This is a genomic window from Parapedobacter lycopersici (genome assembly GCF_024643285.1).
Classification (GTDB): Bacteria; Bacteroidota; Bacteroidia; order Sphingobacteriales; family Sphingobacteriaceae; genus Parapedobacter; species Parapedobacter lycopersici.
Genome location: NZ_JAMSLW010000005.1, coordinates 288,358 through 346,028 on the forward strand (window position 1 = coordinate 288,358; position 57,671 = coordinate 346,028).

Below are 57,671 nucleotides of genomic sequence, written 5' to 3' on the forward strand. Positions count from 1 at the left end.
CACCAGCATTGTGTCCCGGTAATTTTCCTTGCTTAGTGCGATCGTAACGGTATTCGTCGGATGTTTGATGTCCAGCTCGAAATACCCATTGTTACCGGTCAGCGTAGCCCCCTGAAATGCCGTCCGGTCATACACACTTACCAAACCAACCGGCAGGTTTGTCCGTATGTCCTTAACATAGCCCGAAATCATTGTCCGGTTATTCTTTGTGGTATCGATATCTACCGTGCTTACATCCATCCGTTGCGGGGCATAGGTAATAATGATGTGGGAATTGGCTTCTTTAAAGCTATACTTTTCTCCGAGCAGTTTTTCCAGGTAATCGATTAACAGCCCCTGGTAAGGAGCCATGCTGACTTCTTTATCGAGGTCAAGTAAACTACTGTTATAAGAAAACAGGATTGACTGCTGCCTTAACACATCAAAGACCTCCCGGATTGCTACGTTTTCAAATTTTGGCAGCTCCACAGGGCCCGAAAGCCTATTTTGGGAATAAACGGAAGAACAGCTTAGGCATACGATCAGCGAGGTTGCTATGAAAAGCGTTATTTTCCGGGTAATGTGTGTCGTAATTTCGAGCGACCTGATAAACGTATAATAGATAGACATGTGCTTAATTAATGTAATAGACGTTATCTTTCTTAGTCAGTTTTAAGTCGAATGTTTTCAGGATAACATCCAGTATTTCCGCCAGCTGCTGCTGTTCAAATGTCGCCGTATATTTTAACAGTTTGGCCTTCGGGTTTTCAATCAGGAATTGTTTTCCATACGCCCTTCCCAGCACGTCAAAAACCCTCGGCAGCGGCGTGTTTTCAAAAATAAACTCCTGGTGAACGTAATATCGATAAAGCTGGTCCGGAACCGTGTCGATAAGGACCTGATGTGTGGAGGTGTCTGAAACAACAACCATTTGATTGGGTTTTAAGACAAGCTCCTGTCCATGATGGCTGACTTTTACGGAGCCGCTTGCCACGATAACCTCGGTCTCGTTCCCGTCGCGGCGGACATGGAAGCTTGTTCCCAATACCGTGATTTTACTTTTACCACTTTCGATTACGAAAGGATGCTGCTGATCCCTTTTCACATCAAAGAAAACGGCTCCTTTAAGCAATTGGACTTTTCGGTCTTTCCCAAGCCATTCTTTTTGGTAAACCATCGTAGCATGACTATTCAGGTAAACCATGCTCCCATCGGGCAGGCCCGTGTGTTGCACCTGCAAATCCGTTTTCAGCACTTTTTCGACACGGAATATCGACTGAACTCCCCAAACAGCCAGCGCCCCAAACAACAACAGCGATGCGGCAATACTGATCCAATTCCGCATGGTCCTTTTTTTCGGAGCATCAAGGGTTTTTACCTTATTGCGTTCATCACGCATCCGCACAAAATCCGACCAAAGGTTATCTATGTTTATTTCAGGAACCACTCCGGTTTCTTCTCCAATATCCCATACCTTCTTCATTTCTTCGAGCTCCTTTTTATTATCACGATGTTTGGCGACCCAGGCTTCCACCAGGCGCCGCTCCTGATGATCCGCTTCTCCCACAATATATTTTACGATCAATTCCTTTTTCATTAGCTAGTTAGTTATGAGTGAAATACCTCATGCAGGTCATGAACCTACCATAATGATTAATGTCAATACATTTAGATAATCCGCAAGATGAAGCCTTAGGTGTTTCAACGCTTTGGTCATGTGACCCTCCACGGTTTTCAATGACAGGGCCAGCTCATCGGCTATTTCCTGGTATTTCAATTCTTCAAAGCGACTCATTTCGAAAACCAATCGACTCTTTTCAGGTAATTGGGACAAGGCCACATGCAGCTGCTTTTTCAATTCGATATCGCTTTGCTGTGTGTCGGTATCCCGGCCCCGGGCATGCTGCTGGTACATTTCGTATTTCATTTTGAGCTGCCCGCGTCTGATGAGGTTTACACTCTCATTATACACCGCCCGGTACAGGTATGAGCGAATAGAAGTATGAACATCCTGTTCCCGGTCCTTTTCCCATAATTTCAAAAAAACCTGCTGAACGGTTTCCTCCGCTGTATCAGTATCTCCCAATAGTTTAAAGGCGTATCGATGCAACTCTTTAAAATAAGTCCTGTAGACCTCTTCAAATTTTTTCTCTTTACCTAACCGCATCGTCATATCATGCATGTTTCTTGTTTTGTGTCAGGCGCCCTTTCTGACTGCTCTAACTATAAAGACAACCAAAAGAGTCTTAACCCTCATTGATTTTTGCCTTTTTTATATCAACATCTTTCATCGAAAACAAAAATAGCAGAAGCGATTAACTGTTTTTTAAAAATGAACAGGGTATATGCCAAATACATTGTCATAGTCATACATAGCAATAGTAAAAACACATAATTTAACATCATTACATCATGAAAAAAATGAAAAAACAGGTGAAGTACGGGTTTATGGTTTTCGCATTAAGTCTCGGGCTGCAATTAACGGTAAATGCACAGGACATGGAGTTCGGTATCAAGGCCGGTGTGCTGTATAATATGCCAGGCTATGGCAATAACGCGGTTAGCAATACAGACTCGAAGTTTGGTGTGCAGGCTGGGGTATTTGCCCGTACGGCAGAAAAGCTTTACATGCAGGGTGAGTTAACATTCACGACATTTAAATCGGCATATACCTTGCAGCAGAAAAACTATGACCCCACATTCTATCAATTGAATGTACCTATTCAAGTAGGTTATAAAATAGTGGAGACCGATCAAATGAACCTAAGAGCATCGTTGGGGCCCCAGGTAAACTATAATTTAAAAAAGAACAACGCCACCAATAGCATCAATTTTAAAACATTTACTTACGATGGCGTTGTTAACATCGGGACAGACATTAATCGGTTTATGATCGATCTGCGGTATAATCACTCCCTGAGCAAAACAAGCAAGGAGCTTGACAGCCGAAATCGAATGATTGGCCTATCCGTTGGGTATAAGTTTTAAACCATCATAGCTTTATGTTTAAACCTCGGGCAACAACCCGGGGTTTAAACATGTGATGAGTTTTGAAACAGCAGTAATGCCAAGCCTTTTTCATTTTCCAGGCGGGAACTGATGCTAACGCTGCGGCACTACGCCATCACGGAAACCATCGATAATGCCGCTTCACCCAACATTTGATTGCCGGATACGCTTACTTTATCCTTCACCTGTTCCGGGCGTAAACTTTTTGAAAATAGTTTCCACGATGTGTCCGGATCGATAATAAGTTCCGTTGTCGGGGCATCTAAATTTGATTTGGTTAATACCCATTTTCCGGCCATCCGTGTCAGAACCCACGACCCGCCAATGGCTGATGTGACCGTTACTTTTACTGTTGTCCCGTTTTCTGCTTCAATTGCCCGATAAGTATGCGGAAGCGCAAGCATAAACACATCAATAAACGGATAATACAACTCATGGGTCATTAAGCCCTGTTTATTAACCGCGTCACGTATCTGTTGCTGATGTAGCCATTTTTCGGTGTATTCGCGGGCAATCTCCATCCAGTTCTTACTTTCCGTTTCTCCTGCCCAGTTTACGGCCAGTAAGGATCCATCGGTTGGATTTAGCGTTTTGAAGTAATCACAAAACACGGGTCCGGTCATTTCATGAAGAAAAATGAGCATTTGCGGACTTGTGCGCTTCATGGCTTTCACCCAATCCGCGTTAAGCCTGTTCAGGAAGTCAACCAATTCCGGATAAGAATTGCCCGGTGGCTGTTCACCAAAGTAATTATCGCGAAGTATGGAAAGGGTACGGATATTTCCATCAAGCAGGTGGGCAACAACGTCCTTAACTGTCCACAGTTTTGCAATGGTCTGCTTTTGCCAGTCGTCCAGAGAAAGGGACTTCAACAGTTCGATTAATTTCCCGTCAAGAACCGGCAATAAGTCAACCACGTCAATCGGTATATTTGCTTTTGTCGACATAATATAATTGTTAACGGTCCAATTGGCCGTCTGTAACTATCTTATTCTTTCTTATTTCGTGCAATTCTAAACCCAGGGTCGTCAATTTAAATTTTAAAGGATGGCTTCTTCTTCGAGTTGTTGCCATAACACTTCATTCTTCATCAGACCCGCCACCACCTCTGAAAATTCGGTATGAACCATAGACCGCTTCGTCATAAATGTCCGAACACCATTCCCATACATTACCAAGCATATCATAAAGCCCCCGATATTTTTATTGCTTCTGATTGAGAAGTCAGATTAGAACACAAACCTGAATCGAGATTTAAACTCCAAGGAGTTATTTCACGCAAAAGACTCAGCTGGGTCTCCCTATTAAACTCCATTTATGAAATCAAAAACTGAACGGATAAACTCCTTGTTCTTTTCATAATAAAGTATGTGCCCGCCGTTAATTTTCCGGACATTTCCGTTCATAAAATGAAACAATGAATAATGATTTTCTCCAATGGCATGATCCTGCTCACCGGTGATTATCAAAACCGGTAACTTGACACGTGTGGTCATCGGCGTATAATCTTGCCAGTATTCATCTATCGAAAAAACATGCTTGGCAAAATCATAATCACTGGGATTCTGGCCGTCAATTTCGTCAACCCGGTCAACATTCGTTTTACTATCTGAAAGCATTTTATAGCCGAAACCCTTTTGAGATAGTGCTTTCTTCGCTTCAAGAAATGTTGATATTAATGAAGCAGGTGTGCTGTCAGGCACAGCAAAATCCGTTTTCAAAAGACTATTTATATAATTAATCTGACCTGTTATGGAATTGCGCATGTTGAGCGTTGAATTCGCCAGGATCAATCCCTCAACCTGGTCAGGATGACTTAGCGCATAATTTAAAGCCAGAATACCTCCAAAAGAGTGAGCCATCAAATACACTTTTGTAGCACCATAGTGCTTGCGAATTAAATCAATATCCTTAACCATTCTTTCCAGCGAATAATCACCGCTTGCCGATTTCTGTGAGCGACCACATCCTCTTTGATCATAATATACCATCGACAGATTCGTTTCCAAATTACCCCCCTTTAACCCTTCAAAAGATTTACTCCAGGCTCCCGGGCCTCCGTGAATAAAAATACAGATTGGCCCCGTGCCAGTTTTTTTAACGAATAATTTTGTGCCATCGTCGGTCGTCAGATAATCATTCATCTTTGATTGGCCTTGAACATTCATTCCAATGCAGATGAGTAATAAAACAATTGAAGACTGTATACTGTTCATGAAACGTGTTTTTTAGTGATCTCCAAACTTACATAACAAGTCCCTTAATTGAACCTTCTTGATTCAAATAAGACAGGGAAGCCGGAGGATTATGCTCAAATTAAAATAATGGTTATGAAAACCGTGGTAACTTTTAAGTGTGCTATGCGTAAATTTGGACGATGGGTAGAGTCAGTTAATGGAGTGATGACATAAGGAAAGGTTCAGGAGTTCGTGAGAAAAAGAAGCATTATGGGAGGAAACAAAACCGCTAATTGAGGCGACACCCCAAACGAGAAAAAGTTGGTGTCCAGCGGTATCGCTTTAAACCAACTTTTCCTGTCTAGTAGCCCGTAGGGGAATCGAACCCCTGTTTCAAGAATGAAAATCTTGCGTCCTAACCCCTAGACGAACGGGCCATTAATAACTCTTGGCGTGCAAATATAGAAGTATTTCACTTACTTACCAAGGTGTGTTTACTCAAAAAAGAATAATTTACAATAAATCNATTAATAACTCTTGGCGTGCAAATATAGAAGTATTTCACTTACTTACCAAGGTGTGTTTACTCAAAAAAGAATAATTTACAATAAATCGAAACCAATGTCCCGACGGAAGTATTTTCCTTCAAAGTAAATCCGGCCCGCATCAGCAGTCGATTGCTGCAGCGCATCAAAAATGGAGTCGCCCAGCGCGGTAACCGCCAGAACGCGCCCCCCGGCACTTTTTACCACACCATTTTCTTCCTGGGTCCCGGCGTGAAAGACGATGGATTCCTTTACGTTTTCGATATTACTGATGGCCTTGCCCGATTCGTAATCGCCCGGGTACCCGCCGGAAACCAGCACCACAGAGGCAGCGGTTTTGGGGGAAAGGGTAAATGAACGCTCGGTCAGGTTCCCTTCCGCCACGCCACGTAATAAATCCACCAGATCGCTTTCAATACGCGGCAATACGCTTTGGGTTTCCGGGTCACCCATGCGTACATTATATTCAATGACATAGGGTTCGCCCCCCCTATTCATCAGTCCGATAAAAATAAAACCCTTGTACGGGATTCCATCCTTCTTGAGTCCTTCAATCGTAGGGATTACGATACGTGTCTCAACTTTGTCCATGAATTCCTCGTCGGCAAAAGGAACCGGCGAAACCGACCCCATGCCGCCAGTGTTCAGTCCCGTATCCCCTTCCCCAATGCGCTTATAGTCTTTAGCCGAAGGCAGCAGCTTATATCCTTCGCCATCGGTGAGTACAAATACCGATAATTCGATACCCGTCAGAAACTCTTCAATAACCACTGTACTGCTGGCCTGGCCAAACTTGGCATCGAGCAGCATGGCCTGTAACTCAGCCTTCGCTTCGTCCAATGTTGTGCAGATCAGCACGCCCTTTCCCGCAGCGAGTCCATCCGCTTTAAGTACGATGGGCAGTTTCTGCGTCTCCAGGTAAGCCAACCCTGCTGTCAGGGTATCTTTGTCGAACGACCGGGAATTGGCGGTTGGGACACCGTGCCGCTGCATAAATTGTTTGGCAAAATCCTTGCTGCCTTCCAGCTGTGCTCCTGCTTTTTGCGGCCCGATCACAGGGATATGCTTTAACTCAGGATGGTTCAGGAAGAAGTCGTGTATACCATTGACAAGCGGTTCTTCAGGTCCCACCAACACCAACTGAATGTCTTTTGTCAGTACCAGGTTGGCAAGGCCATCAAAATCGGTGGCTTTGATCGGCACATTATGGCCGTATTGCCCTGTACCCGCATTGCCCGGTGCGATGTAAAGTTCCGACACCTGCTTACTTTGGGCTATTTTCCAGGCAAAGGCGCTTTCCCGTCCGCCTGAACCAATAATTAGGATATTCATGCTGCAAAGATATTTTTTTTAGTTAAACGGAGCACCGGGATCCGAAAAAAGAGTCGATGAACCCGGGCTTTCTGCTTCTTAAATTCAAGTTATTCCCTATATTTACCCTACATAGCACAAACGAAAGTCATAGGGTCTGTGTTTTTCTTATTTTGAGTTTTATACCGTAGCTGAATGGGTATTTGCCCGCTTTGGCATGGGGATCGGCATAAACGACTACCCCAGGTTACCCATTTATTTTACTGTTAATAACGTATGGATTTTATTAAAGTAACTATCGACGATCACGTTGCGCACCTTGTTCTGGATCGCGGTAAGTCAAATGCCATCAACCAGCAGATGCTTGATGAGCTGCACCAGTCGATCGTTGAAGTACAGAACAACCCCGCGGTAGAGGGGATGATTCTTCATGGAAAGCCGGGTTTTTTCAGTGCAGGCCTGGATCTCATTGCGCTGTATGAATATAACGAGAAGGAGGTGCAGCACTTTTGGTACGCTTTTATGGCCCTTATCCGCATGTTCACCGCATTCCAAAAACCTGCGGTAGCGGCGATTAATGGGCATAGTCCGGCCGGCGGGTGCGTACTGGCACTTTGTTGCGATTACCGTGTAATGGCGGGAGGCGAATACATCATCGGTCTCAATGAAGTGCCCGTAGGTATTGTTGTGCCCGACAGCATTTTTCAGCTGTACAGTTTTTGGCTGGGCCAGGCAACCGCCTACCGTTACCTGCTGGAGGGAAAATTGCTAAAACCGGCCGACGCGTATCAATGCGGACTGGTGGATGAGGTGGTAGACGAAAAAAGCATCCGGACGGCCGCCGAGCGACAGCTAAAAAAATACATGCAGTACGAGCGGCACACCTGGCGGCAGAGCAAAATTAATATGCGTAAAGCACTGATCGCCCACTTGGACACCAGCCAGGAACAGTCAATAGCCGCTGTATTGAAACAGTGGTGGTCGCCCGCTACCCGTGCCATACTTAAGACCATTATTGATAACCTGAAAAATAGCGGGTCGAAGTGATGACTATTGCCAGGGATGAAATAGCAAGTTATGGATAAACAGAGCAACAAAACCGTACCGGGCGCGCTTCGTGAGGGCGCACTTCAGGACAAAACCATTGTGGTAACCGGTGGAGGGACAGGACTGGGAAGGGCCATGTCTACCTATTTTCTTCAATTGGGCGCCCGGGTGGTGATCGCAAGCCGCAAAATAGCCGTACTGGAGACTGCCGCAGCGGAAATGGCTGCAGAAACAGGTGGCCAAGTATTGCCGATTGCATGCGATGTGCGCGACATTACGCAGGTCGAGCACCTCTTATCCCGCTCACTGCAAACGTTTGGGCGGGTAGACGCCCTGGTTAACAATGCCGCCGGCAACTTCATTGCCCCAACCGAGCGCCTTTCGGCGAATGCATTTTCCACGGTGATCGATATTGTACTGAAGGGCACAGCCAATTGTACACTGGCGTTTGGAAAACACTGGATTGCCGAACGGCAGCCAGCCAGTATCCTCAACATGATCACCACCTATGCATTCACCGGCTCGGGGTATGTAACACCTTCCGCAGCGGCCAAGGGCGGGGTACTGGCGCTTACCCGCTCGCTGGCAGCCGAATGGGGGAAATATGGAATCCGCAGCAACGCCATTGCCCCCGGCCCGTTTCCGACCAAAGGGGCCTGGGAGCGCTTGCTGCCGGGCGACCTGGCACAGCAATTTGATTTCAAGGATTATGTCCCGCTGAAACGGGTGGGCGACCATCAGGAACTGGCCAACCTGGCAGCATTTTTACTTTCTGATTTTGCCGGATACATCAATGGGGAAACCATTACCATTGATGGCGGCGAGTGGCTGCAGGGCGCGGGGCAATTTAACCGGCTGGCGGCTATCCCCGATACCTTATGGGACGCACTGGAGCAACAGACCCGATCAGCCAAAGGAAGCTGAATACGGCAGGCGCCAATTAAGCGTTGCAATACTCGATTAATAGTTTATTTTTGATCCCACAATAAAGAAAAATAAGTTCAAATGCAATTAGACCCCAATGTCCGGGAACGCGCTGCCCGTTGGCTGCAGGCACCCTATGATGAAGAAACTATTCAGGCTGTACAGCAATTAGTTGACAGCAAGGACGCAGTAGGACTTACCGATGCGTTTTATAAAGACCTTGAATTTGGAACCGGTGGACTGCGCGGCATTATGGGCGTTGGTACAAACCGGATGAACAAATACACCATCGGAAGGGCCACCCAGGGCTTAAGTAATTACCTGCTGGACACCTATCCGGGCGAACTAATCCAGGTGGCCGTCTCTTACGACAGCCGGAATAACTCCCGCGAATTCGCACAGTTGGTGGCGGATGTGTTTTCCGCCAATGGTATGCGCGTCTTCTTGTTTAATGAATTACGGCCGACACCCCTCCTATCTTTTGCCGTCAGGCACCTGAAGTGCCAGGCGGGTGTCATGCTTACGGCATCCCATAACCCCAAAGAATACAATGGCTACAAAGCCTACTGGAATGACGGAGGACAGCTCGTTCCACCCCACGATAAGCAGGTGATCAGTGCGGTTTATGCCATTACCGATCCCAGTCAGATCCGGTTTGGCCCCAAGCCTGAAAACATCACGCTGCTCGATGAGGCCGTGGATGAAGTTTACCTCCGGGCAATTGCAGGGCTGACCCTGCGTCCGGCAGCCGTTGCCCGGCAGCACGACCTGAAAATCGTGTTCTCGCCTATACATGGCACGGGTATTACTTTGGTGCCGAAGGCACTGCAGCAATGGGGTTTTTCCAATGCACAAACGGTAGCGGCCCAGGCACAGCCCGACGGGAATTTTCCGACCGTTGTTTACCCTAATCCCGAGGAGGAAGAAGCGATGTCGCTCGCACTAAAAGAAGGAGAGCGTATCCAGGCGGACGTGATCTTCGCAACCGATCCGGATGCCGACCGAGTGGGGGTTGCCGCAAAGGATGGCGATGGGACGTATAGCCTGCTAAACGGCAACCAGATCGGCAGCCTGCTGGTGGATTACGTACTTTCCGCCAAAAAAGAGCGCGGCGATTTACGCCCGACAGATTATATTGTTAAAACCATTGTCACCACAAACCTGATCGCGGAGATTGCCAATGCCTATCAGGTAACGTATTACGACACGCTGACCGGCTTTAAGTATATTGGCGAATTAATGACCAAAAAAGGCCAACAGGGGCGCTTCCTTGTCGGGGGTGAAGAAAGCTATGGATACCTCGTCGGGGACTTGGTGCGCGATAAAGATGCGGTGGTCTCCGCGGTATTCATTGCTGAGATGGCCGCATACTACAAAGGTCTGGGAAAAACGCTTCATGATGCACTGATCGACCTTTACCTCCAACACGGCTGCTATAAGGAAAAACTCATTTCACTTACCAAAACAGGAAAGGCCGGCGCTGATGAGATCAATGCAATGATGGCAGGGCTGCGCGCCAATCCGCCAGCAGAGCTCGGAGGTGTGGAAGTAGCCCAGGTTAAGGACTATCTGCATAGCGAAACCCATCATTTGAAGACCGGTGAAAAGACCGTTATCAACCTGCCAAAATCAGATGTTCTGCAGTTCATTACGGTAGATGGTGACGTGATATCGGCGCGGCCATCCGGAACCGAACCCAAGATCAAATTTTATTGCAGCGTAAAACAGCCGCTGCCCAGCAGGGAGGCGTTTGATGAAATCAATCGACAGCTGGACGAAAAACTAACCCGTATCATGAGCGCAATAGCCTGACAATGCATTGGAAAACGTTATCCTCCGAATACCTGGTGCGGGCACCCTGGGCGGTGCTCCGTAAAGACCGTTGCCAAATGCCCAACGGGCATATCGTGCCGGAATACTACGTATTGGAATACCCCAACTGGGTTAACATGGTGGCGCTGACCGCTGATAACCAGTTTATCCTGATAAAGCAGTACCGACACGGTGTGCAGCAGGAAGTGCTTGAAATACCGGGCGGTGTAATTGATCCGGGAGAAGATGCACCGAATGCGGCCGTCAGGGAAATGCTGGAAGAAACCGGCTATCGGTTTGCGCACATCGAACCGCTGTCCGATTTATTCCCGAATCCGGCGACCAGCACCAACAAAACTACTTCCTACCTGCTCACCGGCGGGGTGAAAGTACAGGAACAGGCACTTGACGATCAGGAAGAGATTGACGTGGTATTGGCCTCTCCCGAAGAAGTAAAGCAGCTGCTGCAGGAAAACCGGTTCGGGCAGGCACTGCATACTGCTGCGTTATTTTATGGACTGTTGCGACTGGGGCTGATGCGGTGATTACGGCTTGATCCGTTGTCTTACCGGGGCGTCGGTCTTTAGGTCGCGCCCGCTGAGCTCAAAGTAGGCGATATCGGGATCAAGGGCACTGCCCCCATTGATTCGTACGAAAATACGATCAAGGATAGCATCCCGGCCATTAATTTCGGCCAGTACCACATATTTTTTATGTTCTTCCCGGTAGGTGAGCCACAGCGGAAGCGACTTATATGCAGCCAAATGCAGTTTGAAGTCGCCGTTTTCCAGTTGTTTATGGCTGATGCCGTAGGCCATGGTCCGCTGGATAAAGTTCAGTTTTTTCTGTTCGCCACCTTCGGCATACCGTATCCAGTATACATTTACCGGGGCTGAGGCGTCCACGGTACCGTTTATCGCGTTAAGCTGATACACCACCGTATTTTCATCCGGATCCCGTTGCAGGTAAAAGAGCTGTTTCGGCTCATCGGGCACCGGCAGCGATTCCACCACCACCTGCCTTTCGAACTGATTTTCCTGGGCAGAAACCCCCAGGGCAGAAAAAAGAAGAACGGAACCGATATGTCCCCCGATGCAAATGTACCTGAAATGATCACTGAAGTCCGTCGGAAAATTACATGGCATAACTTGCATAAGTACACTCCTTTTCTTCAAAGATAGCAAATAATCTGCCGGTTTTACGACCAGCTTACCGGTCGGTGGCGAAGCCGGTATCCGCTTAATTAAGTCGCCTCAAAAGCGGCGCTTCTACCGCTTTGAACACCTGCAGCGGCTTCAGGTTACGCCAATTAAAATCATTAAGATCACCATCGAAATTGATAAAATAGTCGATGTTATTTGCCTTAAACTCATCAATAACGTGCTGTCGGAAGTTAATTCCGGCAATCCAGCCATCCTCAATCTCCTGAAACCATTCCTCATAATAGCAGTCGTCTGACGCGTGGAAATTGAGCACATTCTCTCCAATAATGATAAACTTGGTGATTCCGGCGTCTACCATGATATCAATGACTTCGCGCTTGAGCAGCATTATATCGTTGTAAATGGCATCGTTCCACTCGCCAATAAATTCGATGATGGCGTAGTTACGGCTATAATCGGCAAACAGGACTTTCAGGTACAGGGTGTTCGACCCAAAGCTATCCCACTGGGGATGGAGCAGGAAGTTATATATCTGCTTGTCGAACTCGAATTCGCTGTATTCCGTACCATAAAAGGGGGACAACTCGTCTTCGGCCGCGACATAATCGTCTCTCCAGCGGTAGTATGGTTCAATTTCGTGCATGCGTGTTGCCTTTTTACAAAAATGGCGAAAAAATGTCGCTTTATAAATCGTGGTTGCGTTTGATTATATAATAATCTCTGTAATTTAGCATGTGTAATCTGCGATGCAAAAAGATACTAAAAGAAACTTATTTGTTGCCGCCACCTATGGGGCCGTGCTGTTACTTGGCTTATTGCTCGGGCAGAACTATGCCGATGACAACCGCCAGTCCGGCACAAGTACCCTGTTGCCGTTGGGTCTGGGTCATACGGGCAAGGTACAGCGGATGATTGACCTGATCGAATCAAATTATGTGGACAGTGTGGAGGTCAGCCGCCTGCAGGACCTGGCCATCGGAGAGATCGTTGCCCAGCTGGACCCTTATTCCGAATACCTGTATCCGCAGGCTGCCCTCCGGCAGCGGCAGGCGCTTGAGGGGAGCTTTGAAGGCATAGGCATCGAATATTACAAGGTAAACGACACACTCATTACCGTGGGGCTGATTGCCGGCGGCCCGGCACAACAGGCCGGATTACGGGTTGGGGACCGGCTGATCGCCATTAATGGCGATACCATTGCGGGTGTTAACATCACGGAAAAGGCAATCGACGAAAAAATACGGGGACGCCTGGGAACGCCGGTAACGATCTTGGTCAGCCGTAACGGCCAAGCCCTGCCGCAGCCCATCAATATCACGCGCAAACGGGTAGAGGTAAGTAGTGTCGATGCAGCATATATTATTGATAGTGCAATGGCCTACATTAAGATCAGCCGCTTCGGGGCTAAAACGGCCGAAGATTTTACGCAGGCATTGGCACAGTTGAAAAAAGCCGGTGCAAAGCGGCTAATTGTGGATCTCCGCGAAAATGGCGGCGGCTATTTTGATGCGGCGACCGCACTGGCCAGCCAGTTTTTTAACGACAAGGAGCTCCTCGTCTATACCGAGGGGGCCCATGAGCCGCGTACGGATTATTATTCCACTGCCGATGGCTTATTCGGTACGGGCGCCTTGGCCGTACTCATTGACGAACAGTCGGCTTCCGCCAGCGAAATCGTTGCGGGGGCCGTGCAGGACCTGGAGCGGGGCATCATTGTCGGACGCCGGTCATTTGGCAAGGGATTGGTACAGGAACAGTTTGGTTTTGGCGATGGCTCGGCGCTCAACCTGACCGTCGCCCGGTATTACACACCTTCGGGAAGGTGCATTCAGAAAACATACCCCAAAAATCACGCGATTCTTAAATCGCCTACACTGGAAACAGCCACCGTTGTAGGGACGGAACAGTCAGAGTCGTCGGGGTGGCAGGAACCCCAGAGCCGCCATCCCCAACGGGCCAACCGGCCGGTGCTAACCGGCGGCGGAATAGCACCCGACGTATGGACACCTGTCAACGGGCTGGATACCAGCGCCTGGTACAAGCGGATCCGGCGGGGCAACCTCATTGAGGAGTATGTCTACGGCTATCTCGCCAAATCGGTGCCGGCTTATTCGGTCGAAAATTTTCTGGAAAAGTATAACCTGCCCGATTGGGCGTATAGCGACTTTTTGACCTACGTCAAAACCCGTGGAATTACCTATTCCGCGCATGAGGCACGTGCGGGCAAGCCACGGATATGTACGGATATGGAGGCGCTTTTGGGCCGTTTCTATTTCGGAAGCGAGGCCTTTTTCCGGGTGCGGAACCGCTCGGATGAAACGCTGGCCATTGCCATAAATGCACTGTCTGGGGAGTGATGATTGCACGACCGCTGTACCCCGCAGCGACAATCCCGTGGATTTGCATTTTTTTTCAACAATGGTTAAGTTTGCGTCACTGAAATTCGACAATGAACGAACAAACGAAAGCCATTCGAGAACAGGCCGATCGTTCTCAATATCGTGAACATTCCGTTCCTTTATATCTTACCTCCAGCTTTATATTTGATAACGCCGAGCAGGGCCGTGCCATATTCGCCGAAGAAGAATCCGGAAATGTCTATTCCCGGTACTCCAATCCAAACACCACTGAATTAATCAATAAGGTGTGCAATATGGAGGGAGCCGAAGCCGGACTGGCGTTTTCTTCGGGTATGGCGGCCGTATTTGCCTCTTTTGCCGCGCTGCTGAAGAGCGGCGACCATATTGTGGCCTGTCGGGCCGTATTTGGCTCTACCCATCAGCTGTTCACCAAATTGTTTCCCCGCTGGGGCATTACCACTACCTATGTGGATGCCGGAAAACCCGAAGATTGGGAAAAGGCAATCCAGCCCAACACCCGGATGATTTTTCTGGAAACCCCCTCAAACCCGGGGCTGGAACTCGTTGACCTGGAATGGCTGGGTAAATTCAAGGAGAAATACCCGCATATAATCCTCAATGTAGACAATTGTTTTGCCACCCCCTACCTGCAAAAGCCGATACCCTATGGATTTGATCTGGTAAGCCATTCGGCGACCAAATACATGGACGGACAGGGCCGCGTATTGGGCGGAATCGTGGTGGGCAGGAAGGAACTGATTGATGAGCTGATGTTTTTTATCCGGAATACCGGGCCGGCATTATCGCCATTTAACGCCTGGGTTATTTCCAAAAGCATAGAAACCCTGGGGGTTCGCATGGACCGTCATTGCAGCAATGCCCTCCAGGTTGCCCAGGCACTTGAGGCACACACCGATGTGGAAGAAGTGCGGTACCCCTTTTTGCCGTCGCACCCGCAATACGAACTGGCCCGTCGGCAGATGAAAGCCGGCGGCGGCATCGTCACTTTTGTTGTTAAAGGCGGGTTCGAACGCGCAAAACGTTTTTTGGATGCGCTGAACGTCATTCTTTTTACGTCTAACCTGGGGGATTCCCGTACCATTGCCACACACCCCGCATCTACCACGCATTCCAAATTGTCGGAAGCAGAACGGATACAGCTGGGTATTAAGCCGGGAAGCATCCGGGTGTCTGTAGGGCTGGAAGATTCGGCAGATATTATAGCCGATATCGAACAGGCACTGGCAAACAGTTAAACAGGAAGGTCAACGTTTTTTTAACATACTTAAACAAGCGATATGAAAATAGCATTGCAACGGGCGAATGATGCCGTACATTTTGTCGGCAACAGCGAAACAGCGGACGTAAAAATACACATTGACGGATCACCGGAAATTGGTGGCGAAGGACTTGGTGTGCGGCCGATGGAGTTGGTGCTGATGGCGTTGGGTTCGTGCAGCGCACTGGACTTTGTCAGTATCCTGAAGAAACAGCGCCAGCAGCTGGACGACCTTCAAATAGCCGTAGAGGGCACGCGCCGCGAGGAAATTCCCCACATATTCACGGCCATCCATATTTCCTTTAAACTGTCGGGCCCGATTGACCCCGATAAGGCGGCGAAAGCGGCAGAACTTGCAGTAAAGAAATATTGCTCGGTTCATGATATGCTTGCCGCCGGCGGAGTCGATATTACCTATTCGGTGCAAATAGACTAAACAAACACCGGACAGCCGGTGTTATGTTGGCTGAAGACTGCTATTTTCAATTCTTAACTTAGTTCAATGTGCAGCTGCACTTGGACCGCTACTTTTGTATCATTAACAAAAAAACAAAACCATGGCAACAATTTGGAAATTAGACCCCACGCACTCTGAAGTGAGTTTTAAAGTAAAACACTTGGTTATCACTACCGTAACCGGGTATTTCCGCTCCTTTGATGGCACCGTAGAAACGGCCGACGACCTGGATTTCAGTAAGGCAAAAGTAGCTTTTTCGGCCGATACGACAAGTATCGACACGAATCAGGCCGATCGTGACGGGCACTTGAAATCGGCCGATTTTTTTGATGCCGGAAATCACCCCGCCATTACGTTTAACTCTACCTCCCTGGAGAAGAAATCGGACGATGAGTTTGTGTTAAACGGCGACCTCACCATCCGGGGCGTAACCCAGCCGGTGAAACTGAACGTGGAATTCGGAGGTACGGTAACTGACCCTTACGGAAACTTTAAGGCCGGATTCGAAGTAACCGGCAAAATAAGCCGTAAAGCCTTCGGCCTTACCTGGAGTGCCGTTACCGAAGCCGGAGCGGTCGTTGTCAGTGACGATGTAAAAATCCATGCCAACGTGCAATTCGTAAAGCAATAGTAACCATTGCGGGGGCACATACCAGTTCAGATCTCATGGGCGGAGCCGGCGTGATGCCTGCCTGCCTATGAGGTTTTACCCCGCCAGATCCGCTCGGCCCACCGGCCAATAAACCAAAAAGAAGCGGCCAGTATCAGGAAAAATACCGCCCGGTTGATGTTATCCCAGAGGTACTCGAAAAAACGGGTATAGAGGTTGATGACCAAAAAGACAATCCCGAACTCACGGGCAACGTGATCTTTCCGTTTTAACCCATACCAGGCGAGCCCCAACGCGATGGCGGTGGATAGCAGCCCCCAGTAGAAAATGCGCCATTGCCGTACGGCGCTCCATTTGTCCATATCGCTGTAATTGCCAAAAATGGACAGCAGCCACAGCGCCACCATCAGGTAGGTAAGCCCGATAATATAGGTGAGCGGCTGAAAGGGCTGCAGCGGCTTGATGCGTTTCTGCCAGCTCAGGGCAAATCCCGTGAGCAGCGCCCCAAACAACGTGAACCGCAGGGGGTAATTCATGCCCCAGAACCGGAAACCCCAATCGCTGTGATAAGCTGTTTCCGTGGCAAACCAAACCCCGAAGCAGACGAGCGTAAATACCCAGATCAGCCGCGAAGCGAGCTTAATCGACAGTAGACCATAAATGACTACCGACGCCAGGAACAATAGCGAGAAATGACCCGATCCGCGGTCGATAATTTTGCCCAGGTAACCGATGAATGCCGCGGTAGCAAACACCCCGAGCGCCATGATGGCCTCATTAGTAAACGATCGGTCGGGATGGCGTGCTTTATGCCGGAATCCCCAGGAATAAAAGAATACCGCAAGAGTAAAGCAGAAAACACAGATAACCGTATCGGGTGTATCGTAGAGGCCGCGGATCCACCGGAGTACCGTTTCATCGACAAAAAGCGACAAAAAGGCCAGCACCGTACAGGACAGCGCAATCCAGAATGCATATTGCGCCAGCCGCTTCCAGTCGAATCCCTTTACTTCGTACGATTCGGCCAGTTCCGTGGCCAGCCGGTCGTCAATCAACCCCTCTTCCCGCCAATGCGTAATGGCTGCATCCAGCGTTTCTTTTTCCTGCTTACTGATGTCCAGTTTTTTCATCGGCGGCTGTTTCCCCGGTACGAAGGTAACGATAATTTTTATCCCTGAATTCCGGCCGATATTACCTTTTCGCACATGGGTGCAAAGTCGCGGACCAGCTTTCCTGTATGTCTTTCCCGCTTTTTTCGGTCGCGCGTACCGTTTCAAAGGCAACGGCAGGTGCGCTTTGGCGAGCGTCTGTCAACTTTATTTCGTGGCATTTTTCGGGGCCTGTTGCACGTCCGTTAGCTTGCATTTGAAAGCAATTTTAGCTAAATTTGCCTTACCACTTAATTTATTGACGAAGGGTTAAATGATAAAGCAAACCACGCCCGATCTGGGCGAGCAAAGCGAAGTAGAGGTATTCGGTGCGCGTGTACACAATCTCAGAAACATTGATGTCAGTTTTCCCCGCAACGAGCTCGTCGTTATCACGGGATTGAGCGGCAGCGGCAAGTCTTCCCTGGCTTTTGACACCATTTATGCCGAAGGGCAGCGCCGGTATATGGAAACCTTCAGTGCTTACAGCCGGCAATTTTTAGGCGGTATGGAGCGTCCCGATGTAGACAAAATATCAGGCCTTAGCCCGGTGATCTCCATCGAACAGAAAACGACCAGTAAGAACCCCCGTTCTACTGTGGGTACCATTACCGAGGTATATGACTTTTTGCGGCTGCTTTTTGCGCGTGCGGGAGAGGCATACTCCTATATCTCCGGAAAAAAAATGGAGCGCATGTCGGAAGACCAGGTGGTTGACCGCATCATCAGGCAGTTCGAAGGGCAGGCGGTAAACATTCTTGCACCGCTGGTGAAAGGCCGGAAGGGACATTACCGTGAACTGTTCGAACAGATCCGCAAGCAGGGCTACGTCAAAGTGCGTGTTGACGGTGAAATACTGGATATCACGCCAAAAATGCAGGCAGACCGCTATAAGATACACGATATCGAAGCCGTTGTCGACCGCCTGATGGTTACCGAAAAGGACCGGGGGCGCCTCTACGCGTCCGTGATGCAGGCCATGAAAATGGCCAAAGGCATTATCAAAATCAGCGATAAGGAAAACAGGGAGTATTTTTACAGCCGATACCTGATGGATGCCGAATCGGGCATTTCCTATGACGAGCCGCAACCCAATACGTTTTCCTTCAACTCTCCTTACGGCGCGTGCGAACGGTGTGACGGCCTGGGCTATATCTATGAGATCGACCGTGACGCGGTGATTCCCAACCCGAAGTTAAGCATCATGAAAGGCGGGTTGGCCCCGCTGGGCGAATACCGGGATACGTGGAATTTTCAGGTATTAAAAGCGGTTGCGAAGCAGTTCGACTTTTCACTGGCCACGCCCATTGAAAAACTGACGCCGGAGCAACTGGATATCGTGCTTAATGGATTGGACACTACCCTGACCGTGCCGGTTACCTACAGCAACTGGAATACGAAGGACTATAAGATTACGTTTGAAGGGTTGTTCAAGATGCTGGAGGACCAGCAGGAGCGATTGGGCAGCAGCGGTCAGCAACTGGAAGAATTCCGGGCACGGGCGATATGCCCCGTATGTGACGGCGCACGCCTCAGGAAAGAATCGCTGCATTTCCGGATAGCCGACAGGAATATCCACGAGCTGGCTACCATGGACATCGCTACGCTGGCCGACTGGTTTGTGGACGTTGAGGAGCGGCTCGACGAAAGACAGCGGATAATTGCCACGGAAATCCTGAAGGAGATCCGTACCCGCCTGGGGTTTTTACTGGACGTAGGCCTCAACTACCTGACGCTCGACCGCACCGCCAAAACCCTTTCGGGCGGCGAGGCACAGCGCATCCGGCTGGCCACCCAGATTGGCTCACAGTTGGTAAACGTACTGTACATCCTCGACGAGCCCAGTATCGGATTGCATCAGCGTGATAACGAGCGACTCATCAACGCGCTGAAAAACCTGCGCGATATCGGCAACTCTGTGCTGGTGGTTGAACATGATAAAGACATGATCCTGCATGCCGACCACGTCATTGACATGGGGCCGGCTGCCGGGAAGCACGGGGGCTTGGTTGTGGCGCAGGGTACCCCGGAGCAATTAAAACAGGCACATACCCTTACCGCGGCATACCTAAACGGCGAGAAAGAAATCCGTATACCGGCAAAACGCCGCAACGGAAACGGGGAAGTGCTGCGCCTTGTCGGCGCAACGGGAAATAACCTCCGGAATGTCACGGCGGCATTCCCGCTTGGAGAACTTATCCTCGTTACCGGGGTATCGGGCAGTGGAAAATCGAGCCTGATTACCGAAACGCTTTACCCGATCCTGAACCAGCACTTCTTCCGGGCAAAGAAACAGCCGTTGCCTTATAAGAAAATCGAGGGCTTAGCCCATATTGATAAGGTGATTGAAATCGACCAAAGTCCGATCGGCCGCACACCGCGGTCGAATCCCTCTACTTACACAGGTGTATTCTCCGATATCCGGACCCTGTTTGTACAGCTGCCGGAATCCAAAATCAGGGGGTATAAACCCGGCCGTTTTTCCTTCAATGTGAAGGGGGGGCGGTGCGAAACCTGCCAGGGAGCCGGAATGAAAGTCATCGAAATGAACTTCCTACCCGATGTGCAGGTGCCCTGCGAAACCTGCCAGGGCAAGCGGTATAACCGTGAAACACTGGAGGTCCGCTACCGTGGCAAATCCATCAGCGATGTGCTGGACATGCGCATCGATGAGGCGGTCACGTTTTTCGAAAACATTCCGTCAATCTACCGGAAAATAAAAACCCTGCAGGATGTAGGACTGGGCTACCTCACCCTTGGCCAGTCGTCAGTTACGCTGTCGGGTGGCGAGGCCCAGCGGGTAAAGCTGGCCACCGAGCTCTCGAAAAAAGACACCGGAAAAACATTTTACATCCTTGATGAACCCACCACAGGGCTGCATTTCGAAGACGTAAACGTATTGCTGGGTGTGCTGAACCGATTGGTCGACCGGGGAAATACGGTGCTGGTTATTGAACACAACCTGGATGTGATCAAAGTGGCCGACTGGGTCATCGACCTCGGTCCGGAAGGCGGTGCCGGCGGCGGCGAGATTTTGTTCAGCGGGACCCCGGAAGCGTTGCTGCAGCATAAAAAAAGCCAAACGGCACGGTTTCTGCGCGTGGAAATGCCGGCCGCTTCAGCCGCAGTGTAGACGCGGACCCGCCCGGTTTTTATGATGGGCAATTTTATCATTACCCTGCGTTTTTTTATCTTCGCAAGCGTATGTCAGATATTATCCAATTGTTGCCGGATGCGGTGGCCAACCAAATCGCCGCGGGCGAGGTGGTGCAACGGCCAGCGTCAGCGGTTAAGGAGTTGATGGAGAATGCGATAGATGCAGGGGCGGATAAAATCAAACTGATTGTAAGGGACGGTGGAAAATCCTTGATCCAGGTGATAGACAACGGCTGTGGCATGAGCGTTACCGATGCCCGGCGTTGCTTTGAACGCCACGCCACGTCAAAAATCCGTCGGGCGGAAGACCTGTTTGCCATCCGGTCCATGGGATTCCGGGGAGAGGCACTCGCCTCTATCGCGGCAATTGCCCATGTAGAGCTTAAAACCCGGCGTACGGAAGATGAACTGGGGACGCTCCTGGAAATTGCGGGATCAACCGTCGTAAAGCAGGAACCCGCTGCATTGCCAACAGGCACGAGTATCTGTGTAAAAAACCTATTTTATAATATTCCCGCCAGGCGGAATTTCCTGAAAAGCAATGCCGTGGAAATGCGGCACATTGTCGACGAATTCCAGCGGGTGGCCCTGGCCTATCCCCAGCTCTTTTTTAGCCTGCACAGCGATGGCAACGAACTGTTCCACCTGCCGGAGGGAACCCTCAAGCAGCGCATTGTGCATGTGTTCGGCAACAGCTATAACCAGCGCCTGGTACCCGTAGCGGAAGATACGACCATCATCCGGCTGGACGGATTTATCGGCAAGCCCGAATACGCGAAGAAGACTCGCGGCGAGCAGTTCTTCTTTGTGAACAACCGGTTTGTCAGGGACGCCTACCTTAACCACGCCGTCGTTAAAGCCTATGAAGGGCTCCTGCCTCCGGAGAGTTTCCCTTTCTATGTCCTGTTTATTGATATAGACCCGGCCAAAATAGATATCAACGTTCACCCGACCAAGACGGAAATCAAATACGAGGATGAACGGGCTATTTATGCCATCATCCAGTCGGCCGTAAAGCGGTCGTTGGGTCGGTATAACATTACCCCGACGCTGGACTTCAATCAGGAAACCGGCTTCAGCCGGCTGATCAGCCAGAAGCCGCTGGACGAGATCGTCCCGCCGAGCATTGCATTCAATCCTGACTTTAACCCGTTTGAGCCGGCATCCGACCATAAATCGGGCGCATCCGGTACGGCCCGGCCGGCCGCTTCCGGCGGGCACGGCAGCATTCCGCAAAACTGGGAAACGCTGTACCGGATTGCACAACAGCCCGAAAAAGGACAACTGAACCTGGAGGGTGATGTATCCGGACCGGGAGCAGACCAGACCGAGCGCGTTTCTAAACCGCCGTTCCAGCTGCATGGCCGCTACATCCTGTCGCAGATTCACTCGGGTTTCATCCTGATCGATCAGCAGGCGGCCCACGAGCGGATTTTGTTTGAACAATTCAGCCAGCACCTCGAAAACCGGCAGGGCGCCAGCCAGCAGAGCCTGTTTCCCCAAACGGTTACCTTAAACGGTGCCGACTTCCAGCTCATCAGTGAGCTGCTGCCGGACATTCAGGCATTGGGCTTTCAGATCAGGGAATTTGGTAAAAATACGGTTGTCGTTGAGGGAGTTCCGGCCGACATAACCGGCATTAGCGAGCGGCAGCTGCTGGAACAGCTGCTGGAAGACTATAAAAACAACCAGGCGGAGCTGAAGCTGCCCAAGCGGGAGAAGCTTGCCAGGAGCCTGGCCCGGCATGCCGCCATCCGTCCGGGAACCGTATTGTCGATCAATGAGATGGCCGAATTGATTGATCAGCTATTTGCGTGCGAAACACCCGGCGTATCGTTGAGTGGAAGGCCGATAATTCTTACTTTTACACTGCAAGAACTGGCCGAACGGTTTGAGCGGTAAATATCTACTAAGCACATGTACAATAATTCAGCATCTCCATTTGCAGGCCTTACCCCGGTAGTCAAAAACCTGATCATCATTAATGTGATCTGCTTTCTGGGCACCATGATATTCGACCAGGCCAACCGTCTTTTCGGGGTCTATTATCTGGATTCACCCTTTTTCAAGATCTGGCAGATCATTACGTATATGTTTATGCATGGGGGCTTCTCGCATATTTTCTTTAATATGTTTGCGCTGTTCATGTTCGGGCCGGTACTTGAACAGGTGCTGGGCTCCAAGCGTTTCCTTAACTATTACCTGATCACGGGACTGGGCGCGCTGGCGTTGCAATTTGGTGTTCAGGCATTGGAAGTATATCAGATCACCGGCACGGTATCTGCCAGCCAATGGCTGCGGTTTGATATGTTTCAGGGGCTGGTTTACAGCAACCATCCCGCGCTCACGCAGGAAGGGTTCAACAAGCTGGTTTCGGTGTACAATACGCCCATGGTTGGCGCATCCGGCGCCATTTATGGCTTACTGATCGCCTTTGGCTACCTGTTCCCCAATACGCCGCTGATGCTGATTTTCCTGCCGGTGCCCATTAAGGCTAAGTACTTTATTCCGGTCATGATTTTAATCGAACTGGTGCTTGGCATGTCGCGTACCGGAACTTCGGTGGCCCACTTTGCCCACATCGGCGGCGCACTGTTTGGCTTCTTATTAATTAAGCTCTGGGGGGTCCGCCGCCCGGGATATTGGTAAACACCGCATATTTTTGTACCTTGCAGTTGAAAGCGAATACAACACTTTTTTTCATATATTAGTGGCTGTTTTCTGCAGGTTTGTACCGAACGAACGGCAATGAAAAAATCACTTTGGAACGATTTATGGCATAGGGCTTTCCAGTCTGGAAATCCGTTGTATTTGGTCATTGCGCTGAATATTCTCGTTTTCCTTTTCCTTAACGTGCTTGCCCTGTTTACCGCGTTGCGCGTTACATCCCTCCCCCTATCGGGCTACCTGTTATCGTGGCTGCAATTACCGGCAACGGTGGGTGCTTGGATATATAAACCCTGGACGATCATCACCTACATGTTTACTCAGCAGGGATTGTTCCACATCCTTTTCAACATGCTTTGGCTGTTCTGGATGGGTATTATATTTCTTGATTTTCTGAAGAAACGGCAGTTCATCTTTGTATACCTTGCCGGCGGTCTGCTTGGCGGTGCGCTGTTCATGCTGGCGTATAACTTCATTCCGGTGTTTCGGGAGGAAGCGCTCCGCACGGTGCTTATTGGCTCCTCGGCCAGTGTCAGTGCGGTCGTGTTTGCCACGGCAACGCTCTTGCCCGACTATACCCTGCGGATGCTCTTTTTTGGAAATGTCAAACTGAAATACCTGGCCCTGGCATTTATCGTTATTGACGTGCTGGCCATCGCAGGTCTTAATGCTGGTGGAAGTATCGCCCACATCGGGGGAGCACTGCTGGGTTACCTGTATATCAGGCAGCTGCGGGCGGGCCACGACTGGAGCCGTGTGCTGGGCCAGCGTAAAAAAAGCAAATTACGCGTGGTCCGGAATGATCACACCTCCCCGCGGCAGGACCCCCCGCTTGTGCCCAACCAGGAAGTGATCGATCAAATCTTAGATAAAATTTCACAATCGGGCTACGACAGCCTTACCAAAGCCGAAAAGGAGGCGCTCTTTAAGGCGAGTAAACAGGGCCAAAATGAGTACTAATGGCACGGAAGGCGCGGCGCACGAATAAATTGGGTGTCATCAGTAAGTTCATGCTATTGGCAAATGGCTGCGCTGTGATCGCATTGCTGCTGAGTTACCTTGCGCCTGTTGTTAACCCCATGGGGTTTTGGCCGATCGCTTTTTTCGGCATTGCCTACCTGCCATTGCTGGTCATCAATATCCTGTTTATCATTTACTGGCTGATCCGGCGAATCCCCTACGCCGGCATTTCCCTGATAGCGATTTTGGTGGGATGGAATACCTTTAATAAACATTTCGGCTTTAGTGCCCGCGTGCCGGCGGATACGGTGACCGCCCCTGATTCGGCAGCTATCCGGCTCATGACCTACAATGTTCATTTTTTCCGGACCTTCGAAGCGCAGAATAATGCACCGGCGATCAAAGATGAGATCATGCAGGTCATTGATTCCATTTCACCTGATGTGGTCTGTATTCAGGAGTATTATACCCGGCAGCGCGGACAGCACCGGATGTCAAAGGCATTTAAAGACGATGTCGGATTGCCGTACCGGGTGGTTTTTCCGGCTGCGCAAAACGATTATGAGGCTTACGGCCTGGCCATTTTCTCCAAATACCCAATTCTGGAATCCGGACACCTGCCCGACCATCAGTATGGGGTAAACCGGGTGGTGTATGCAGATATCAATAAAAACGGCAAGGTGTTCCGGGTGTATAACGTGCATTTACGGTCAATTGGCTTCCAAAAGGAAGACTACGACTTCATCAAGCGCCCGGCCAAAACCATTGAGGAAGATGCCGCATCCACCCGGCGCATCGGGTCGCGACTGAAACAGGCCTTCCGGGCGCGGAGCGGCCAGGCAGAATCACTGAAAGCGCATAGCAATGCCTGCCGTGTGCCTTTCATCATCGCCGGAGATTTCAACGATACGCCGTTGTCTTATGCCGTCAATCAGGTATCTTCGGGTATGCAGAACGCTTTTTTGGAAAAAGGCCGCGGATGGGGAGTAACCTACAACGGCGATTTCCCCAATTTTCAGATCGATTACATCCTGGCCAGTAAGGAATTTTCCATCCAATGGTACCAGATCGTTAAGAAGAAACTTTCCGACCATTATCCTGTTTGGGCGGACGTGGTACTTTAATCTCCTGCCTTATGCACTCCGGGTGGCCAGTCGCCGCCGGACCTTGCTGAGAAACTCGGGTGTCATTCCCAGGTATGCAGCGATGTAGTGCTGTGGAACCCGCTGGGTGATTTTAGGGTACTGTTTGATGAAGTCCAGGTAACGTTCTTCGGCCGTCCGCGCCATGGTACGGATCAGTCGCCGTTCAACCGCCACCAGGTGACGCTGAATCATCAGGCGGAAAACCCGCTCGAATTTGGGCAACCGCTCCAATAGCGCAGCCTTGCTCGCGACATTAAGCGTAAGGAGCTCACTGTCCTCCATCGCTTCAATGTAAAACAGGCTGGGCGTCCGGTCGTGGAAGCTGCCGATATCGCCTACCCACCAGTCTTCAATGGCAAACTGCAGGATGGCTTCACTGCCGTTTTCATCAATGTAATAGGTGCGTATGCAGCCTTTTACGATGTATGCCTCGAAATTGCAGATTTCACCTTCGCGGAGGAGAATCTGCTTTTTTTTAACCGATCTGGGAACCAGCAGGCTGTTGAAAACCGCCAGGTCCTCTGATGCGAAATTTCCGCAATGGTTAACATAGTCGTTAATGGATTCAAACATCATCATGCAGCATAACGGATCATTAGCACAAACTTAGCTAAAATCCGTTCATAAGCAATATGCCCGCGCTGGATATTCAGATCGGCCGCGTCCCCCGCCCCGGATAGTGCTTTTTAAGTATGAAATAACCAAAACCATCAGTGGGGTTTAATTTTTATATAAGTGAAACGGCTTTTCTTGTTATAGGTTAATGCGCAGCCGTGCGGCACCGTTTACTTTTGTATCAACAAATAGCCATTAAGGCAAATTAAAGGAGTATCAATTATGGAAAACAGGATTTTAGGCATCCATCACGTTACCGCTATTGCGGGGGATGCCCGGAGAAATCACGATTTTTATACACGCATATTGGGGCAGCGGCTGGTGAAAAAGACCGTTAATTTCGACGATCCGGAAACGTATCATTTTTATTTTGGTGACGAAGTGGGTACACCGGGCACCATTCTCACCTTCTTCCCCTGGGGCAACCGCGTTCACATGGGGCGCCGGGGTACGAAACAGGTAACGGAAATCGGTTTTTCCGTACCCGAAGGGAGTCTTGATTTCTGGAAGCGGCGGATGGAGGAACACAACGTGATCCACAACAACGTGGCCGAGAAGTTCGGCGAGCAGTACCTGACGATTTTGGATCCGGACGGACTGAAACTGGAATTAACGGTGCCACGGGTCGCTGACACACGCACACCCTGGGAAACGAAGGAGGTAACCGCAGCACATGCGCTGCGGGGGTTCCATCACATCACCATTACCACGCAGAAGATGGACGCCACCGCCAGTATACTGACCGATGTGTTTGGCTATCGGCTGGCCCAACAGGAAGTAAACCGCTACCGCCTGGTCACCGATGCGGTACAGCAGGCCGCTATTGTTGATTTGGTGGAGGCGCCGGGTGAAGCGGTCGGGCAGGTTGCCGGCGGATCAGTACACCACGTTGCGTTCCGTGTGCCGGATGAAGCCGTATTGATGCACTTCCGCGAAAAAATTGCGGCCCTCGGTCTGCAAATTACCCCGAAGATCGACCGGAATTACTTTTATTCGCTGTATTTCCGCGAACCGGGAGGCGTGCTGTTTGAATTGGCTACTGATAACCCCGGCTTCGCCACCGATGAAACCGTTGCCCAGCTTGGAAGCGGACTGAAGCTGCCGTCCCAATACGAGGCAAACCGGAGTCACATCGAAGCTGTTTTACCACAATTAGATTAAGGTTATGTACACGCACGAAAAACAAGTTATACAGGCCGGGACAGCTGTAGCACAGGCAAAAAGCGCCATTGTGCTGCTTCACGGCCGGGGCAGCTCGGCACAGGGCATTCTCTCCCTGCAGCATCACCTTCAGTTTACGGATGCTGCCATTGTGGCGCCGCAGGCAACCAATAATACCTGGTATCCCCATAGTTTCATGGCACCGGTTGATCAGAATCAGCCGGCACTGGATTCCGCGCTGGCACGGATTGATGAGGTTTTTGCGGAGCTTGCCACGCAGGGCATGCCCGCAGAACAGGTATACCTCGTCGGTTTCTCGCAGGGTGCCTGCCTCGCCCTGGAATATGCGGCCCGCCATGCCCGTCGGTACCGCGGCATCGTGGCGTTTACCGGGGGACTTATCGGTGCCACATTAGACCACACATCCTATCAGGGTGATTTTGATGAAACACCGGTATTGATTACCGCCGGCGACCATGACGCACATGTGCCGCTGGCAAGAATTGAAGAAAGTGCCACCATCCTGCGGCAATTGGGCGCGCAGGTAACCACGGAGATTTATCCGGGAAAACCGCACAGCATCAGTGCCGATGAGACCTTGCTGGCCAACACCCTTATTTTCCAGTGAGCAGGGCATGCTTCGAGTCGGCTTCGAGGGTGCTTCGGGTGTTGTTCGAGGGTTCTTCGAGACTTCTTCGGGAACTGTTCGAGGGCGCTTCGAGTGTTGTTCGAGAGTGCTTCGGGAGTCCTTCGACTCCGCTTCGGGCGCTGTTCGACCGGCCTTCGGCGGACACCGAACGAGGGCGATAAAACCCCCGGACCATTCCCGAAGCAGTACCGATGGGTATCCGAACAGGTGTTGAAGGGGTCCCGAAGCGCGGGCTAATGGCTCCTGCCGCCGGCCTTAATGGCTAATCGATTTTGGGATGCTGAAACCCCAACCGTTTCAGTCCATGCTGTATTTCCGGTGCGCGCATGAACAGTTTCCACAGCAGGCCGCTGCGGTAATTTTCGATCATCGCCACAATCGGGCCCTGATCAATCGCGAGGTAACGCTGCGGAAACCAGTTTTCGGTTTCGCTGTAGGCATCGTAAAAGCCGTACTCCCCCCATAGGCGGTCGCCAAGTGTTTCATAGAAATAGCGCAACACCCGCATGCTGTATTCAGGGGTGTAGGGAATAGATGATAATGCCGCCGTAGGCGAAATGACCCCAAGGTCGTTATCGGGGTGGTGTGCGGCATATCCCTTTACGGAATAGCTTGCCGTAAAACCCCAGGCGTTTTCGCCATATCCCTTATAGCCGTTGGGGTTACGGAGCGCATGTGCCCGATTGATCAGTACGTGGTTCGTGTTCAGTTGCCAATAGTCGGCATACCGGTCTTTAAGTTCCCTCGGGTCCAACCCCAGACACGAATAATGTGCCCAGAAAAGGGGTCCGACAGCGTCTTCGGGGGCGTTATGCCGGAGGATCACCGGAATCCCGTACTTTTTGTCGGCGGAAACAATGGCCCCCCCGCGGGCCCAGCCATTGTGATAGGCCGAAACGGGAATCGGATGCGTGGGCGACGAGGCCGCCAGGATGTAGGTAATCAGGCATTCATCGTAACCCTGTATGGCGTGGTTCATGCCCCACTGGTGTGTCGGGCTCCAATGCCAGAAAAGCACATCCTGGTTATTCCGGTAAAAGTCCCAGTCGATTCCTTTCCAAAGGCTGTCGGCCTTTGCGGCAATCTCCCGGTTGCCGTCGTGTACGTCATTTCTAAAGTACTCGCGCACGCAGATCAGTGCCTGTGCCATGAAAGCGGTTTCCACCAGGTCGCCGCCATCGTCGCGGTCACTGAACGACTTGGTCCTGCCCGTGGGGCCGTAAAGCCAATGGGGCCATGCACCGTGGTACCGGTCGGCTGCCTTCAGGTAATCCATGATGTGCTTCAGCCGGCCGGCGCCATCGGCTTTGGAAATAAATCCGCGTTCCATACCTACCAGCAGGGCCATTACGCCGAAACCACTGCCACCAATCGTAATTACGTCCCGATCGTTTTGCGGATATTCGCCATCGAGGTGTATGCGTTCACGGGCTAGGCCGGAAGTGGGCTCAGCTCCTTCCCAAAAGTAGCGGAATGTCTGGTGCTGTACCAGCGAAAGCAGCGAATCGTCCGTTAATGGCTCCGGGTTAGCCGACCCGGACCGGGCGGTTTCCCGCCCGCCGCAGCCGCTTGCCAAGAGTAAAAATCCGGCAATGACGATAAAAAGGCCTGCATGCTTCATATGAAAGGTTCCGTGTGCGCGCGTGTTCATCAGAGGATTACGGATAGTCGGGATTTTGTTCCAATACGCCGCCCGAACGGTCGATTTCGATCTGGGGAATCGGGATGAACCGATGCCGCTGCTGGTAACTGGTTTCTCCCGCCGCATGCATCGTTTCGACATCGATGCCCCAGCGTACCAGATCAAAGAACCGCTCATTCTCCATGCCCAGCTCCACCTGCCGTTCGTGGCGGATGGCCTGGCGGAGTTCTTCCTGGTCGCGGGTTGTTACCTCGGGGAGTACGCCGCTGTTGGCGCCCCGGGCCCGTGCGCGCACCTGTTCCAGGTAATCCAGCGCCAGGTCGATATTACTTTCCCCGCCGATTTCATTGGCGGCTTCGGCAGCCATCAGCAGTACGTCGGCATAGCGTATCACCCGGAAGTTAAACCATTCGCCCTGCCGGCTTCCGGCTGAAGCCCGGATAGACGGATTGGTATACACCTTTTTGTTCCAGTATGCGCGGTCCAGCCCGCCGGGTATCCGCTCACCATATGGTGCATTCACACTGTCGGAATAAAGAACGGTAACGTCCCTGCGCGGGTCTCCCTCCTCAAACGCATCAAGCAGCACCGCATTGGGGATGTTCCAACCCCAGCCCAGGTTAAAGTCGCCGGCACCCCGGAGTCCCTGGCGGCTGGCATAGGTAATTCCCATCTCCCGGTTATTTTGCGTGTATACCGCCTGTATCTCAAACACCGATTCGCGACTATTTTCGCTTTCTTCGCGGAATATCATGTCGTAGGGAACACTCAGGTCATACTGTCCGGAGCCAATAACAGCCTGTGCGGCTCCCAGCGCACCGCTCCAGTTGCTGCGCGCGAGGTATGTTTTTGCCTGCAGGGCATAGGCCGCGCCCTGGGTAAGGCGACCGGTAAAACGATCTTCCCAGGTGAGGGGCAGCACGGCTGTGGCTTCCTGGAGGTCCTCGTCGATAAGCGCATAGATTTCGGGGATTGTCGACTTGGGCACAATGGCCTGGTCCTGGGTGACGATAGGAAAGTCAATTTTGGGCACTTCACCAAATGTACGTACGAGGTTGAAATAAGCAAAGGCGCGTGCAAATTTAGCCTCCGCTACGTTGATGGCCGTCAGGTCCGTTGGCGTAGCAATAGAGTCCGCCGCCGCCAGGAGGTTGTTGGCCAGCGCAATCAGGCTGTAATGGTTTGTCCAGTAATTATTAATCAGCCAGTAGTCTTTGGTATATCCAAAATGGTCAAAGATAGGTGCCGCGGCTGCCTCATCTCCGGGTCCGCCGCCAATATCCGCGTCGTCCGAACGGATGTTGTGGATGGCAACGTAGGGCAATCCGCTGGTGCCCTCGCTGCGCAGTCCGGCATAGATCCCGAAGGCCTGCCCTTCAAGTGACCCGGCAGGAATGTCATCCTCCGTTAGGCGGCCAAGCGGGTCGCCACCCAGCCAGCTTTCGCCGCATGCCGTGAGCAATGCAGCAGCGGCCAGCAGGCAGGCAGACGCGATGAGGATGTGTTTACGGGTGTATATCGTTTTCATGGCCAGAGAATTGGTAGTTAAAAATTGAGGTTAACGCCAAATGTGTAAATAGCAGGGACGGGGTAGGTACCCTTATCCACGCCAAATGCGATGGCGGATCCGCCGATCTCAGGAGTGTATCCCGTATTCCGGGCAAACGTAAAGGGGTTTTGGGCATTGACAAAGAGGCGCATGCTTTTCAGCCGCAGGCGGGTGGCCAGCTCGGATGCAAACTGATAACCCAGCTGGATGTTCCGTATGCGGACGAAGCTGCCGCTTTCAATGAAATACGAAGAGATCAACCGGTTGTTCGCCCTTGCGGTATTCGCGATCGGTTCCCAATTGGAGGTTCCCTCGCCGGTCCAGCGGTCCAGCCGGTCTTCCTGGAAGTTGAACTGGGCAAACTGGTTACGGTTCCAGTCGCGGAAGATGTCATTGCCCTGCACACCCATCAGCTCAATACCCAGGTCAAACTGCCGGTAAACCACATTCAGCGCGGCGCCATAAGTAAAGTCCGGAGTCGGGTTGCCGATCAGCGTGCGATCCTGTTCATTGACTACGTTATCTCCATTGACGTCTTTGTATTTGATGTCGCCCGGGAGCACCTCATTGATGGTGTTGGTGGGCGAATTGGCGATATCCGCATCGTTCTGGTAGATGCCGTCGTGTACATAGCCATAAAAATAGCCAATCGGGAATCCAACGGCCGTTCGCGATGCATCCCGTATAATTTGATAGCCTTCGTCAACCAGGCTTTCCACGTTATTGGAAAGCGTGGTGAGATTGGCGGCCACGGTAAAAGAAAGGTCGTCGGTGAGCTGCTGGTTCCATGATGCGGCCAGTTCCACGCCGCTGTTCTTGATGGACCCCTGGTTCCGCAGGCCCGGCTTGGTGCCCAGTGCTCCGGGGACCTCCACCATGATATGGTCTGTCAGTTTGCTGTAGTATACTCCTTCCAGCGTCAGCCGGTTTTCAAAGCCTGCGAGTTCGAACCCCGCCTCCCAGGCTGTCACCGTTTCCCATTGTAAGTTAGGGTCCGGAATGTATTGTGGTTCATAGGCAGGGAAAACATTGTCGCCGAAAACGGCCGAGCTGTTGGCCACCAGCAGCGGAAACATCGGGTATCGGTAGTCGTCACCGGTATTCTGATTGCCCAGCACACCCCAGGACCCTTTTAGTTTGAGGTTGTCAATAAAGCTTTCCGTTCCCCAGAAGCCCTCTTCGCTGATTACCCACGCAGCACCGATGGACCCGAAATTCTGCCAGGGGTTGTTTTTGATGAACGCCGAGCTGCCATCGCGCCGGAATGAGGCATTCAGCAGGTATTTACCGCCGTAATTGTAGAGTACCCGTGCCAGGTAAGAGATGGTCCGCCGTTCCCAGGCGGTGCCGTTCCCGGTCTGTGAGTCGCTGGACCCGATGCCGACGTACCATTTATCCGGGTCGTTGGGAATCGGGTCGCCGCTGCCCTGTGTCCGCGACGCGGTGACCTGCTCATAGCGGTTACTGTAGGTGGTGTAACCCACGAGGGCGGTCAGGGAGTGCTCACCGAACGTGTTTTTATAGGTCAGCAGCCAGTCCGACTGGATCTTGGCCTCGGTGCTCTGCGCCTGATTCACCGTAGTTACCAATCCGACGCGGTCCGTTTTGTCCTCCCCTGCCAGATCGGGATTATAAAAGTTGATCAGTGGAATGTAGGAACGTTCGGGATTAAATCCATAGTCGACCAGGAATGACGTCCGGAAGGTGAAGTGCTGCAGAAAATCGATTTCCCCGAAGATACTTCCCACGCCCCGGTACTGGTGGCGGATATTGGTGTTTTTCCGGTACTCGACATTGGTCATCGGATTGCTGATCTGCGCCCGCTGGAAATCAGGGAGTGTATGCAGTAACCCATAGGCATCATTAAATACCGGAGCGATGGGTGCGGCCCGCAGGGCACTTGCCACGGCAGCGTCCGTAAGGCTGTTGGGTGTCGGCAGGTCCGATCGGTAACCGCTGAAATTGATCCCTACCCGGAAATTTTCGGTGATGTTCAGCTGATCGTTAATGTTCAGTGTTATTTTTTCAAGCTGCTCGTGCTTGATTACCCCCTGATCGAGGGTATAGCCCAGCCCCATGTAAAACCGGTTGTTTTCGGAAGCACCGCTTACGCTGAGGTTGTTATAATTTAATACGCCCTGCCGGAAAATCTGGTCCTGCCAGTCGGTGTTTGCTTGCCAGTTTTCGTAATCGAACGGCGGACTTCCCTGGTTGGCCAGCTGCTCGTCGTACAGTTCGTGGAATTGTGCGGCATCGGTCATCGCCATCCGGTCGGTCACGTGTTTGAGGCCGACGGTGGAATTGAAATTAAAATTGAGCTGCCCCGCCTTTGCCCGTTTGGTGGTAATTGTGATTACCCCATTTGCTCCCCGTACCCCGAATATAGCCAATGACGAGGGGTCTTTCAGAATTTCCATGGACTCGATATCGGCGGGATTCAGGAAATCGATGTTGTCATTCAATATCCCGTCTACCACATACAGCGGGCGCACGTTGTTGATGGAGTTGGTTCCCCGAATGCGCACATCCGGTTCGGCTCCGGGCCTGCCGGAGTTGACCACCTGGACACCGGCCACGCGGCCCTGGAGAGACGCCACGGGGTTGGCTGAAGGTCGGTCGGCAACCTCACTGCCGCTGACCTGCGCGATGGAGCCGGTCAGGTCGCGTTTCTCCGCCGTGCCGTATCCGATAACCACTACTTCTTCCAGCGCAGTCCCTTCATCCTCCATGGTTACGTTCAGCGTGGCCTGATCATTTATGGGGACTTCCTGTGTAGCAAAACCTAAAAAGCGAAAGACCAGTGTGTCGGCGCCCGCGGCCTGGATGGTAAAATTACCCGCAGCATCCGTCTGGGTGGCGGTGGCAACACCTTTTACGGTGATGGTCACACCCGGGAGTCCCTGACCGGTGGCTCCGTCAGTGACTTTTCCATTCACGGAGGGTTGCTGGCCATAGGCCATCGTCCACACCCATACCGACAGCAGGCAACTGGTAAGTAGATTCTTCATATTGACATAATAGGTTCAACATGTTAGTTCTGTGGTAGGATGTTTTGTGTACAATGAACTTGTCCTAATAAGTACAATTGAACGCGGCATATGTTTTCACAACGTGAAATGTTTTATGGAAGCGTGGCGTGAAATAAAAAAACCGCCCCGACGCATGTCGGGACGGCGAACCACAAATTTGATATGCCCAAACACACTAAGGCATACTGATACGGCTTTTTTCCTCACTTTGGGTGTCGGAATGGCGGGCGCCGTTCTTCAGATTTCCAAAGTTATAGGTGAAGGTAAGCCGCGCAACCCGTGTTTCGGGGCGTTGGTTAACCAATACATTCAGATTGGCGTAGCTGGTCTTTACGTCGTATGCGCGCGTATTGAACATATCGCTCACGGAGAGCTTTAAACTCGCTTTTTTATCTAAGAACGACTTGCTCAATCCGGCATCGACAGCCCACCGCATGCTAATGCGGTAAATGCTGTACACGAGGGCCGACTGGTAATTAACCGATGCTTCCGCGGAAAAAGACGGGGTGATGTTAAACGTATGGTTGTTGCGTACCTGTAGCGCAAATTGACCCTGCTTAAGGTAAGAGGCGCCAAGCTGCCCATCAAAACTCATATAAAAGCCGTTGATGTTGGTACTCGTATTCCACCATTTGGCGAACTTAACGGGTATGTTCAGGTTGGTATACCACACGGCCTGTTTAGCCAGATTGTCGCGGGTCACCCAGGTCGACTTTGTTTCGTCGTCCTGCATCATGGACTCCGCAATGACGTCGTTGGTGAGGCTGTATCCCGCCGTCAGGTGGTATTTTTCCATCAGCGTATAGGAGAACTCAAATGCATGGGTGTATTCCGGCCCGAGATATGGGTTACCCTGTTCGGACGTATATTGATCCAGGAAATAAGCAAACGGATTCAGGTTCCCGTAATTGGGCCGGTTGATGCGCTTGCTGTATGAAAGACCCGCCTGATGATTGTCTGCGATCTTATAGTTTACGAAGATACTGGGAAAAAAGTCGACATAATCCCGTTGGACACGGTTTTCCAGCGTAATGGAATTGCCGTCGGACCGGGTGTATTCGCTACGCAGGCCCGCCTGGATACCCCAGTCGCCCAACTGGGTACTGTAATTGAGGTAAGCAGCGGCTACCTGCTCTTTATAAACAAAATGATTTGTCCGTCCGGCATCGTTCTGCCAGTCGCCGCCGACCTGGTTTTCAAACACCATGTCATTGTCTGCTTCCACGTCGCTGTACTTCAGTCCGGCTTCCATCTTACTGTCTTTGCCCAACGGATGGGTATAATCCGCCTTGGCCACCCGGATATCGACGATGGTGGGCATGTTACTGCGCGAAAGCAACGGAGATCCTTTGATCTCACCCGAGGGCAGGAAAAAGGTGTTATTATAGTTGGCCCGGTTTTCATTGTTGAAGCGGGAGATATCAACATCTGCCGTCAGCTTGCGTCCGTTGCTGTCAATGGTAAACTGGTTGTTCAGGTTGACCGCGAAGCTGGTATAACGGCCGTCGAACAACGAGCTTGTCAGCAGCGTGGAGTCCGGTGAGGCGATGTTGGTTCCAATGGATGTGCCGCTGTTGTTATTATTGTCGCCGTTGGTTGCATAGCCGCTCAGCTGCAGGCCCAGCACGTTGCGCTCGGAGGTATTATAATCAACCCCCGCCCGGAAGGAGTGATTCCGGTTTTTGCGGTTAAATTCCGTCAATTGGTCAAAACTTGTTGCGGCTCCACCAGCCCCCACGGTACGGAAAATTCCGATGTCCTGTCCGGAAACGTTGTTCATGTAACTGTAATTGCCGAAGAGATTTACGTTGCCGGCCTTGTGGTTGATGTTGAGCGAGGTGTTTGCCTTATGCCCCCAACCGTAGCCGGTGCCCAGTGTCAGTGTGCCGTTGGTGCCGGTCATTTTATTCTTTTTCAGCACAATGTTGATCATGCCGGCCGTACCGGATGCGTCGTATTTAGCGGATGGATTTGTAATCAGTTCGATGGATTTGATGCTGTTTCCGTCGGTGCTGCGGAGCAGGTTGGCCAGTTGAGCCGCGGACAGATACGTTTGTTTGCCGTCGATCATCACGGTAACGCCCTGCTTGCCCATCAGGCTGATGTTGTCGTCTTTGTCTACCGTTACGCCGGGCGACCGTTCAAGGATGTCCATGGCGGTATTTCCTGCGGCGAGGGTGGAATTTTCCACATTGACAACCAGCATATCCGGTTTCCGTTCCACCAGCGGACGCTGTGGCGCATCGATGGTCACCTCGCCCAGCACCTTGTTCTCGGGTTTAAGCACCAATGGTGGAAGTTCCCTGGTGTGGTCGGCGGAGGTAATGGCAACGGCGTTGCTGACCGCATCTTCATAACCCACGAGTACGGCCTTTACCCGGTAATTGCCGGGACCGACGCCTGTGAAGGTAAACTGTCCCTGCTTATCGGGGAAAATAGTCTTCACGACGGAAGAGTCCCCGGCATCCAGTAGGTGTATTGTAGCCAGGCTAAGCACCTGTTGCTGCTCGTCGGTTACGCTGCCGCGGATGACGGATTGCTGGGCGTTTGCCGGCGGTGTTGCGCTGAAACATGCCAGCGCTATAAAGAGGTAAATTAAGGTTTTCATTTTTTAGGAGGACAAAAGATTCCCTTTTCAAAAGACTCTTGTCTTTTAATTAATTGATAATCTGATAATTGAAAATAGTTTGTGTTACTGATGTATGTAGTGGCGCATGCGGGGCTGCCAGCTATTAGCGTGTGCTCTTGTGGTTATTTTGCTTCATGTATTTTAACGGTCTGTTTTTTATAAGACGCCCCGCACCTGCGTAAAGTTGCATTATGGCGTTAAATTATTTTCAGCGGAATCTACAGGGGTGATTTCCTCGGGTTCCGGCGGAGCCGCAATGGCACATTTGAGTCCGGACTCTGTCATAATCCATTCCGTTTGATCGGGACGGTTTCCATCGGGATAACCGTAATTTTCTTCACATTGATTGAACGGAAGGTCCCAGATATGGCGCTGCAGGTCGCGGTCGATCACGAGTTTCGTACCTACAGGAATGTTGAGGGTGAGGTGCAATTCCTGATCGCGCATCAACTCCTGGTTATCCAGGTTAAAATGGCTGTCAAACAAGAGTGTGTCACCCTGTTGCTGCAGCTGGTAGTTGATCCGTCCGGCCCGCTGGGCAGCGCGGTCATAAGTAGCGCCGTGGGCAGAATATTCATACCTGATGGATGGCCCCTGTGATGAGTCGATCTTGGCAATGTGCATATACATCCGGCTCTGGCCCTCCAGGATGTTGCGGTTGCGGTCCATTGCCCGCTGCCGGATACTGGCAGTTCGGTCGGCCTGATTCTGTGATAGCTTAATTACCGTGAGGTCGTTCCGGGAAAGGTGATAAGCAGGCAGCAGCTCCAGTGCACGCTCTTCTACCACGGTGCTCTCTTCACGGAAGTCATTCAGTGTACGGGTGGCGTAGACGGTGGTAAATCCCACGGCAATAAGCCAGCCGGCAAGCAGGGTGAAGCCAGTATATCTTCCCATGACGCTTTTGTTGAAAAGCACACGGATGATGAGGGCTACCAAAGCCACGAACGGGATAATGGCCACGGCAAGTGCGCTTATCAGCATTGGTGTACGTAGACCGGGCTCGATAACATTGAGCGGAAACATGGCCATATCGGTGGTGCTGCCCAAGAATCCGAAGCTGGCAAATACACTGATTAACAGCACGACTAGACCAATACATGCACCGATGATAAAGAGTACGCCGACAACCTTGGCCAGGATAATAAACGCACTTACAATGAATTTTCCTGCCGATTGGAGCCCTTTCCTAAGCCCTGCCTCGGCGCCAGTAAAATTTGAGCGGAGCCCCTCCATTTCCTCCTGAAAGCTGCGTTTAAAGTTTTGCAGGTTGGGGGCTTCACCGCGCATGGCCATGCGGTCTGCACGGGTTTTGGCCAGCGGCATGACAATCCAAAGGATGATGTAAAGCAGGAATCCGGTGCCACCGAATACAAATAGGAGTACCAGGATGAGGCGGATCCATTTGGCCTCGATACCAAAATAATGCCCAAGACCGCTGCACACGCCACCGAACACCTTGTCATCGGGGTCGCGCATGAGTTTGCGCTCACCGCTCATCGGCGGTATCTCGTAGCTGGGTTCAGTAAAAGGGGCTGTGGTTTCCTCGGTTTCGAAATCATCCACGCTGCCCATTTGCGCAGTCACCTCGTTGACATCCTGCATCGTGATGACTTCTTTTTTGCCCTGCACAATCCGCTCGTTGAACATCTCGGCAATGCGGTTTTCAATATCGCCAACGATTTCGTGGCTATCCTCGGTGTGTCCGAAGTGCTTTTTAACAGCGATCATATAAGAACGGAGCACTTCATAGGCATCCTCCTCGATGTGGAATACGATGCCGTTTATATTAATAATGATGGTTCTGTTCATGGTGTTGTGGTTTTTCGTTATTTTGATGAATCTATGGTTTGCTTGTTACGGCCTTCCGTGGCCGTTTGTACGGCGAATACCAGCTCTTCCCAGGTGGTATCCAGTTTATCCAGTACCTCCAGGCCCGCTGGTGTAATCTCGTAATATTTGCGGGGCGGCCCTGAGGTAGACTCTTTCCACACATAGCTTAGCAGCTCGTTGTTCTTTAACCGGGTGAGCAGGGGATATAAGGTACCCTCTACCACCAGCAACTTCGCTTTTTTAAGCTCGCCGATGATGTCTGAGGCATAGATCTCGCCTCGCGAGATAATGGAAAGGATACAGTATTCCAGTATCCCCTTCCTCATTTGGGTTTGCGTATTATCTACTATCATAATACAAAGATATATGTTTTAGTTTGTACTATGCAATACATAGTAGTATATAAAAACACAATTCGTTGATTATGAGGATAATATTTTTTTATTCTATCTTAAGATAATGGATTTGAGCTGTCGGATTTTTAAAAGATAGCGGGGAAAGTGCAAATAGGATGACCTATTCAACGGGCACGATACGGAGCCCTACATCCGTAATTTCCGGAAGTGGGTTTTCGCGCATGTTCTGTTCGATGGTAAACACATATGCGCCTGTATCCGGAAAAAGGAAGTGACCTTTGATCAGTTGCTGGTGGGCATAGCTACTGCCCGTACCGTTACCGAGCCAGCGCCCGTCGGGTTCGGCCAGTGTCAGTTCAATGCGCTCGGTGGTATCTTTTCCGCTGGGTTGGCGGAGGTGCACCAGCATAAAAATATTGGAATACCGGTAATCCGGTGTATGTCGCAGGTTGAGGTAAATGCGATAAGGCCTGCGGGCTTCGGCAATGTGTACCGGAATAGCTACCGGGTCCTCATACCGCCATTGATGCCCGGCGATGGCGACATGCTCGTCTACTACCGCTGTGTCATTACAGGCAGAAAGAAAGGCGATAATCGCAAGAACAGGCAGTATATACTTCATCCGGAAGTGGCTAAGCGATCGTTAAGCTTCTTTATTCGGCGGGCCGCCCGGTTTTCCCTTCTTGTTGTTATTTCCCCGAAAGCGCCGTTTCGGTTTCTTTGGCTTGGCCTCTTCTCCCGTGCTGGCAGCCTGGGTGGGGCGACTGGGTTTTGCGGGCTGGGCCGGGGCATCCGGGCTTCCGGAAGGCTGGCGTTGCTGCTGAGGTTTGGCGTTCTCGTTTTTCTTTCCGTCCGTCCGTCGTTTTCCCTTGCCCGATTTGCGTTTTTTCTTGTTACGCTCGTCCAGTCGGGTAAGGCTGTCCTGACCAACCACATTTTCATAGTCGTACACCACCGGTTTCTCTTCCGCGGATTCCTTGAGGACGACCCCAAGCTCTTCTGGTTTTATGCCCTCTTTATTCAGCTGGCTGATTTCTTTTACCCGCGTGGTGGTAAGAGCGATCCAGTTTTCCTCACCGGGATAGCTGAACCACATTAATTTTTTAAAAATATCCGTCTTTTGCAGATAGGCAGTACCCAGTTGCGTTTCGATGCGTTCAATGTTCCGGGGAAAATCCTTCAGCGCGTCCATGTAGCTGTCGAGCTCGTAGTTCAGGCAGCACTTGAGTTTTCCGCATTGACCCGCGAGTTTCAGCGTGTTCAGGGACAGGTTCTGATAGCGTGCGGCGGCGGTGGAAACCGTTTTGAAATCGGTAAGCCAGGTGGAGCAACACAGTTCCCGTCCGCAGGAACCGATGCCGCCCAGGCGACTGGCTTCCTGCCGCATGCCGATCTGCCGCATTTCGATCCGGATCCGGAATTCCTCGGCCATGCGCTTAATGAGTTCCCGGAAATCCACACGGCCTTCGGCGGTATAATAAAAAGTAGCCTTGGTTTTGTCGCCCTGGTAATCCACATCACTGATTTTCATGGATAGTCCCAGGTCAAGTGCCAGCTTCCGGGCACGGTGCATGGTTTCCCATTCCAGGTCCTTGGCTGCCTGCCATTTTTTTAGGTCGGCATCGTTGGCCTTACGGTATATTTTTTTGGCTACCGTTGTGGTATCCACCTTATTCTTTTTCAGCTGGAGCCTGACCAGTTCGCCCGTCATCGACACGTGCCCCAGGTCATAGCCGCCCGTTGCCGGTTCTACGGCAACCAGTTCACCCATTTCCAGGTATAAGTTTTCGTGATTGATGTAAAAGTCTTTCCGGGATCCTTTGAACCGGACTTCTACAATGTTGAAAGGCGTATAGTTTGTTGGCAGGTCCATATCGGACAGCCAATCGTAAACATCTAATTTATTGCATCCGCTCGTCATACAGGCGCCGTTATTCTGGCAACCTGCAGGTGTTGTACTACACCCTCCGCCGGATGAGCATGAGCTACATCCCATAGTTATCTGTATATATAGAGTCCCGACTTGTAGGGAACGTTTGATATTTGTAAATTAAAACCAATTGCAAAGATAAATCTAAAAATAATATTTTAGGATTTGCATTGCGCTCAATGTGATAGTGTGCCTGTTCAAACAGGGTAATGGTTTCTCCGATCTGGCCGGTGGTATAATGCCGTTCGAATTTCTGCACAAAATCCAGCTCATCATCCGTGATGTGCACCAGCGTTGGCACCTGCTCCTTGAGCAATATGACCTGCCGCATGACATTGATGGCGTAAAGTAAAAAACTTTTTTGGTTTTCGCGGCCTAATTTTGACAATTCCTCTTCGCTGGTTTTGATCAGCGCACCCCCCTGGTCGGTCACACAGTGACGCAGCCAGCGAACCAACAGGTCAAAATAGTCTTTGGTATCTTCTCCCAATAAGCGCAGAGCCTGTTGAATGTTGCCGTCGCTGATGAATGCGATTTCAGTAGCCCGGCGTTCATCCACCTGACTGTGTGTCGTTAAATAAGTCTTTACGTTGCCGGCATCCAGGCGGTTGATTTTCACTAGCTGCGTCCGGGAGATGATGGTGTTCAGTATTTTATCCTGGTTTTCGGCCACCAGTAGGAATAGTGTTTTTTCCGGAGGCTCCTCAATAAGCTTCAACAGGGCATTGCCCTGGGTATCCAGGTATTCGGGCAACCAGATAATGAGCACCTTGTATTCGGCCTCAAAAGCCTTGAGACTTAGTTTTTTGATGATGTCGTGCGCCTCGGCAATGTTGATGTTTGCCTGTTTGTTTTCCGCATCGAGCTGGCTGCGCCAATGATCGAGGCTTAGGTATGGGTTCGCTAAAAATGTTTCGCGCCACTCACGGGCATAGGTTGCCGCGGTGTCTTCCTTGTGCTTGGCGAAAAAAGGATAAGAGAAATGAAGGTCCGGGTGGATGAGCTTCTCGTATTTCCTGCAGGAAGCGCATTGTCCGCAGCTGTCATCCGCCAGCCGGCTTTCGCAATTGACGTACTGGGCATAGGCGACAGCCAAGGCCAGGCTACCGCTGCCCTCCGGACCGAGAAAAAGCTGCGCATGGCTCACCCGGTTTTCATTTACGGTACGGATGAGGTGCTGCTTGATTTGCTGTTGCCCGATAATCGCGTTGAACTGCATATGATGACAAAGTCTGGCCTTTGGATGCCCAAAGGTACGCAATGCAAAGAAGAATACACAGCGGGTGCTTAATCGCAGCTTACTTTTTGACGATCCACAAGTTGCCGCCCCGGTTATTGTAACACAGGGGGATTGCGGCAAATGCATCAGGATGGTGCTTATGCAGGTAATGGGAAAACAGGATGATTTCGAATGAGGGGTTATACATTAAAAAAGCCCTGAGCAGGTAATCCTCATTCCAGTTCCGACCCGCAAACACCCAATCCCTGGGATACTCAAAGGGGTAGAACACGTCGTGAAAATGGATTAATACCCCGCTTTTTAAGCGGGGCAGGATTTCGAACAGGATATAATTGACGTCACTCCCCGTTTTTGCCACATGTGTACTGTCGATGAAGAGGACATCACCGGCTTCCAGTCGATCAAAAAAGGTTAATGGTACCTGCTGGACGTCGCTTTCCACGATCGTTGTCGACGTCCTGTCCTGTTCCTTTAATAACGTGCTTAACCGGTCAATATAGGGCTCAATGAACGTCAACTTAATCCGGTTTTCAAAGAAAAATTCATTGGTATCCAGCATCACGGCCGACGAAAAGCCGGAGCCTACTTCCATGATCTGCCGGGGCTGGTAATGCCGGATAACCGAATAGAGGAATATGGCATCGGTATAGGAATAAAAGCGGTTATCAAAATAATAGCGTATTTTATCATTCTTTTCCTTGCCGAAAGGCATTTCGTCGTAATAATCGGCAAATTTGGCCACCAAACGCAGTTGCTGGGCGCTGTTCAGGTCGATGCCCGGAATACCGTCCGTGTTTTCGTGTTTCCAGATCGTATGTGCCCGCTGTTTAATATCCTCCACCGAAACAATGGTCGAATAGTAATGTCCTGCCGGAAAACAGGCGTTTTCCTTGAATTGGATATACTCCCGGATGTGCCGCCCCGCATAGGGGAGCCGGGTCATCATGTTCAGCAGTTTTTTGTTGTATTTCATTTCGCCTTCCGTAAAGTTAGGGATGTATCGCCGTATCAGCGTGTTGCCGCTCGGCCGATGATAGCCGGTGGCGGCTGCGATCAGGGAGGCCCATGGTAGATGGGAAAAGAGCCGATTATATCCGGATAATTTTTTTTAAACGGATATATCCGTTTATCATCCGGCTACTGCTGGCCGCTCCTGGCATCTTTGTGCTGACCGGTGGCCGGAGATTCCGCCGTCATCCATTTGTTTAACCATTTAACTTTTTAGTACAATGAATGCATTAAAAAACAGTGTCCGCCTTACAGGGTTCTTAGGAAGTAACCCCGAAGTAAAAGCTATTAATGACAACAAAAACCTTGCCCGTGTTTCCATTGCCACCCATACACGGCACCGCAACAGTGACGGGGAATGGACCACCGATACGCAATGGCATAACTTGGTTTTTTGGGGAAAACAGGCCGTTTTCGTTGAAAAAAGCCTGACTAAAGGCTCGGAAATCACCGTGGAGGGTAAGTTGGTTAACCGCCAGTATGTGGATAAAACAGGGGTAACGCGATACGTTACCGAAATCAGTGTCCAGGAACTGTTGCTGCTTAGCCGCAAACCGGAGGAGTAGCGTACTTTCCATGTATTTCCGCATTTTTCGTTAATTTTGCCCCAAATTAAAGTGACGGTTACATGGTAAAGAATACAGCGCTCACCGATTTACATATCGCTTTAGGAGCCAAAATGGCTCCTTTCGCAGGTTTTAATATGCCGGTCCAATATTCCGGCATCTATGATGAGCATGAGGCGGTCCGCAGTAGCGTGGGCGTCTTTGATGTCAGCCACATGGGAGAGTTTATCCTGAAGGGGGAACGTGCCCTGGAACTTATCCAGCAGATCAGTTCAAATGATGCGGCAAAGCTTCACGACGGCAAGGTGCAGTACGCATACATGCCTAACGAAACCGGCGGGATTGTGGACGACCTGCTGATCTACCAGATCGATGAGTTAACCTATATGCTGGTGGTCAACGCCGCCAACATTAAAAAGGACTGGGACTGGATATCAGCTTATAATACCTATGGCGTAACGCTAAAAGATATTTCCGACGAAACGGCGCTTTTTGCCGTTCAGGGCCCCCGGGCTGCGGAGGTGCTGGCTCCGCTGACAGAAATCGACCTGGCGGGAATGGCGTACTACACCTTCCATAAAGGCATATTCGCCGGCGTAAGCAATGTACTGGTTTCCGCTACCGGATATACCGGGGCGGGTGGCTTTGAGGTGTACGTGGCCAATAAGGATGCGGCGCGCGTCTGGCATGCCATTATGGAGGCCGGCGCTTCACACGACATTAAACCAGCGGGTCTGGGTGCACGGGATACGCTGCGGCTTGAAATGGGCTTTTGTCTTTATGGAAATGATATTGATGACACCACGTCGCCGCTGGAGGCCGGGTTGGGATGGGTAACCAAATTTAACAAAGATTTTGTCAATGCTGCGCAACTCCGGGAACAGAAGGCCACCGGTTTACAACAAAAGCTGGTTGGATTTGAAATGATCGACCGGGGAATTCCCCGGCAGGGTTATGTAATCAAGGACGAGGCTGGAGCGGTAATTGGCCGGGTTACCTCAGGCACCCAGTCGCCCACGTTACGACGGTCTATCGGATTGGGGTATGTCACACTTGCACATGCAAAGGAAGGCAGTTCCATTTACATTGATATCCGCAATAATCCGGTTCGGGCCACCGTGGTAAAGCCCCCTTTTTTGAAATAGCCGGCGAGACTGGCCTCTGGCCAATCTTTGGTTTACAAACGATTTATGGATTCAAGAAAAATTCAGGTCTGCTTAAGTCCGGCATTGCTGCCGTTTTACGATAAGGAAAATACCGTGGCGGTGGTGATCGATATTTTCCGGGCAAGCTCGTCCATTTGCTATGGACTGGCGAACGGTGCGGAAGCGATTATACCCGTTGCCGAGGTTGATGAATGCCGCGCCTACGAAGGCCGGATGGGATGTCTGCTCGCTGCCGAACGCAACGGGGAGGTCGTGCCGGGGTTTGACTTCGGCAACTCTCCTTTTTCCTACACTGCCAATCAGGTTAAGGGAAAAACGGTGGTGCTCACCACCACTAACGGAACCCGGGCCATCCAGCAATGCCTGGACGCCAGTACGGTAGCTATCGGCTCATTTCTCAATATCACTGCGCTCGTGGAATGGCTAAGGGGACAGGACCGTCACGTACTGCTGGTCTGTGCAGGGTGGAAAAACCACGTTAGCCTGGAAGACAGCCTTTTTGCCGGGGCGGTGGTTGCCCGGCTGAAAACCTCGTCCAGCTTACTGGACGATTCGGCACATATGACCGCCGCATTATTTGCGGAAGCCCGGGAAGATATTGCCGGCTACCTCAATAACAGCGCCCATGCCCTGCGGATGCGGCACCTTGACTTGGCGAAGGACATCGCTTTCTGCCTGCAACAGGACCTGGTATCTACCATTCCGGTGCTGCATAATGGACGGCTGGTTGGTTTGCCGACAGAGGGAGAAGCGGCCACGACAGGTATTCCGGCCTGAGTTATTTTTTAGTCTGCCGCTTTACCACCTTCAACAGGTGGTATTTAAGGAAGATCAATACAGCGGTAATCAGTACTGAAACGGCCAAAATGATATGCTGGCCACTGTTATAGGCAGCCACAATACTCAACACCATCACGATCAGCGCGATCGTCAGCAGTACATTATAAAAGAAGTATTTCTTCACAGGATATCGCCCGGTTAGTACACCTGCATATCCGGCGCGAATGCATCCCGCCAGGCAATAATGCCACCCTTCAGGTTGTAGAGATTATCAAAACCTTCCTGCTCAAGCAGCATGATTGCTTGCGCACTCCGCTTGCCGCTGCGGCAATGGACTACGACTGGCTTATCCTTCGCGATTTTGTCCTGTTCGAGCACAATCTCTGCCAACGGAATATTCTCGCCGTCTATGTTTGACGTTTCGTATTCAAAGGGTTCGCGGACATCGATCAATTGGAAATCTTCGTTATTGTCGATTCTGGCCTTCAGTTCTTCTACCGTAATCTCGTTCATAACTTTATTACTTTTAGCTGTTCAAATATAGGGCTTATTTGGCTAATGGTGGGTAACAGCGGTGTAAAAATAGGAGATCTTGTTTTAAAATCCGTATTTTTGGATTCATTGCTATTTGTATTATGATCAATAAACTAAGCCTTTATATTTCCTGTTGCCTGCTGGCCGGTTGTGCTGTTCATCAGCCGGGCGAAGGAATTGTAGAAACGCAGGAAGTGAAGCGGATCGTATCTGCGCTTGCGGGCGATGATATGGCAGGCAGAGCTTCTTTTACACCTGGAATTGAAAAGGCAGCAGACTTTATAACGGCCGAATTTGAGAAAATAGGCCTGCAACCATATACCGCTGCCGGTTACCGGCAAACGTTTGAGGTTTCGCGGATTAAACCAACCACTTGGGAAGTTACTCTGGACGGGGAATCCATACCGGAAGATCATGTTATTGTATCAAGCAACAGTCCGGGCGTGAACTGGAATACCGACCCGGGGGTATCCGTGCTGCAAATTGCCCCTGGCGACGATTTTGCCCAGCGGTTCAGGGAAATAGCCGCTGCCGGGAAAGATGCGCTGGTGATCGTCGACACCAGCTTTGCCTCCCTATTTGCACGTTATAACGGCTATTTAATGGGCGGTCGAATCGATCAGCATACCGGTGCTGGGCCGACCCCTTCCATCGTGTACGCACTGGCTTCGCGTAAACCGGAATCTTTCCGGGTGAGTTTCACGAACGCCATTGAAAAAATGCCACTCTCCAACCTGATCGGCGTGTTGCCCGGCAAGTCCCTGAAGGATGAATATGTGATCTTTTCGGCGCATTACGACCACATAGGTATCCTTGAACCTGTCGGACAGGATTCCATTGCCAATGGTGCGGATGACGATGCCTCGGGGGTGTCCGCTGTCATCAGCTTGGCAAATTATTATAAACGGGCAGGAGACAATGAGCGGACGTTGCTTTTCGTGGCATTTACCGCTGAAGAACTCGGCCTTGTGGGATCTACTTATTTTGCCCAGCAGCTGAATGCGGACGAGGTAGTAGCCATGATCAACATGGAAATGATTGGCAAGGGCTCCCGCTTTGGACCAAATGCCCTGTATGTAACTGGCTATGACCGGTCTGATTTGGCGGCGCTGATGCAACGGCAGGTTAACGGGACAGGCTTCACATTCCACCCTGACCCCTACCCGGACCAGAACCTGTTTTACCGGAGCGATAATGCGTCACTGGCTGCTGCAGGCGTACCGGCCCACAGCTTCTCTACGGTGCAGATCGAGAAAGACACTTTTTATCATACGGTACACGATGAAGTAGAAACGCTCGACATGGAAAACATCATTTCGTCCATTAAAGCAATTGCATTGGGTGCGCGCGGCCTGGTACAGGGAACGGATACACCAAAACGGGTTCCGAAACTTAACCGCTAAGCTAATTCTCACTGCCGTAACCCACCGCTTTTTGCATAATGTAGTCATTAAGTACATAGTCATGGTACGGAATATCTATTTCCTGTACGACAACAAACCCTTGTTTCTCATAAAAAGCTTTAGCCGGATTATATCGGTTTACGTGGAGTTCAAGCCGGCTAGCGGTAACGTCCCGCGCATAATTTTCTGCCGCATCCAACAAGGATTTTCCCGTTCCCTTACCCTGCTCGGATGGTAAAACATATAGCTTTTCGACCCGTACAACACCGGGCGTTTCCGCTTTCTTTGTCAATCCCGTAAACCCCACGACCTCGTCGTCCCGGTAGGCCAATAGGAATAGCTGTCCGGCCTCCAGCTGCGCAATCAAGGCCCTTTCGGAGTATATCTTTTCCAGCATCAGCCGGATCTGGCCATGTGGCAGGTAATTGCCATAGGCAGGCCACCAGCTGGCTATCGCCAGTTGCCGGATGATGGTAACATCGGTTACCGTTGCCTGTGTGATGCGGATCCCGTTCATGTCATTATTATAACCGCTCCCCGACTAATCCATAGGAGCCGGAGAACGTTACGGAAAAAAAACCATCCTGTTGGGTAACATACTCGTTGGCGCCCCGGCGGATTAAGCCCTCAGTGACAACTCCATTCGACTCGCCGTAAAGCCATATCGTTTCTCCCGCAGGTTTCCATTTATTGAGGCCCGGTTTCGCCACTACAATCCGCTGCTCATTGCCCAGCAGTACGATATCAATCCGGTCAGCGTATCGGTACATCAATTCGAGGACTGATGATGTTTCGGAGAGGACATTTACCGCCCGGTGTCCTCGTGCGATGAGGTGGTCGAGTGCCGTATCCATCCAGGCCGGCCCCGCAGGTATGATAAGAAGGTGGTCTTGCGGCGGAGGTGTTGCTTCTTTTTTACGGGTGAACCACACATCCACTTTAATGCCGTGCGCCTGCAGCTGAATTAATGCGTCGTCTCCCGTCAAAATCGTTGGGCTCCACTCCAGTAATTGTTCAAAATAAGGCAGGGGTACCGCATTAAGATCGTCAATCAATAATGCCGGTTCCTGATTTTCCCGGATAATATGATGCGAAGACATGCCGCAGGGGGTTAATTCCCGAGTTTTCGGAGGGCGATATAGGCCATGAGACCGGTACTGAGGGCTAAGGCGTTTTCGTCGATATCAAATGTCGGGGTGTGGACGGCCGATGTGATGCCCCGTGCCGTGTTTCCCGTGCCGAGACGGTAAAAACAGGCATCGGCTACCTGTGAATAGTAGGCAAAATCCTCTGCCGCCAACCAAAGATCCAGGTCCACTACATTTTCCGTGCCCAGGTAATCCTCGGCGTAATCACGGGCCTCGGCAGTAAGTTTTTCTTCGTTGACCAGGAAAGGATACCCCACGCGGACCTCAAAGTCGCAGGATCCGCCCATGCTTTCGGCTATTCCTTCAGCCATTTTTTTCATATGTGTATGGGCCTTTTTACGCCATGCTTCATCGAAGGTACGGAAGGTGCCTTCCAGATAAACTTCGTTGGGAATAACGTTTGTGGCCCCGTTGGCTATTACCTTTCCGAACGAAAGTACACTGGGTGTCTTGGGGTCGGCTACACGACTGACGATCTGTTGTAGTGCCGTAATAATGTGTGCTGTAATGACAACCGGATCAATATTTTGCTGAGGTTGTGCCCCATGGCCGCCCTTCCCCTTTACGGTGACGTACAACTCATCGGTTGATGCCATGTATTTGCCTGACCGGAAACCCACCTTGCCGGCTTCGATCAGTGGCATTACGTGCTGTCCGATGACCGCCTGCGGGACGGGGTCTGCCAGTACCCCTTCCTTGATCATCAGGCTGGCCCCGCCGGGCAACCGTTCTTCACCGGGCTGAAAGATCAACCGGATGGTGCCGCCAAACTCCTTTTTCAGCGATTGCAGAATTTTCGCGGTACCCAATAGTGAGGAGGTGTGAACATCGTGGCCACAGGCGTGCATAACCCCGGGTTGCTGCGAGCCATATTCGCGGCCCTCGACTTCCATAATCGGCAGCGCGTCCATGTCGGCACGCAGGGCAATTACCTGTTCGGAGGGCAGGTCGCCCTTGATTTCCGCTACTACGCCGGTATTGGCCATGGACCGGTAAGGGATACCCAGCTGATCCAGTGCAGATTTAACGAAAGCCGATGTTTCATATTCCTCAAATGAAAGCTCGGGATGCCGGTGCAGGTGCCTACGCAACGATACGGTTTCTCCATGAAGCTGAGTGGCAAGTGCACGTATTTTTTCTTTCATTATCGGGATTTGCTTTATTGATACACGAATATTTCTTCTGTGAAGACAAATACATTGTTGAATTGCCTGCGCAGGCCCTGCATCAGGTTTTGTGCCTCGCCCCGGCTTCGAAAGTCGCCCACTTTCACCCGGTAATTGGGTTCCTCGTAAGTGACGTAGGTATCGATGTCCTTGTAGAGGTTCTTGAACCGCGTCTGTTCCGCGTAAGCTTCACTGCGATCAGCGCCGGAATAAATCTGCACCCGGAAACCCATGGTCGTCGTGCGGGTGGCGGTAGATTTGTCAACGGGCCTGCTTCTGCTTTCAGAAGCGGCTGTAATGTTCGTACCTTTCCGGTTCCGCTGCATGACGCTGATCAGAGGGTCGGCAACAATTTCCACACGCCCCTTGCTTTGCTGGGCATGGGCATCTACCCATCCGATGCAGACCAGCAGGGCGAGCCATCCGCCGGTTTTGACTAATGTTTGGAGCAGTTTATACATAAGCTTGTCTGTTTAGCTCAACGGGCTCACTCCCGGTTACGAGCCGTGGCAGTTTTTGTATTTTTTGCCGCTGCCGCATGGACAGGGATCGTTCCGGCCAACCTTTTGTTCGTTACGGACCGGCTGGGTCCGCTGGATTTCGCGCGTATCTTCAACCGGCGCGCTTCCCCCTCCCGATGCTACCAGCTCGGGCTTGGCCGCTTTAACCTGCGCCTCCTGCCGGGGTTGCGGACGGGCTTCGCGCACATCCTGCGGCTGTTGGTTCGGGATCTCACCCTTGAAAAGAAAGCCTACCACATCCTTATTCATGCTCACCAGCATTTGCCTGAACAGGTTAAAGGCTTCCATTTTATAAATGATAATGGGATCTTTCTGCTCATACACCGCGTTTTGGACCGATTGTTTCAATTCGTCCATATCCCGCAGGTGCTCCTTCCATGCTTCGTCGATTAACGCCAGCACTACCCCTTTTTCAAAAGACTTGAAGACTTCCTTTCCTCCGGATTCCACGGCTTGCTTCAGGTTGGTTACTACCTGTATGCCCCGCAGGCCATCAGAGAATGGCACTACAATGTTTTCAACCTGGCCACCCCGTGTGGCAAATACATCGGTAAGTACCGGAAGCGTCTGTGCGGCTATTCGCGTTGCTTTTCCTTCATAGTACCCGATCACCTGCGCAAATAGCTTATCAGTAAGGTCGGCGTTGCCTTCGTTTGCAAATTCCGCTTCACTGATCTGTGGATCCAGCGAGAATACCCGGATTACTTCAAGTTGAAAGTCCTCATGAGAACCGCCTTCCTTATACTCGGTCACAATATCTTCCACCACGTCGAAAATGGTGTTATTCAAGTCTACGTCCAGCCGTTCGCCGAACAGCGCGTTTTTCCGCTTCGCGTAAATAACCGTACGCTGGGAGTTCATCACGTCATCGTACTCCAGCAGGCGTTTCCGGATGCCGAAGTTGTTTTCCTCCACCTTTTTCTGTGCGCGTTCAATGGATTTGGTCAGCATGCTGTGCTGCATAACCTCGCCTTCTTCCACGCCCATACGCACCATGATGTTGGATATCCTTTCCGAGGCAAAGAGGCGCATCAACGGGTCTTCGAGTGAAACGAAGAACTGCGACGAACCCGGGTCGCCCTGCCGGCCGGCCCGTCCGCGAAGCTGGCGGTCTACCCGGCGTGACTCGTGGCGTTCTGTACCGATGATGGCCAATCCGCCAGCCTCCTTAACCCCCGCTCCGAGTTTAATATCCGTTCCCCGGCCGGCCATGTTGGTGGCAATGGTTACGGTGCCTGTCTGCCCCGCTTCCGCCACGATATCGGCTTCGCGCTGGTGCAGTTTGGCATTCAATACGTTGTGTTTTATTCCGCGCAGCTTGAGCATACGGCTAAGCAGTTCCGAAATTTCAACGGAAGTTGTACCCACGAGTACCGGTCGGCCGGCTTCGGTAAGCTGCTGTATTTCTTCCGCCACCGCATTGTATTTTTCACGTGCCGTGCGGTAAATCAGGTCGTGACGGTCGTCACGCTGGATGGAAATATTAGTGGGGATCTCCACCACGTCCAGTTTGTATATCTCCCAAAGTTCACCCGCTTCTGTAACAGCCGTACCGGTCATCCCCGCCAGTTTGTGATACATCCGGAAATAGTTTTGCAGGGTGATGGTGGCATAAGTCTGCGTAGCATCTTCCACTTTCACATTTTCCTTAGCCTCAATGGCCTGGTGCAGGCCGTCCGAATAGCGCCTGCCTTCCATGATCCGGCCCGTCTGTTCATCTACGATTTTGACCTTGCCATCATCAATGATGTATTCGTCATCCCGTTCGAACAGCGTGTAGGCTTTCAGTAACTGATTCACGGAGTGGATGCGTTCCGATTTAATGGAAAAATCGCGCATCAGCTCTTCCTTTTTAGCCAGTTTTTCCTCCGGGCTTAAGCCTGACCGTTCGATTTCCGCTACTTCCGAACCCACGTCGGGCATAATAAAGAAGTTCGGGTCCTCACCGGAGGCGGTAATAAGCTCGATGCCCTTTTCCGTAAGCTCAACCTGGTTATTCTTTTCGTCGATTACGAAATACAGTTCCGCATCCGCTTTGGGCATGTGCTTGCTCTGCTCCTGGAGGTAATAGTTTTCCGTTTTGCCAAGTACCTGGCGGTTACTGCCTTCGCTCAGGAATTTAATCAGTGCCTTGTTTTTGGGCAGCCCCCGGTGTGCGCGGAACAGGGCAAGTCCGCCACTTTCCACGCCGGTGTCACCTGCCGCAATGGCTTTTTTTGCCTCATTCAGTACCGTGTTGATCAGGCTCTTCTGCGTATTCACCAGTCGCTCAATACGGGGTTTTAGCTCATAAAACTCGTGCTCGTCACCCCGTGGAATGGGACCGGAGATGATGAGGGGTGTCCGTGCGTCGTCCACGAGTACAGAGTCCACCTCATCCACCATAGCGAAATGCAGTTTGCGCTGCACGAGCGCTTCGCGCGATTGTGCCATGTTGTCACGCAGGTAATCAAAGCCAAACTCATTGTTTGTACCAAACACGATATCCGCGGCGTAAGCATTGCGCCTTGCCGGCGAATTGGGTTGATGCTTATCGATGCAGTCTACCCGGAGGCCGTGGAATTCGAAGATCGGCCCGTTCCATTCGGAGTCACGTCGTGCAAGGTAATCGTTCACCGTTACGATGTGTACCCCGGAACCGGATAGCGCATTAAGGTATGCCGGGAGTGTACCCACCAGCGTTTTACCTTCACCCGTTGCCATTTCCGCTATTTTACCTTCATGCAATACGATACCCCCGATAAGCTGTACGTCGTAATGCACCATATTCCAGGTTACCTCGGTGCCGGCAGCGGTCCATTTATTCTTCCATATGGCGTGATCGCCATTGATCTGTACATTGGGTTTGAGCGCAGCAATGTGCCGGTCAAAATCCGTGGCGGTTACTTCCAGTTCTTCATTTTCGGAAAAACGGCGGGCTGTTTCCTTCACCACGGCGAAGGCTTCCGGTAAAATTTCCATCAGCACCTCCTCCAGTTTTTTATCCCGGTCTTTGCCCAGCTTATCCACCTTGTCGTAGATTGCTGTTTTCTGCGTCATCTCCACGCCTTCCTGCTCCGCCTCTCCCTTCAGTTCAGCTATTTCCTTGTCTATCGTCTCCAGGTAGGCCGCTATCCGCTGTTTAAAATCTATCGTTTTCGACCGCAGTTCATCGTGGCTCAGGGAATCCAGTTTGGCGTACTCCTCCTTGATACGTTCTACCAGCGGTTGGATGTGTTTAATATCTCGGTCTGATTTACTTCCGAATATTTTGCTTAAAAATGTTAACATTAGTCGTTGTTTACAGAATTACACTACCTGTTGGCAATAATAGCACCAAAAAGTAGCTATACAGCCAATATGGCATACTGGGCAAAGTTAGCTATTCAGTATGAGAATGTAACGGTTAGCGATGAGATTTTTACGTTATGCCATCAAGACAGGAATAACGGGTGGGTTACCGGGGGAATCAGTTCCAGTGCGGTTGCTTCGTCAAAAAGCCGCTGTATGGCGCTCCGTCCTTCCGTCCCAAGCGAAACCGAATAGCGGTTTACATATAAGTCAATGTGCTGATACATGACGGCCTCATCCATTTCCTGTGCATGGGAGCGGATGAAATCGATCCCGGATTTCGGATGAGCCAGCGCATACTCCACGCTTTTCCTGAGCACGCGGTTGAGCCGGCGCTTAACCTCCTCTGGAAGCTGCCGCTGCGCCACAATACCACCCAGCGGAATCGGGCCTCCGGTTTTCTTCTCCCAAAAATCTCCCAGGTCAATGACCTTATGCAGCCCCTTTTTCTGATAGGTAAAGCGGTTCTCGTGAATGATCAGGCCAAATGCAATCGCGTCGTCCAGCAGCGCCTGTTCAATATCCGAGAATAGCATCTCCCGTTTGTCGTCCAGCTGGGGATAAGCAAGTCCCAGCAGGAAATTGGCCGTGGTGAACCTGCCAGGTATGCCCACGGTAAGCGGTTGCCCCGCCGTGGCCTGATCCGATAGGCGTGTTGCTGTTTCGGGATTTTTGCAGATCAGGAGCGGTCCCACGCCAAACCCCAATGCGCTGCCGGCATCAAGGAGGGTGTAATGTTCAACGGCATAGGCATAGGCATGATAACTTAGCTTGGTAACAGCCAGTTCATTGTTGAATGCCTTTTGATTGAGTGTTTCCACATCTTCATACAACACATCAAACTCCAAGCCTTCCGTGTCGATCTTGTGATGGATCAGTGCGTCGAAGATAAACGTATCATTGGGACAGGGAGAGAAGCCAAGCGTCAACTTCATAGCGTTATCTTTTGTGTCATTAACAAAGCCAAAACAGCAGCAAAGGTAACTAAAATTATCCCCTGTGCAGTCTTTTCGCTGTTGTTGCGGTAGCCATAACGTACAAGTGCGAGGTTGATCAGGCCTGCCACCCCATAATAACCCAGGGGCTTATTGCTTAGCCAGGCCATAGCCGATGAAGCAGTAAGCAAGTAGGCAATCACCGGGAAAATAAGTCCGATTGCACAGCCCAGCAACAGGTTGTTCTTTTTCACGGATAAGACTATTTGACGTTGAAACTCCAGGCGTTCAGCTGCGGTATCACATGGTGGGCGGTCATGTCAAACTGTACCGGAACAATCGAGGCAAACCCCTGCTGCAGCGCCCAGACATCGGTATCCTCGCCGCGGTCGCGCAGATCGAATATGCCGGTCAGCCAATAATAACTCCGGTTGTAAGGGTCGGTCCGCTCGTCGAATTCTTCCGCCCATTTGGCATCGGCCTGCCGGCATATTTTAATGCCCTTTATCTCCGGAACATTCGGGAAGTTGACGTTCAGCAGCGCGCCTTTGGGCAACCCGTTTTCCAGGACCTGCCGGGTGATTTCCCGGACGTAAGGGCGGCAATTGGAAAAATCAGCATCCGCATCGAAATCATCGTATGAAAACCCGATGGACGGAATGCTTTCAATGGCACCTTCCACAGCCGCAGACATGGTTCCTGAATACAGCACATTAATCGAATTATTCAACCCGTGGTTAATCCCTGACACACAGATATCGGGTTTACGCCCCTTGAATACTTTATTAACCGCGAGCTTTACGCAGTCAACAGGTGTGCCGGAGCATTTATACATGAGCGTGTCGGGATAGATGTGGATCTGGTCTATCCGGAGCGGTTTGCCGATGGTTATTGCATGACCGGTGCCGGACTGCGGACCCTCGGGGGCCACTACGGTGACATCGCCCAGCTGCTGCATTTCTTCAATCAGTACCTTGATTCCCTTGGCGGTGATGCCATCGTCATTAACGACCAGGATAGACGGTTTCTTTTTTGCCATGCGCCTAAGTTAACAAGAAAAGCGTTACCAGGCATAGCCGGTAACGCTTTTCTTGTTAACAGGGTAAGGTCTGCTACAGACTGTTTAACCAGTCGACCACTTGATCACGGGCTTTGCCTGTCTTTTTTTGAATACGGCCAATCAGTTCATCTTCCTTGCCTTCTTCATATAACAAGTCGTCATCTGTTAATTCGGCAAATTGCTGTTTCGCCTTTCCTTTCAACTCGTTCCAGTGCCCCTTTAATCTTAAGTTACTCATAGTTTTTATGTTTTACTTAATTAACAACAGGGAGCGGAAATAGTTTAGGAGTAGGCTCAGGAATAAATAAAAAGGGCTCCCCGATGTGGGAAGCCCTTTTGTAAAACCTTGTGTAAACTAAGGGTTTACTTATTTTTTAATTTCAACGCGACGGTTAAGGACACGTCCTTCTTCAGTAGCGTTAGATGCGATCGGAGCAGATTCGCCCAGTGCATTTACCATGACTTTGTTAGCGTCAACGCCAGAGTTAACCAAGTATTGTTTTACTGAGTTAGCACGGTCTCTTGACAAGTTCATGTTGTAAGCTTCAGTACCTTCAGCAGAAGCGTGGCCGTCTAAAGTAACGGAAGCACCGCTTTCACGCAGGTCAGAAGACAACCGATCCAGTGTAGAGTAAGATTCGGTTTTCAATACAGAGCTGTCGAATTCGAACTGAATGTTTGAATAAGTAGCTGATTCTGCAACTTCAGGCTCTGGGAATTTGATCGGGCATCCAGCACCGTCTACCTGAGTACCGGCAGGCGTGTTAGGGCACTTGTCAAATTTGTCAGATACACCGTCACCGTCAGAATCACGACCCAATTCGTCAACTAAGCCTTCCAGCGTAGTTACACGTTGTTTCAATGCTTCAAGTTCGTTACGCAGTGAAGGATCTTTCAACTCATCATACAGCGTAGACACAGGGTTATGCCAGGTCAGATCTGGTTTTGAAGAAGAACCCAAAGAGAACTCTAAACCACCGTAAGTGTATGAGAAGTTATCGTTAACACCTTTGTTAACCGGACCATAAAGGGTCTTGTCGTCAACAAAGTTCATGGTGTAACCCAAGTTCAATGCTACGCGGTCAGACAGTTTGAATTTGATACCAACGCCTACAGGAATGTTAGTCGCTTTTTTGAAGTCGTTGTCACCAGCATTTTGGCTATCCGCACCCCAGTTTCCTTTGTTGTTCCACTCGCCAGTTGATCCATCAGCGTCTGTGTATAATACAGGGTTGTAAGCCAAAAGACCCAAACCAACACTGGCGTAGAAGTTAACTGCATTTTCCCTTCTCAGGAAGTCGATGGTTGCCAATTGGAACACACCGTTTAAGCTGGCAGAATATTGAACAGAAGTCTCTGCAGATTCGTAATCCAGGTTTGCTGGTAATCCAGGAGCATTCCAAGGATCGATGGTTGTTTTCAAACCTTCTTCGTTATGTGCAAAGATCCGTCCGCGGTTGATGTTACCTTCCAAACCAAACCAGCTTGAAAATTGCTTGCGAAGGGAAATTCCGTAGTATTCGCGTAATTTGTATTCACCGAACCCTACTTCCTTGCCAAATGAGTTGGATCCACCGACAAGAACAGATGGCGTAGTAAAACCACCATTCACACCGATCGTCCAGGTTCTGTACTGGGATCTTCCTCCAAATACAGTAGGCTCCTGCGCTTG

Annotated in this window: 53 protein-coding genes and 1 tRNA gene (2 of these 54 only partly in view); 20 read left to right on the forward strand and 34 right to left on the reverse strand. The window is 50.9% G+C overall.

Going from position 1 to position 57,671, the window contains the following annotated elements; translation table 11 throughout:
* The 3 genes in view from NEV57_RS12345 to NEV57_RS12355 are tightly spaced (at most 36 nt apart) and all read right to left on the reverse strand, a layout consistent with a single transcriptional unit that may run on beyond the window.
* A protein-coding gene (locus NEV57_RS12345) for a hypothetical protein (protein ID WP_257658630.1) crosses the window boundary here: on the reverse strand, positions 1 to 609 show its beginning. 1,122 nt of this gene lie to the left of the window's left edge; the window shows 609 of its 1,731 coding nt (coding positions 1-609); its start codon is at positions 607 to 609; its stop codon lies beyond the left edge, outside the window.
* 4 nt (positions 610 to 613) lie between these two features.
* The gene (locus NEV57_RS12350) at positions 614 to 1,576 is read right to left on the reverse strand and encodes a FecR domain-containing protein (RefSeq protein WP_257658631.1); all 963 of its coding nucleotides are present in this window, start codon (positions 1,574 to 1,576) and stop codon (positions 614 to 616) included.
* 36 nt (positions 1,577 to 1,612) lie between these two features.
* Positions 1,613 to 2,152, reverse strand: a complete 540-nt coding sequence (locus NEV57_RS12355; protein ID WP_257658632.1) for an RNA polymerase sigma-70 factor — start codon at positions 2,150 to 2,152, stop codon at positions 1,613 to 1,615.
* A gap of 239 nt (positions 2,153 to 2,391) precedes the next feature.
* Here NEV57_RS12355 and NEV57_RS12360 point away from each other — a divergent pair, with 239 nt between their 5' ends.
* A complete protein-coding gene (locus tag NEV57_RS12360) occupies positions 2,392 to 2,967 on the forward strand; it encodes an outer membrane beta-barrel protein (protein ID WP_257658633.1) in 576 nt (191 codons plus the stop codon).
* Positions 2,968 to 3,095: 128 nt separating this feature from the next.
* Here NEV57_RS12360 and NEV57_RS12365 read toward each other — a convergent pair whose 3' ends face one another.
* From NEV57_RS12365 to purD, 5 genes are all read right to left on the reverse strand, one after another.
* Positions 3,096 to 3,935: a maleylpyruvate isomerase N-terminal domain-containing protein gene (locus tag NEV57_RS12365; RefSeq protein ID WP_257658634.1), complete on the reverse strand. Its 840-nt coding sequence runs from the start codon at positions 3,933 to 3,935 to the stop codon at positions 3,096 to 3,098.
* Between the two features lie 133 nt (positions 3,936 to 4,068).
* Positions 4,069 to 4,170, reverse strand: coding sequence for an SUMF1/EgtB/PvdO family nonheme iron enzyme (locus NEV57_RS15805; protein ID WP_372340076.1), 102 nt, complete (start codon positions 4,168 to 4,170; stop codon positions 4,069 to 4,071).
* 122 nt (positions 4,171 to 4,292) lie between these two features.
* Complete coding sequence (locus NEV57_RS12370; protein ID WP_257658635.1) at positions 4,293 to 5,204, reverse strand: alpha/beta fold hydrolase; 912 nt, start codon at positions 5,202 to 5,204, stop codon at positions 4,293 to 4,295.
* A gap of 326 nt (positions 5,205 to 5,530) precedes the next feature.
* Positions 5,531 to 5,602 (reverse strand) — tRNA-Glu (locus tag NEV57_RS12375).
* Positions 5,603 to 5,767: 165 nt separating this feature from the next.
* Positions 5,768 to 7,042, reverse strand: coding sequence for a phosphoribosylamine--glycine ligase (gene purD, locus NEV57_RS12380; RefSeq protein WP_257658636.1), 1,275 nt, complete (start codon positions 7,040 to 7,042; stop codon positions 5,768 to 5,770).
* Positions 7,043 to 7,297: 255 nt separating this feature from the next.
* Here purD and NEV57_RS12385 point away from each other — a divergent pair, with 255 nt between their 5' ends.
* The 4 genes from NEV57_RS12385 to NEV57_RS12400 all read left to right on the forward strand — a co-directional run bounded on the left by NEV57_RS12385 (position 7,298) and on the right by NEV57_RS12400 (position 11,349).
* A complete protein-coding gene (locus NEV57_RS12385; RefSeq protein WP_257658637.1) occupies positions 7,298 to 8,068 on the forward strand; it encodes an enoyl-CoA hydratase/isomerase family protein in 771 nt (256 codons plus the stop codon).
* A gap of 30 nt (positions 8,069 to 8,098) precedes the next feature.
* Positions 8,099 to 8,992: an SDR family oxidoreductase gene (locus NEV57_RS12390; RefSeq protein ID WP_257658638.1), complete on the forward strand. Its 894-nt coding sequence runs from the start codon at positions 8,099 to 8,101 to the stop codon at positions 8,990 to 8,992.
* Between the two features lie 81 nt (positions 8,993 to 9,073).
* On the forward strand, positions 9,074 to 10,804 hold the full coding sequence (locus NEV57_RS12395; RefSeq protein WP_257658639.1) for a phospho-sugar mutase: 1,731 nt from the start codon (positions 9,074 to 9,076) through the stop codon (positions 10,802 to 10,804).
* 2 nt (positions 10,805 to 10,806) lie between these two features.
* Positions 10,807 to 11,349: an NUDIX hydrolase gene (locus tag NEV57_RS12400; RefSeq protein WP_257658640.1), complete on the forward strand. Its 543-nt coding sequence runs from the start codon at positions 10,807 to 10,809 to the stop codon at positions 11,347 to 11,349.
* Here NEV57_RS12400 and NEV57_RS12405 read toward each other — a convergent pair whose 3' ends face one another.
* Together NEV57_RS12405 and NEV57_RS12410 are read right to left on the reverse strand one after the other, a co-directional pair.
* A complete protein-coding gene (locus NEV57_RS12405; protein ID WP_257658641.1) occupies positions 11,350 to 11,958 on the reverse strand; it encodes a DUF4833 domain-containing protein in 609 nt (202 codons plus the stop codon).
* A gap of 85 nt (positions 11,959 to 12,043) precedes the next feature.
* Positions 12,044 to 12,610 (reverse strand): hypothetical protein, encoded by a 567-nt coding sequence (locus NEV57_RS12410; protein ID WP_257658642.1) that lies wholly within the window; start codon positions 12,608 to 12,610, stop codon positions 12,044 to 12,046.
* 103 nt (positions 12,611 to 12,713) lie between these two features.
* Here NEV57_RS12410 and NEV57_RS12415 point away from each other — a divergent pair, with 103 nt between their 5' ends.
* From NEV57_RS12415 to NEV57_RS12430, 4 genes are all read left to right on the forward strand, one after another.
* Positions 12,714 to 14,324 (forward strand): S41 family peptidase, encoded by a 1,611-nt coding sequence (locus NEV57_RS12415; RefSeq protein ID WP_257658643.1) that lies wholly within the window; start codon positions 12,714 to 12,716, stop codon positions 14,322 to 14,324.
* Positions 14,325 to 14,416: 92 nt separating this feature from the next.
* The gene (locus tag NEV57_RS12420; RefSeq protein ID WP_257658644.1) at positions 14,417 to 15,583 is read left to right on the forward strand and encodes a trans-sulfuration enzyme family protein; all 1,167 of its coding nucleotides are present in this window, start codon (positions 14,417 to 14,419) and stop codon (positions 15,581 to 15,583) included.
* Between the two features lie 42 nt (positions 15,584 to 15,625).
* Positions 15,626 to 16,042: an OsmC family protein gene (locus NEV57_RS12425; RefSeq protein WP_257658645.1), complete on the forward strand. Its 417-nt coding sequence runs from the start codon at positions 15,626 to 15,628 to the stop codon at positions 16,040 to 16,042.
* Positions 16,043 to 16,163: 121 nt separating this feature from the next.
* Positions 16,164 to 16,694: a YceI family protein gene (locus NEV57_RS12430; RefSeq protein ID WP_257658646.1), complete on the forward strand. Its 531-nt coding sequence runs from the start codon at positions 16,164 to 16,166 to the stop codon at positions 16,692 to 16,694.
* A gap of 65 nt (positions 16,695 to 16,759) precedes the next feature.
* On the opposite strand, the gene NEV57_RS12435 is transcribed toward NEV57_RS12430, so the two are convergent.
* Entirely contained in the window at positions 16,760 to 17,803 is a 1,044-nt protein-coding gene (locus NEV57_RS12435) for a DUF2157 domain-containing protein (protein ID WP_257658647.1), read from the reverse strand.
* Between the two features lie 292 nt (positions 17,804 to 18,095).
* Between NEV57_RS12435 and uvrA the strand changes: the two genes are divergently transcribed.
* From uvrA to NEV57_RS12460, 5 genes are all read left to right on the forward strand, one after another.
* Positions 18,096 to 20,954: an excinuclease ABC subunit UvrA gene (gene uvrA / locus NEV57_RS12440; RefSeq protein WP_257658648.1), complete on the forward strand. Its 2,859-nt coding sequence runs from the start codon at positions 18,096 to 18,098 to the stop codon at positions 20,952 to 20,954.
* 71 nt (positions 20,955 to 21,025) lie between these two features.
* Complete coding sequence (gene mutL / locus NEV57_RS12445) at positions 21,026 to 22,879, forward strand: DNA mismatch repair endonuclease MutL (RefSeq protein WP_257658649.1); 1,854 nt, start codon at positions 21,026 to 21,028, stop codon at positions 22,877 to 22,879.
* A gap of 15 nt (positions 22,880 to 22,894) precedes the next feature.
* Positions 22,895 to 23,626 (forward strand): rhomboid family intramembrane serine protease, encoded by a 732-nt coding sequence (locus NEV57_RS12450; RefSeq protein ID WP_257658650.1) that lies wholly within the window; start codon positions 22,895 to 22,897, stop codon positions 23,624 to 23,626.
* A gap of 99 nt (positions 23,627 to 23,725) precedes the next feature.
* On the forward strand, positions 23,726 to 24,604 hold the full coding sequence (locus NEV57_RS12455) for a rhomboid family intramembrane serine protease (protein WP_257658651.1): 879 nt from the start codon (positions 23,726 to 23,728) through the stop codon (positions 24,602 to 24,604).
* Positions 24,604 to 25,728, forward strand: coding sequence for an endonuclease/exonuclease/phosphatase family protein (locus tag NEV57_RS12460; protein WP_257658652.1), 1,125 nt, complete (start codon positions 24,604 to 24,606; stop codon positions 25,726 to 25,728). Before NEV57_RS12455 ends, NEV57_RS12460 begins: the two co-directional genes overlap by 1 nt.
* A 9-nt stretch (positions 25,729 to 25,737) precedes the next feature.
* Here the strand turns inward: NEV57_RS12460 and NEV57_RS12465 are convergent, their stop codons facing one another.
* Positions 25,738 to 26,328, reverse strand: coding sequence for a Crp/Fnr family transcriptional regulator (locus tag NEV57_RS12465; protein ID WP_257658653.1), 591 nt, complete (start codon positions 26,326 to 26,328; stop codon positions 25,738 to 25,740).
* 258 nt (positions 26,329 to 26,586) lie between these two features.
* Here NEV57_RS12465 and NEV57_RS12470 point away from each other — a divergent pair, with 258 nt between their 5' ends.
* Both NEV57_RS12470 and NEV57_RS12475 read left to right on the forward strand, forming a co-directional pair.
* The gene (locus tag NEV57_RS12470; protein WP_257658654.1) at positions 26,587 to 27,525 is read left to right on the forward strand and encodes a ring-cleaving dioxygenase; all 939 of its coding nucleotides are present in this window, start codon (positions 26,587 to 26,589) and stop codon (positions 27,523 to 27,525) included.
* 4 nt (positions 27,526 to 27,529) lie between these two features.
* Entirely contained in the window at positions 27,530 to 28,153 is a 624-nt protein-coding gene (locus tag NEV57_RS12475) for an alpha/beta hydrolase (protein ID WP_257658655.1), read from the forward strand.
* Positions 28,154 to 28,436: 283 nt separating this feature from the next.
* On the opposite strand, the gene NEV57_RS12480 is transcribed toward NEV57_RS12475, so the two are convergent.
* From NEV57_RS12480 to NEV57_RS12525, 10 genes are all read right to left on the reverse strand, one after another.
* On the reverse strand, positions 28,437 to 29,795 hold the full coding sequence (locus tag NEV57_RS12480) for a glucoamylase family protein (protein WP_257658656.1): 1,359 nt from the start codon (positions 29,793 to 29,795) through the stop codon (positions 28,437 to 28,439).
* A gap of 37 nt (positions 29,796 to 29,832) precedes the next feature.
* Positions 29,833 to 31,344 carry a RagB/SusD family nutrient uptake outer membrane protein gene (locus NEV57_RS12485; protein WP_257658657.1) on the reverse strand — a complete coding sequence of 504 codons (1,512 nt, stop codon included), beginning with the start codon at positions 31,342 to 31,344 and terminating at the stop codon, positions 29,833 to 29,835.
* Between the two features lie 17 nt (positions 31,345 to 31,361).
* Positions 31,362 to 34,373 carry a SusC/RagA family TonB-linked outer membrane protein gene (locus NEV57_RS12490; protein WP_257658658.1) on the reverse strand — a complete coding sequence of 1,004 codons (3,012 nt, stop codon included), beginning with the start codon at positions 34,371 to 34,373 and terminating at the stop codon, positions 31,362 to 31,364.
* Between the two features lie 196 nt (positions 34,374 to 34,569).
* Positions 34,570 to 37,002 carry a TonB-dependent receptor domain-containing protein gene (locus NEV57_RS12495; protein WP_257658659.1) on the reverse strand — a complete coding sequence of 811 codons (2,433 nt, stop codon included), beginning with the start codon at positions 37,000 to 37,002 and terminating at the stop codon, positions 34,570 to 34,572.
* A gap of 210 nt (positions 37,003 to 37,212) precedes the next feature.
* Entirely contained in the window at positions 37,213 to 38,835 is a 1,623-nt protein-coding gene (locus NEV57_RS12500) for a PspC domain-containing protein (RefSeq protein ID WP_257658660.1), read from the reverse strand.
* A gap of 17 nt (positions 38,836 to 38,852) precedes the next feature.
* A complete protein-coding gene (locus tag NEV57_RS12505; RefSeq protein WP_257658661.1) occupies positions 38,853 to 39,209 on the reverse strand; it encodes a PadR family transcriptional regulator in 357 nt (118 codons plus the stop codon).
* Positions 39,210 to 39,372: 163 nt separating this feature from the next.
* Entirely contained in the window at positions 39,373 to 39,834 is a 462-nt protein-coding gene (locus NEV57_RS12510; RefSeq protein WP_257658662.1) for a gliding motility lipoprotein GldH, read from the reverse strand.
* Between the two features lie 21 nt (positions 39,835 to 39,855).
* On the reverse strand, positions 39,856 to 41,133 hold the full coding sequence (locus NEV57_RS12515) for a PSP1 domain-containing protein (protein WP_257658663.1): 1,278 nt from the start codon (positions 41,131 to 41,133) through the stop codon (positions 39,856 to 39,858).
* Between the two features lie 64 nt (positions 41,134 to 41,197).
* Positions 41,198 to 42,361: a DNA polymerase III subunit gene (locus tag NEV57_RS12520; RefSeq protein ID WP_257658664.1), complete on the reverse strand. Its 1,164-nt coding sequence runs from the start codon at positions 42,359 to 42,361 to the stop codon at positions 41,198 to 41,200.
* Positions 42,362 to 42,440: 79 nt separating this feature from the next.
* Complete coding sequence (locus NEV57_RS12525) at positions 42,441 to 43,355, reverse strand: class I SAM-dependent methyltransferase (RefSeq protein ID WP_257658665.1); 915 nt, start codon at positions 43,353 to 43,355, stop codon at positions 42,441 to 42,443.
* A 256-nt stretch (positions 43,356 to 43,611) separates the two neighbouring features.
* Between NEV57_RS12525 and NEV57_RS12530 the strand changes: the two genes are divergently transcribed.
* From NEV57_RS12530 to NEV57_RS12540, 3 genes are all read left to right on the forward strand, one after another.
* The gene (locus NEV57_RS12530; RefSeq protein ID WP_257658666.1) at positions 43,612 to 43,956 is read left to right on the forward strand and encodes a single-stranded DNA-binding protein; all 345 of its coding nucleotides are present in this window, start codon (positions 43,612 to 43,614) and stop codon (positions 43,954 to 43,956) included.
* 62 nt (positions 43,957 to 44,018) lie between these two features.
* On the forward strand, positions 44,019 to 45,101 hold the full coding sequence (gcvT, locus tag NEV57_RS12535; protein WP_257658667.1) for a glycine cleavage system aminomethyltransferase GcvT: 1,083 nt from the start codon (positions 44,019 to 44,021) through the stop codon (positions 45,099 to 45,101).
* A gap of 45 nt (positions 45,102 to 45,146) precedes the next feature.
* On the forward strand, positions 45,147 to 45,899 hold the full coding sequence (locus tag NEV57_RS12540; RefSeq protein WP_257658668.1) for a 2-phosphosulfolactate phosphatase: 753 nt from the start codon (positions 45,147 to 45,149) through the stop codon (positions 45,897 to 45,899).
* Between the two features lies 1 nt (position 45,900).
* Here the strand turns inward: NEV57_RS12540 and NEV57_RS12545 are convergent, their stop codons facing one another.
* Both NEV57_RS12545 and NEV57_RS12550 read right to left on the reverse strand, forming a co-directional pair.
* Positions 45,901 to 46,086 (reverse strand): DUF6358 family protein, encoded by a 186-nt coding sequence (locus NEV57_RS12545; protein ID WP_257658669.1) that lies wholly within the window; start codon positions 46,084 to 46,086, stop codon positions 45,901 to 45,903.
* Between the two features lie 14 nt (positions 46,087 to 46,100).
* Complete coding sequence (locus NEV57_RS12550; RefSeq protein ID WP_257658670.1) at positions 46,101 to 46,415, reverse strand: rhodanese-like domain-containing protein; 315 nt, start codon at positions 46,413 to 46,415, stop codon at positions 46,101 to 46,103.
* Positions 46,416 to 46,537: 122 nt separating this feature from the next.
* Here NEV57_RS12550 and NEV57_RS12555 point away from each other — a divergent pair, with 122 nt between their 5' ends.
* Positions 46,538 to 47,839 carry a M20/M25/M40 family metallo-hydrolase gene (locus NEV57_RS12555; protein ID WP_257658671.1) on the forward strand — a complete coding sequence of 434 codons (1,302 nt, stop codon included), beginning with the start codon at positions 46,538 to 46,540 and terminating at the stop codon, positions 47,837 to 47,839.
* Between the two features lies 1 nt (position 47,840).
* Here NEV57_RS12555 and NEV57_RS12560 read toward each other — a convergent pair whose 3' ends face one another.
* The 10 genes from NEV57_RS12560 to NEV57_RS12605 all read right to left on the reverse strand — a co-directional run.
* On the reverse strand, positions 47,841 to 48,356 hold the full coding sequence (locus NEV57_RS12560; protein ID WP_257658672.1) for a GNAT family N-acetyltransferase: 516 nt from the start codon (positions 48,354 to 48,356) through the stop codon (positions 47,841 to 47,843).
* A gap of 7 nt (positions 48,357 to 48,363) precedes the next feature.
* A complete protein-coding gene (locus NEV57_RS12565; protein WP_257658673.1) occupies positions 48,364 to 48,939 on the reverse strand; it encodes a thiamine diphosphokinase in 576 nt (191 codons plus the stop codon).
* An 11-nt stretch (positions 48,940 to 48,950) separates the two neighbouring features.
* The gene (locus NEV57_RS12570; RefSeq protein WP_257658737.1) at positions 48,951 to 50,135 is read right to left on the reverse strand and encodes a M20 metallopeptidase family protein; all 1,185 of its coding nucleotides are present in this window, start codon (positions 50,133 to 50,135) and stop codon (positions 48,951 to 48,953) included.
* An 11-nt stretch (positions 50,136 to 50,146) separates the two neighbouring features.
* Positions 50,147 to 50,614: an SPOR domain-containing protein gene (locus NEV57_RS12575; protein WP_257658674.1), complete on the reverse strand. Its 468-nt coding sequence runs from the start codon at positions 50,612 to 50,614 to the stop codon at positions 50,147 to 50,149.
* A gap of 36 nt (positions 50,615 to 50,650) precedes the next feature.
* Positions 50,651 to 53,944 carry a preprotein translocase subunit SecA gene (secA, locus tag NEV57_RS12580; protein WP_257658675.1) on the reverse strand — a complete coding sequence of 1,098 codons (3,294 nt, stop codon included), beginning with the start codon at positions 53,942 to 53,944 and terminating at the stop codon, positions 50,651 to 50,653.
* 143 nt (positions 53,945 to 54,087) lie between these two features.
* A complete protein-coding gene (locus NEV57_RS12585; RefSeq protein ID WP_257658676.1) occupies positions 54,088 to 54,939 on the reverse strand; it encodes a menaquinone biosynthesis family protein in 852 nt (283 codons plus the stop codon).
* Positions 54,936 to 55,193: a hypothetical protein gene (locus NEV57_RS12590; protein ID WP_257658677.1), complete on the reverse strand. Its 258-nt coding sequence runs from the start codon at positions 55,191 to 55,193 to the stop codon at positions 54,936 to 54,938. The genes NEV57_RS12585 and NEV57_RS12590 overlap by 4 nt, the downstream gene beginning before the upstream one ends.
* Positions 55,194 to 55,201: 8 nt before the next feature.
* Positions 55,202 to 55,978: a 5'/3'-nucleotidase SurE gene (gene surE / locus NEV57_RS12595; RefSeq protein ID WP_257658678.1), complete on the reverse strand. Its 777-nt coding sequence runs from the start codon at positions 55,976 to 55,978 to the stop codon at positions 55,202 to 55,204.
* Between the two features lie 73 nt (positions 55,979 to 56,051).
* Entirely contained in the window at positions 56,052 to 56,237 is a 186-nt protein-coding gene (locus tag NEV57_RS12600; protein WP_257658679.1) for a CsbD family protein, read from the reverse strand.
* A gap of 129 nt (positions 56,238 to 56,366) precedes the next feature.
* Positions 56,367 to 57,671, reverse strand: the 3' portion of a protein-coding gene (locus NEV57_RS12605) for an OmpA family protein (RefSeq protein ID WP_257658680.1). It continues 72 nt past the right edge of the window; 1,305 of the gene's 1,377 nt are visible here — the last part of the coding sequence; the start codon falls outside the window, past its right edge — the gene reads right to left on this strand; it ends in the stop codon at positions 56,367 to 56,369.

Bases quoted from the DNA above. Each gene is read 5' to 3' on its own strand.
- gcvT (WP_257658667.1), top strand. From the start codon at position 44,019: ATGGTAAAGAATACAGCGCTCACCGATTTACATATCGCTTTAGGAGCC.
- NEV57_RS12540 (WP_257658668.1), top strand. From the start codon at position 45,147: ATGGATTCAAGAAAAATTCAGGTCTGCTTAAGTCCGGCATTGCTGCCG.
- NEV57_RS12525 (WP_257658665.1), bottom strand. From the start codon at position 43,355: ATGAAATACAACAAAAAACTGCTGAACATGATGACCCGGCTCCCCTAT.
- NEV57_RS12530 (WP_257658666.1), top strand. From the start codon at position 43,612: ATGAATGCATTAAAAAACAGTGTCCGCCTTACAGGGTTCTTAGGAAGT.
- NEV57_RS12405 (WP_257658641.1), bottom strand. From the start codon at position 11,958: ATGCAAGTTATGCCATGTAATTTTCCGACGGACTTCAGTGATCATTTC.
- NEV57_RS12480 (WP_257658656.1), bottom strand. From the start codon at position 29,795: ATGAAGCATGCAGGCCTTTTTATCGTCATTGCCGGATTTTTACTCTTG.
- NEV57_RS12365 (WP_257658634.1), bottom strand. From the start codon at position 3,935: ATGTCGACAAAAGCAAATATACCGATTGACGTGGTTGACTTATTGCCG.
- NEV57_RS12495 (WP_257658659.1), bottom strand. From the start codon at position 37,002: ATGAAAACCTTAATTTACCTCTTTATAGCGCTGGCATGTTTCAGCGCA.
- NEV57_RS12460 (WP_257658652.1), top strand. From the start codon at position 24,604: ATGGCACGGAAGGCGCGGCGCACGAATAAATTGGGTGTCATCAGTAAG.
- NEV57_RS12430 (WP_257658646.1), top strand. From the start codon at position 16,164: ATGGCAACAATTTGGAAATTAGACCCCACGCACTCTGAAGTGAGTTTT.
- NEV57_RS12555 (WP_257658671.1), top strand. From the start codon at position 46,538: ATGATCAATAAACTAAGCCTTTATATTTCCTGTTGCCTGCTGGCCGGT.
- surE (WP_257658678.1), bottom strand. From the start codon at position 55,978: ATGGCAAAAAAGAAACCGTCTATCCTGGTCGTTAATGACGATGGCATC.
- uvrA (WP_257658648.1), top strand. From the start codon at position 18,096: ATGATAAAGCAAACCACGCCCGATCTGGGCGAGCAAAGCGAAGTAGAG.
- NEV57_RS12550 (WP_257658670.1), bottom strand. From the start codon at position 46,415: ATGAACGAGATTACGGTAGAAGAACTGAAGGCCAGAATCGACAATAAC.
- NEV57_RS12350 (WP_257658631.1), bottom strand. From the start codon at position 1,576: ATGAAAAAGGAATTGATCGTAAAATATATTGTGGGAGAAGCGGATCAT.
- NEV57_RS12370 (WP_257658635.1), bottom strand. From the start codon at position 5,204: ATGAACAGTATACAGTCTTCAATTGTTTTATTACTCATCTGCATTGGA.
- NEV57_RS12415 (WP_257658643.1), top strand. From the start codon at position 12,714: ATGCAAAAAGATACTAAAAGAAACTTATTTGTTGCCGCCACCTATGGG.
- NEV57_RS12395 (WP_257658639.1), top strand. From the start codon at position 9,074: ATGCAATTAGACCCCAATGTCCGGGAACGCGCTGCCCGTTGGCTGCAG.
- NEV57_RS12450 (WP_257658650.1), top strand. From the start codon at position 22,895: ATGTACAATAATTCAGCATCTCCATTTGCAGGCCTTACCCCGGTAGTC.
- NEV57_RS12455 (WP_257658651.1), top strand. From the start codon at position 23,726: ATGAAAAAATCACTTTGGAACGATTTATGGCATAGGGCTTTCCAGTCT.
- NEV57_RS12465 (WP_257658653.1), bottom strand. From the start codon at position 26,328: ATGATGATGTTTGAATCCATTAACGACTATGTTAACCATTGCGGAAAT.
- NEV57_RS12490 (WP_257658658.1), bottom strand. From the start codon at position 34,373: ATGAAGAATCTACTTACCAGTTGCCTGCTGTCGGTATGGGTGTGGACG.
- NEV57_RS12585 (WP_257658676.1), bottom strand. From the start codon at position 54,939: ATGAAGTTGACGCTTGGCTTCTCTCCCTGTCCCAATGATACGTTTATC.
- NEV57_RS12360 (WP_257658633.1), top strand. From the start codon at position 2,392: ATGAAAAAAATGAAAAAACAGGTGAAGTACGGGTTTATGGTTTTCGCA.
- NEV57_RS12410 (WP_257658642.1), bottom strand. From the start codon at position 12,610: ATGCACGAAATTGAACCATACTACCGCTGGAGAGACGATTATGTCGCG.
- NEV57_RS12510 (WP_257658662.1), bottom strand. From the start codon at position 39,834: ATGAAGTATATACTGCCTGTTCTTGCGATTATCGCCTTTCTTTCTGCC.
- NEV57_RS12485 (WP_257658657.1), bottom strand. From the start codon at position 31,344: ATGAAAACGATATACACCCGTAAACACATCCTCATCGCGTCTGCCTGC.
- NEV57_RS12505 (WP_257658661.1), bottom strand. From the start codon at position 39,209: ATGATAGTAGATAATACGCAAACCCAAATGAGGAAGGGGATACTGGAA.
- NEV57_RS12470 (WP_257658654.1), top strand. From the start codon at position 26,587: ATGGAAAACAGGATTTTAGGCATCCATCACGTTACCGCTATTGCGGGG.
- NEV57_RS12565 (WP_257658673.1), bottom strand. From the start codon at position 48,939: ATGTCTTCGCATCATATTATCCGGGAAAATCAGGAACCGGCATTATTG.
- secA (WP_257658675.1), bottom strand. From the start codon at position 53,944: ATGTTAACATTTTTAAGCAAAATATTCGGAAGTAAATCAGACCGAGAT.
- mutL (WP_257658649.1), top strand. From the start codon at position 21,026: ATGTCAGATATTATCCAATTGTTGCCGGATGCGGTGGCCAACCAAATC.
- NEV57_RS12515 (WP_257658663.1), bottom strand. From the start codon at position 41,133: ATGACGAGCGGATGCAATAAATTAGATGTTTACGATTGGCTGTCCGAT.
- NEV57_RS12420 (WP_257658644.1), top strand. From the start codon at position 14,417: ATGAACGAACAAACGAAAGCCATTCGAGAACAGGCCGATCGTTCTCAA.
- NEV57_RS12500 (WP_257658660.1), bottom strand. From the start codon at position 38,835: ATGAACAGAACCATCATTATTAATATAAACGGCATCGTATTCCACATC.
- NEV57_RS12425 (WP_257658645.1), top strand. From the start codon at position 15,626: ATGAAAATAGCATTGCAACGGGCGAATGATGCCGTACATTTTGTCGGC.
- NEV57_RS12390 (WP_257658638.1), top strand. From the start codon at position 8,099: ATGGATAAACAGAGCAACAAAACCGTACCGGGCGCGCTTCGTGAGGGC.
- NEV57_RS12560 (WP_257658672.1), bottom strand. From the start codon at position 48,356: ATGAACGGGATCCGCATCACACAGGCAACGGTAACCGATGTTACCATC.
- NEV57_RS12435 (WP_257658647.1), bottom strand. From the start codon at position 17,803: ATGAAAAAACTGGACATCAGTAAGCAGGAAAAAGAAACGCTGGATGCA.
- NEV57_RS12355 (WP_257658632.1), bottom strand. From the start codon at position 2,152: ATGACGATGCGGTTAGGTAAAGAGAAAAAATTTGAAGAGGTCTACAGG.
- NEV57_RS12400 (WP_257658640.1), top strand. From the start codon at position 10,807: ATGCATTGGAAAACGTTATCCTCCGAATACCTGGTGCGGGCACCCTGG.
- NEV57_RS12385 (WP_257658637.1), top strand. From the start codon at position 7,298: ATGGATTTTATTAAAGTAACTATCGACGATCACGTTGCGCACCTTGTT.
- NEV57_RS12520 (WP_257658664.1), bottom strand. From the start codon at position 42,361: ATGCAGTTCAACGCGATTATCGGGCAACAGCAAATCAAGCAGCACCTC.
- NEV57_RS12475 (WP_257658655.1), top strand. From the start codon at position 27,530: ATGTACACGCACGAAAAACAAGTTATACAGGCCGGGACAGCTGTAGCA.
- NEV57_RS15805 (WP_372340076.1), bottom strand. From the start codon at position 4,170: ATGCTTGGTAATGTATGGGAATGGTGTTCGGACATTTATGACGAAGCG.
- NEV57_RS12575 (WP_257658674.1), bottom strand. From the start codon at position 50,614: ATGTATAAACTGCTCCAAACATTAGTCAAAACCGGCGGATGGCTCGCC.
- purD (WP_257658636.1), bottom strand. From the start codon at position 7,042: ATGAATATCCTAATTATTGGTTCAGGCGGACGGGAAAGCGCCTTTGCC.
- NEV57_RS12600 (WP_257658679.1), bottom strand. From the start codon at position 56,237: ATGAGTAACTTAAGATTAAAGGGGCACTGGAACGAGTTGAAAGGAAAG.